Annotated in this window: 52 protein-coding genes and 2 pseudogenes (1 of these 54 cut by a window edge); 31 read left to right on the forward strand and 23 right to left on the reverse strand. The window is 62.3% G+C overall.

The annotated features are described in order from the left end of the window. The 7 genes and pseudogenes from EOB59_RS09515 to phoB all read left to right on the forward strand — a co-directional run. Positions 1-3,438: pseudogene (locus EOB59_RS09515) on the forward strand (PAS domain S-box protein); the annotation flags it as partial. A gap of 509 nt (positions 3,439-3,947) precedes the next feature. Then, the gene (locus EOB59_RS09520; RefSeq protein ID WP_127271977.1) at positions 3,948-4,976 is read left to right on the forward strand and encodes a substrate-binding domain-containing protein; all 1,029 of its coding nucleotides are present in this window, start codon (positions 3,948-3,950) and stop codon (positions 4,974-4,976) included. A 96-nt stretch (positions 4,977-5,072) separates the two neighbouring features. After that, complete coding sequence (gene pstC, locus EOB59_RS09525; protein WP_128288234.1) at positions 5,073-6,539, forward strand: phosphate ABC transporter permease subunit PstC; 1,467 nt, start codon at positions 5,073-5,075, stop codon at positions 6,537-6,539. After that, entirely contained in the window at positions 6,536-7,852 is a 1,317-nt protein-coding gene (gene pstA, locus EOB59_RS09530; protein ID WP_128288235.1) for a phosphate ABC transporter permease PstA, read from the forward strand. The genes pstC and pstA overlap by 4 nt, the downstream gene beginning before the upstream one ends. 17 nt (positions 7,853-7,869) lie before the next feature. Then, the gene (gene pstB / locus EOB59_RS09535) at positions 7,870-8,694 is read left to right on the forward strand and encodes a phosphate ABC transporter ATP-binding protein PstB (RefSeq protein ID WP_127267721.1); all 825 of its coding nucleotides are present in this window, start codon (positions 7,870-7,872) and stop codon (positions 8,692-8,694) included. A gap of 26 nt (positions 8,695-8,720) precedes the next feature. After that, positions 8,721-9,428 carry a phosphate signaling complex protein PhoU gene (phoU, locus tag EOB59_RS09540; RefSeq protein ID WP_127267720.1) on the forward strand — a complete coding sequence of 236 codons (708 nt, stop codon included), beginning with the start codon at positions 8,721-8,723 and terminating at the stop codon, positions 9,426-9,428. A gap of 16 nt (positions 9,429-9,444) precedes the next feature. Beyond that, complete coding sequence (gene phoB, locus EOB59_RS09545; RefSeq protein ID WP_010911896.1) at positions 9,445-10,134, forward strand: phosphate regulon transcriptional regulator PhoB; 690 nt, start codon at positions 9,445-9,447, stop codon at positions 10,132-10,134. A gap of 16 nt (positions 10,135-10,150) precedes the next feature. Here phoB and EOB59_RS09550 read toward each other — a convergent pair whose 3' ends face one another. Beyond that, the gene (locus EOB59_RS09550; protein ID WP_127809088.1) at positions 10,151-11,398 is read right to left on the reverse strand and encodes an ROK family protein; all 1,248 of its coding nucleotides are present in this window, start codon (positions 11,396-11,398) and stop codon (positions 10,151-10,153) included. A 270-nt stretch (positions 11,399-11,668) separates the two neighbouring features. Between EOB59_RS09550 and xylF the strand changes: the two genes are divergently transcribed. The 4 genes from xylF (at position 11,669) to EOB59_RS09570 (ending at position 16,772) form a co-directional block, all read left to right on the forward strand. Continuing rightward, positions 11,669-12,709, forward strand: coding sequence for a D-xylose ABC transporter substrate-binding protein (gene xylF / locus EOB59_RS09555; RefSeq protein WP_128288236.1), 1,041 nt, complete (start codon positions 11,669-11,671; stop codon positions 12,707-12,709). A gap of 142 nt (positions 12,710-12,851) precedes the next feature. Beyond that, complete coding sequence (locus tag EOB59_RS09560) at positions 12,852-14,204, forward strand: sugar ABC transporter permease (protein WP_128288237.1); 1,353 nt, start codon at positions 12,852-12,854, stop codon at positions 14,202-14,204. An 11-nt stretch (positions 14,205-14,215) separates the two neighbouring features. Continuing rightward, positions 14,216-15,016 (forward strand): ATP-binding cassette domain-containing protein, encoded by an 801-nt coding sequence (locus EOB59_RS09565; RefSeq protein ID WP_127267717.1) that lies wholly within the window; start codon positions 14,216-14,218, stop codon positions 15,014-15,016. 127 nt (positions 15,017-15,143) lie between these two features. Then, positions 15,144-16,772 (forward strand): CHASE domain-containing protein, encoded by a 1,629-nt coding sequence (locus EOB59_RS09570; RefSeq protein WP_128288238.1) that lies wholly within the window; start codon positions 15,144-15,146, stop codon positions 16,770-16,772. A gap of 96 nt (positions 16,773-16,868) precedes the next feature. On the opposite strand, the gene EOB59_RS09575 is transcribed toward EOB59_RS09570, so the two are convergent. From EOB59_RS09575 to EOB59_RS09600, 6 genes are all read right to left on the reverse strand, one after another. Next, entirely contained in the window at positions 16,869-17,114 is a 246-nt protein-coding gene (locus EOB59_RS09575) for a membrane lipoprotein lipid attachment site-containing protein (protein WP_023810994.1), read from the reverse strand. Between the two features lie 83 nt (positions 17,115-17,197). Further along, a complete protein-coding gene (locus tag EOB59_RS09580; protein ID WP_127267715.1) occupies positions 17,198-17,524 on the reverse strand; it encodes a hypothetical protein in 327 nt (108 codons plus the stop codon). Positions 17,525-17,644: 120 nt separating this feature from the next. Next, a complete protein-coding gene (locus tag EOB59_RS36105) occupies positions 17,645-17,959 on the reverse strand; it encodes a hypothetical protein (RefSeq protein WP_236383520.1) in 315 nt (104 codons plus the stop codon). Next, the gene (locus tag EOB59_RS09590; RefSeq protein ID WP_164748875.1) at positions 17,956-18,987 is read right to left on the reverse strand and encodes a sensor histidine kinase; all 1,032 of its coding nucleotides are present in this window, start codon (positions 18,985-18,987) and stop codon (positions 17,956-17,958) included. The genes EOB59_RS36105 and EOB59_RS09590 overlap by 4 nt, the downstream gene beginning before the upstream one ends. A gap of 178 nt (positions 18,988-19,165) precedes the next feature. Next, positions 19,166-19,333 carry a DUF1328 domain-containing protein gene (locus EOB59_RS09595; RefSeq protein WP_013529282.1) on the reverse strand — a complete coding sequence of 56 codons (168 nt, stop codon included), beginning with the start codon at positions 19,331-19,333 and terminating at the stop codon, positions 19,166-19,168. A 268-nt stretch (positions 19,334-19,601) separates the two neighbouring features. Then, positions 19,602-20,396, reverse strand: coding sequence for a response regulator (locus EOB59_RS09600; protein WP_023810997.1), 795 nt, complete (start codon positions 20,394-20,396; stop codon positions 19,602-19,604). A gap of 216 nt (positions 20,397-20,612) precedes the next feature. On the opposite strand from EOB59_RS09600, the gene EOB59_RS09605 reads away from it, so the two are divergent. Together EOB59_RS09605 and EOB59_RS09610 are read left to right on the forward strand one after the other, a co-directional pair. Continuing rightward, complete coding sequence (locus tag EOB59_RS09605) at positions 20,613-20,816, forward strand: NepR family anti-sigma factor (RefSeq protein ID WP_127269630.1); 204 nt, start codon at positions 20,613-20,615, stop codon at positions 20,814-20,816. 3 nt (positions 20,817-20,819) lie between these two features. Further along, on the forward strand, positions 20,820-21,371 hold the full coding sequence (locus tag EOB59_RS09610) for an RNA polymerase sigma factor (protein WP_013529285.1): 552 nt from the start codon (positions 20,820-20,822) through the stop codon (positions 21,369-21,371). Positions 21,372-21,384: 13 nt separating this feature from the next. Here EOB59_RS09610 and EOB59_RS09615 read toward each other — a convergent pair whose 3' ends face one another. Further along, a complete protein-coding gene (locus EOB59_RS09615; RefSeq protein ID WP_127269631.1) occupies positions 21,385-21,756 on the reverse strand; it encodes a response regulator in 372 nt (123 codons plus the stop codon). Positions 21,757-21,903: 147 nt separating this feature from the next. Here EOB59_RS09615 and EOB59_RS09620 point away from each other — a divergent pair, with 147 nt between their 5' ends. The 3 genes from EOB59_RS09620 (at position 21,904) to EOB59_RS09630 (ending at position 23,589) form a co-directional block, all read left to right on the forward strand. Then, positions 21,904-22,665: a Crp/Fnr family transcriptional regulator gene (locus tag EOB59_RS09620; protein ID WP_127269632.1), complete on the forward strand. Its 762-nt coding sequence runs from the start codon at positions 21,904-21,906 to the stop codon at positions 22,663-22,665. Between the two features lie 127 nt (positions 22,666-22,792). Further along, the gene (locus EOB59_RS09625) at positions 22,793-23,119 is read left to right on the forward strand and encodes a DUF883 family protein (RefSeq protein WP_023811001.1); all 327 of its coding nucleotides are present in this window, start codon (positions 22,793-22,795) and stop codon (positions 23,117-23,119) included. A gap of 11 nt (positions 23,120-23,130) precedes the next feature. Then, positions 23,131-23,589: a hypothetical protein gene (locus EOB59_RS09630; RefSeq protein WP_128288239.1), complete on the forward strand. Its 459-nt coding sequence runs from the start codon at positions 23,131-23,133 to the stop codon at positions 23,587-23,589. Between the two features lie 15 nt (positions 23,590-23,604). Here EOB59_RS09630 and EOB59_RS09635 read toward each other — a convergent pair whose 3' ends face one another. Further along, positions 23,605-25,137 (reverse strand): HWE histidine kinase domain-containing protein, encoded by a 1,533-nt coding sequence (locus EOB59_RS09635; protein ID WP_128288240.1) that lies wholly within the window; start codon positions 25,135-25,137, stop codon positions 23,605-23,607. 149 nt (positions 25,138-25,286) lie between these two features. Between EOB59_RS09635 and EOB59_RS09640 the strand changes: the two genes are divergently transcribed. Then, a complete protein-coding gene (locus EOB59_RS09640; RefSeq protein WP_127330379.1) occupies positions 25,287-25,487 on the forward strand; it encodes a hypothetical protein in 201 nt (66 codons plus the stop codon). A gap of 29 nt (positions 25,488-25,516) precedes the next feature. On the opposite strand, the gene EOB59_RS09645 is transcribed toward EOB59_RS09640, so the two are convergent. Continuing rightward, positions 25,517-26,437 carry a diacylglycerol kinase family protein gene (locus EOB59_RS09645; RefSeq protein WP_128288241.1) on the reverse strand — a complete coding sequence of 307 codons (921 nt, stop codon included), beginning with the start codon at positions 26,435-26,437 and terminating at the stop codon, positions 25,517-25,519. Positions 26,438-26,689: 252 nt separating this feature from the next. On the opposite strand from EOB59_RS09645, the gene EOB59_RS09650 reads away from it, so the two are divergent. Next, positions 26,690-28,000 carry a PRC-barrel domain-containing protein gene (locus EOB59_RS09650; protein WP_128288242.1) on the forward strand — a complete coding sequence of 437 codons (1,311 nt, stop codon included), beginning with the start codon at positions 26,690-26,692 and terminating at the stop codon, positions 27,998-28,000. Between the two features lie 48 nt (positions 28,001-28,048). Here EOB59_RS09650 and EOB59_RS09655 read toward each other — a convergent pair whose 3' ends face one another. Then, positions 28,049-29,617, reverse strand: coding sequence for an alkaline phosphatase family protein (locus tag EOB59_RS09655; protein WP_128288243.1), 1,569 nt, complete (start codon positions 29,615-29,617; stop codon positions 28,049-28,051). Positions 29,618-29,843: 226 nt separating this feature from the next. Between EOB59_RS09655 and EOB59_RS09660 the strand changes: the two genes are divergently transcribed. The 6 genes from EOB59_RS09660 to EOB59_RS09685 all read left to right on the forward strand — a co-directional run bounded on the left by EOB59_RS09660 (position 29,844) and on the right by EOB59_RS09685 (position 34,936). Next, positions 29,844-30,776: a VOC family protein gene (locus tag EOB59_RS09660; RefSeq protein WP_127397680.1), complete on the forward strand. Its 933-nt coding sequence runs from the start codon at positions 29,844-29,846 to the stop codon at positions 30,774-30,776. Between the two features lie 4 nt (positions 30,777-30,780). Next, a complete protein-coding gene (locus EOB59_RS09665) occupies positions 30,781-31,401 on the forward strand; it encodes an alpha/beta hydrolase (protein WP_128288244.1) in 621 nt (206 codons plus the stop codon). Between the two features lie 2 nt (positions 31,402-31,403). Next, positions 31,404-31,703, forward strand: coding sequence for a GNAT family N-acetyltransferase (locus tag EOB59_RS09670; RefSeq protein ID WP_127397679.1), 300 nt, complete (start codon positions 31,404-31,406; stop codon positions 31,701-31,703). 144 nt (positions 31,704-31,847) lie between these two features. Then, a complete protein-coding gene (locus tag EOB59_RS09675; protein WP_127268955.1) occupies positions 31,848-32,906 on the forward strand; it encodes a dipeptidase in 1,059 nt (352 codons plus the stop codon). Positions 32,907-33,004: 98 nt separating this feature from the next. After that, entirely contained in the window at positions 33,005-34,315 is a 1,311-nt protein-coding gene (locus tag EOB59_RS09680) for a flavin monoamine oxidase family protein (RefSeq protein ID WP_127809096.1), read from the forward strand. 210 nt (positions 34,316-34,525) lie between these two features. Then, positions 34,526-34,936 (forward strand): hypothetical protein, encoded by a 411-nt coding sequence (locus EOB59_RS09685; RefSeq protein ID WP_127271289.1) that lies wholly within the window; start codon positions 34,526-34,528, stop codon positions 34,934-34,936. 112 nt (positions 34,937-35,048) lie between these two features. Here EOB59_RS09685 and EOB59_RS09690 read toward each other — a convergent pair whose 3' ends face one another. Both EOB59_RS09690 and EOB59_RS09695 read right to left on the reverse strand, forming a co-directional pair. Continuing rightward, positions 35,049-37,136 (reverse strand): ATP-binding protein, encoded by a 2,088-nt coding sequence (locus EOB59_RS09690; protein WP_164873775.1) that lies wholly within the window; start codon positions 37,134-37,136, stop codon positions 35,049-35,051. 84 nt (positions 37,137-37,220) lie between these two features. Continuing rightward, positions 37,221-37,994, reverse strand: coding sequence for a response regulator transcription factor (locus EOB59_RS09695; protein WP_174800345.1), 774 nt, complete (start codon positions 37,992-37,994; stop codon positions 37,221-37,223). Between the two features lie 46 nt (positions 37,995-38,040). Here EOB59_RS09695 and EOB59_RS09700 point away from each other — a divergent pair, with 46 nt between their 5' ends. Beyond that, the gene (locus EOB59_RS09700; RefSeq protein WP_127295240.1) at positions 38,041-38,742 is read left to right on the forward strand and encodes a response regulator transcription factor; all 702 of its coding nucleotides are present in this window, start codon (positions 38,041-38,043) and stop codon (positions 38,740-38,742) included. Positions 38,743-38,814: 72 nt separating this feature from the next. Here EOB59_RS09700 and EOB59_RS09705 read toward each other — a convergent pair whose 3' ends face one another. Both EOB59_RS09705 and EOB59_RS09710 read right to left on the reverse strand, forming a co-directional pair. Further along, positions 38,815-38,982, reverse strand: a complete 168-nt coding sequence (locus EOB59_RS09705; RefSeq protein ID WP_128288245.1) for a hypothetical protein — start codon at positions 38,980-38,982, stop codon at positions 38,815-38,817. A 54-nt stretch (positions 38,983-39,036) separates the two neighbouring features. Further along, positions 39,037-39,369 (reverse strand): hypothetical protein, encoded by a 333-nt coding sequence (locus EOB59_RS09710; protein ID WP_128288246.1) that lies wholly within the window; start codon positions 39,367-39,369, stop codon positions 39,037-39,039. Positions 39,370-39,724: 355 nt separating this feature from the next. Here EOB59_RS09710 and EOB59_RS09715 point away from each other — a divergent pair, with 355 nt between their 5' ends. Further along, positions 39,725-40,186, forward strand: coding sequence for a L,D-transpeptidase (locus EOB59_RS09715; protein ID WP_023811018.1), 462 nt, complete (start codon positions 39,725-39,727; stop codon positions 40,184-40,186). A 247-nt stretch (positions 40,187-40,433) separates the two neighbouring features. Here EOB59_RS09715 and EOB59_RS09720 read toward each other — a convergent pair whose 3' ends face one another. Together EOB59_RS09720 and EOB59_RS09725 are read right to left on the reverse strand one after the other, a co-directional pair. Next, positions 40,434-43,517: an efflux RND transporter permease subunit gene (locus tag EOB59_RS09720; RefSeq protein WP_127395725.1), complete on the reverse strand. Its 3,084-nt coding sequence runs from the start codon at positions 43,515-43,517 to the stop codon at positions 40,434-40,436. Beyond that, positions 43,514-44,842: an efflux RND transporter periplasmic adaptor subunit gene (locus EOB59_RS09725; protein WP_128288247.1), complete on the reverse strand. Its 1,329-nt coding sequence runs from the start codon at positions 44,840-44,842 to the stop codon at positions 43,514-43,516. Before EOB59_RS09725 ends, EOB59_RS09720 begins: the two co-directional genes overlap by 4 nt. A 145-nt stretch (positions 44,843-44,987) precedes the next feature. Between EOB59_RS09725 and EOB59_RS09730 the strand changes: the two genes are divergently transcribed. Both EOB59_RS09730 and EOB59_RS09735 read left to right on the forward strand, forming a co-directional pair. Next, complete coding sequence (locus EOB59_RS09730; protein ID WP_127809097.1) at positions 44,988-45,521, forward strand: TetR/AcrR family transcriptional regulator; 534 nt, start codon at positions 44,988-44,990, stop codon at positions 45,519-45,521. Between the two features lie 13 nt (positions 45,522-45,534). Continuing rightward, positions 45,535-45,759, forward strand: a pseudogene (locus EOB59_RS09735) (SDR family oxidoreductase); the annotation flags it as partial. Between the two features lie 15 nt (positions 45,760-45,774). Here EOB59_RS09735 and EOB59_RS09740 read toward each other — a convergent pair. The 6 genes from EOB59_RS09740 to EOB59_RS09765 form a co-directional block, all read right to left on the reverse strand. Next, positions 45,775-47,454 (reverse strand): ABC transporter ATP-binding protein, encoded by a 1,680-nt coding sequence (locus EOB59_RS09740; protein ID WP_128288248.1) that lies wholly within the window; start codon positions 47,452-47,454, stop codon positions 45,775-45,777. Position 47,455: 1 nt separating this feature from the next. Next, on the reverse strand, positions 47,456-48,307 hold the full coding sequence (locus EOB59_RS09745; protein WP_236383514.1) for an ABC transporter permease: 852 nt from the start codon (positions 48,305-48,307) through the stop codon (positions 47,456-47,458). Next, complete coding sequence (locus EOB59_RS09750) at positions 48,304-49,242, reverse strand: ABC transporter permease (RefSeq protein WP_128288249.1); 939 nt, start codon at positions 49,240-49,242, stop codon at positions 48,304-48,306. The genes EOB59_RS09745 and EOB59_RS09750 overlap by 4 nt, the downstream gene beginning before the upstream one ends. Positions 49,243-49,315: 73 nt before the next feature. After that, positions 49,316-50,848, reverse strand: coding sequence for an ABC transporter substrate-binding protein (locus tag EOB59_RS09755; RefSeq protein ID WP_164895616.1), 1,533 nt, complete (start codon positions 50,846-50,848; stop codon positions 49,316-49,318). Between the two features lie 74 nt (positions 50,849-50,922). Beyond that, a complete protein-coding gene (locus tag EOB59_RS09760) occupies positions 50,923-52,365 on the reverse strand; it encodes an amidase (protein WP_128288251.1) in 1,443 nt (480 codons plus the stop codon). 46 nt (positions 52,366-52,411) lie between these two features. Next, the gene (locus tag EOB59_RS09765; RefSeq protein ID WP_127397055.1) at positions 52,412-53,362 is read right to left on the reverse strand and encodes a MurR/RpiR family transcriptional regulator; all 951 of its coding nucleotides are present in this window, start codon (positions 53,360-53,362) and stop codon (positions 52,412-52,414) included. Positions 53,363-53,741: 379 nt separating this feature from the next. On the opposite strand from EOB59_RS09765, the gene EOB59_RS09770 reads away from it, so the two are divergent. The 3 genes in view from EOB59_RS09770 to EOB59_RS09780 are tightly spaced (at most 2 nt apart) and all read left to right on the forward strand, a layout consistent with a single transcriptional unit that may run on beyond the window. After that, positions 53,742-55,070, forward strand: coding sequence for an NAD(P)H-dependent oxidoreductase (locus EOB59_RS09770; protein ID WP_128288252.1), 1,329 nt, complete (start codon positions 53,742-53,744; stop codon positions 55,068-55,070). A gap of 2 nt (positions 55,071-55,072) precedes the next feature. Continuing rightward, complete coding sequence (locus tag EOB59_RS09775) at positions 55,073-56,101, forward strand: thiamine pyrophosphate-dependent dehydrogenase E1 component subunit alpha (RefSeq protein WP_128288253.1); 1,029 nt, start codon at positions 55,073-55,075, stop codon at positions 56,099-56,101. After that, positions 56,101-56,942, forward strand: the 5' portion of a protein-coding gene (locus tag EOB59_RS09780) for an alpha-ketoacid dehydrogenase subunit beta (RefSeq protein ID WP_127267172.1). 157 nt of this gene lie beyond the right edge of the window; 842 of the gene's 999 nt are visible here — the first part of the coding sequence; the start codon lies at positions 56,101-56,103; its stop codon lies beyond the right edge, outside the window. The genes EOB59_RS09775 and EOB59_RS09780 overlap by 1 nt, the downstream gene beginning before the upstream one ends.

Below are 56,942 nucleotides of genomic sequence, written 5' to 3' on the forward strand. Positions count from 1 at the left end.
TCATGGCAGCGGCATATCGCCGAGCGCGAGGCGGAAATCAGGGCCGGGATCGCCGCGGCGCGGCAGTTCCCGCGCAATGACGGCCGCACCCTGATCTCGTCGATGGCGCCGCTGGCCGGCGGCAAGCGGCTGATCTCCTATGTCGACGTCACCGACATGAAGGACCGGGAGGCCGAACTTGCCGACGCGCTGGAGAAGGCGCGGCTGGCGGAGGCGGTGATCAACGCCGTCAAGGATCCGATCTTCGTCAAGGACGACCATCTGCGCTTTGTCTTCGTCAACGAGGCGTTCGCGGCTCTGTTTGGCCAGACGCCGCAAGCCATGCTCGGCAAGCCCGGCGGCGATTTCCTCCCAGCGAACGCTGTCGCGCTTTTCGAGCAGAGCGAAGGTGAGGTCCTTTCGACCGGGCGGCCGTACGAAGTGGAAGAGAATTTCGAGGTCGATGGCGCCAGCCGATCGCGTATCGTCAGGAAGAGCCGCGTCGGCATGGCCAGCGGCCGCAACTATGTTGCCGGCTTCCTGTTCGATATTTCCGAAATGAAGCGCCGCGAGACGGAAGCGCAGGATGCGCGCAAGCATCTCGCCAGCGTGCTGGAATCCTTGCCGGCCGCCGTGATCATCTACGATCGCGACGACAGGTTCGTTTTCGCCAACCGCAAGATCCAGGATACGCTGCCGGCCTTGAAGCCGGCATGGCAGCCCGGCTGCACATTCCGCGAGGCACTCGTTCTGGGCCATGCGAACGGCTATTTCCGCGACAGCGGCGATCCACAAGTCGACCAGCTCTACGACAGCGACCATGACCGCTGGCTGGATGCGATCCTCGCCCGCTACCGCTTGCCCAATTCCTGCTACGAGCGTCATAACCCCGACGGCCGCTGGTACCAGGTCTACGACATGCGGACCGATGATGGCACCTTCATCGGTGTTCGCGTTGACATCTCCGAGATCAAGAGCCGCGAGGCGGCATTGCGCGATTCGATGCGCCAGATCGACCTGTTCCGGCACGTGATGGACGAGTTGCCGGTGGCCGCCTTCATCAAGGCGCAGGACCTGAGCATAGAATTCGTCAACAAGGCCTGGTGCGCGATCACCGGCTTGGCCAAGGAGGATGTCATCGGCCGCACCGACCGGCAGTTGTTCGGTGCGCAGGACGCCGATGGCTACAGCCATGACGACACGCAAGTCGTCGTGACGGGCGCCGTCAAGGAGGTCGAGGAACCCGTCACCCATCGCGACGGTACGGTTCGGCAGTTGATGACGCGCAAGAGCCGCCTGGTGACGCTGGACGGGTCGGTGCATCTGGTCGGTTCGAGCACCGACATCACCGACGTCAAGGCGCGCGAGCGTGCGCTGGAAGAAAGCATGCGCGAGAACGAGGTGTTCCGCAGCCTGATCGACAACGTGCCGGTATCGATCTACGCCAAGCGCTCCGATCTCCGGCAGTTCTATGTCAACAAGGGCTGGTCCGATCTCACGGGCTTCAGCAAGGAAGAGGCTATCGGCAAGACCGACATCGAGATTTTCGGGCCGGATGGCGAGGCTTTCGTCAATGGCGACCTCGCCGTGCTGCGCACCGGCGAAACCCAGGAGGTCGAAGAGACGGTGACGTTGGCCGACGGCAGCGTCAGGCATCAATTCGCCCGCAAGGGCGCGATGATCGCCTCCGACGGCTCGCTCTATCTGATCGGCTCGACCACCGACATCACCGAGCTGAAGATGCGAGAGGCGGAACTACGCGAAGCGCGTCAGCGCGCCGTGCTCGCCGACCGCGCCAAGTCGGAATTCCTCGCCAATATGAGCCATGAGATCCGCACGCCGATGAACGGCGTGCTCGGCATGGCCGAGCTGCTGGCCAAATCGGACCTCGACCCGAAACAGAAGACGTTTACCGACATCATCGTGAAATCGGGCAATGCGCTGCTCACCATCATCAACGACATCCTGGACTTCTCCAAGATCGATGCCGGTCAGCTGGTGCTCGATCCGGCGCCCTTCAATCTGGCCGAGGCGATCGAAGATGTGGCGACGCTGGTGTCGACACGAGCCAAGGAAAAAGACCTCGAGCTGATCGTTCGTCTCGAACCTCGGCTCGAGAGCCTGTTCGTCGGTGATGTCGGCCGTATCAGACAGATCGTCACCAACCTGCTCGGCAACGCGGTGAAATTCACCGATGAAGGCCATGTGCTGGTCGACGTCACCGGCGAGAGGGTTCCAACCGGAACGAAGCTGACGATCTCGGTCACCGATACCGGTATCGGTATCCCCGAGGAAAAACTGAAACTGGTGTTCGAGAAATTCAGCCAGGTCGACACCTCTTCGACGAGGCGGCACGAGGGAACCGGCCTCGGTCTTGCCATCACCTCACGGCTCGTCGAGCTGATGGGCGGCGATATCGGTGTCGAAAGTGCGGAAGGCAAGGGCTCGACCTTCTGGTTCACGGTGACGCTGCCGAGGGCCGGACAGCAGAACGGACAGCGCATCATGCCGATCGACGTGACCGGTGCGCGTGTACTGATCGTCGACGACAATGCCGTCAATCGGGCCATCCTGACCGAACAGATGACATCGTGGACGTTCGATTCCTGCGCGGCCGAAAGCGGCGCCGAAGGCCTCAAGGTGCTGATCGCCGCCGCTGCCTATGGTGTCCCGGTCGACTGCGTCGTGCTCGACTACCAGATGCCTGGAATGAGCGGCGCCGAAATGGCGCGGATCGTGCGCAGCACCGCCGGCCTTGCCGGCACGCCGATCATCATGCTGACCTCGGTCGACCAGTCGCTCGCCAACACCAGCTATCGCGATCTTGGCATCGATGCCCAGCTGATCAAGCCGGCGCGCTCTTCGGTGCTGCTGGAAACGCTGGTCGCCACCATCCAGCGGCATCGCCACAACACGAGCGGCAGCGACGCGCAGCCGCTCGCAGCCGACGTCGCTGCGAGCAATGTGACGCGGCCGCAGCCCTCGGCGCCGTCCGAACAGCGGGCGCTGCTGCAGCCGCCCTCCATTCGCCCCAGGCCACCGGTGGCGGCTGGCGGCGACAGGCTGGATATCCTGGTGGCCGAGGACAATGAGGTGAACCAGATGGTGTTCACCCAGATCCTCGGCGAGACCGGTTATGGTTTCGAGATCGTCGGCAATGGCCGCAAGGCGCTCGACGCCTTCGGCCGGTTCAACCCGTGCATGATCCTGATGGATGTCTCCATGCCGGAGATGAACGGTCTCGAAGCGACCGCCGCCATTCGCCGGCTGGAGGAAGAAACCGGCACGCATGTGCCGATCGTCGGCGTCACCGCGCATGCGCTGAAGGGCGACCGCGAGCGCTGCCTGGAGGCAGGCATGGACGACTATCTGCCCAAGCCGATCAGTCCCCGGGCGTTGCTCGAGAAGGTCGAGCGCTGGGTCGGCGCCAGCCGGCAGGCGCAGCGCAACGCCGGGTAAGGCCGGCTCTGCCCGAGTACCGGGAATACGGCGAAGATTCGCGCCCCTGTCAGCGGCCAAGACTATGGTGCGATCGCACCATATGAAAGGCGGCATCCAGCCGAGACAATGGCGACATTCGAATTCCGCTCTTCCCAGTTACGGGCGGGAGCAGCGACCGCCGGCATGAGACAGCGTCAACCTACCCCAACGGACCTGTTTTCGGCGATGGCCCGGCCACGACACCGTCTGGCTGAGAGCAACGCGCTCCCGTCCGGCTTTTCTTCATAAAGGCCGGCTGATCCCCAAATCGCCGGCCAGCCTCGACCGAATCGAGCAAGTCCCTGATTCCGGTGACAAAGCGGGGCTGCGTCGGGAGTGCCGGCCAGGCGGCATTCTGCTCATCCCGATGAGGCGTTACCGGGGTGACATCAAACTGTCATGCGACTGTTATAATCGAAGGCTATTGGCCTCAGCGGGCGCCGACTGACGAGCGCCGAGAGACCATCTTCCGAACAGGAGCAGGCCACATGAAGAAATTCCTCTATACGGCGTCGGCCGCTGCGCTTGCGCTCGCCGCGACGTCCGGCTTCGCCGCCGCGCGCGACCAGATCCAGGTCGCCGGATCATCGACCGTGTTACCTTATGCCAAGATCGTCGCCGAGCAGTTCGGCGAAACATTCACCAACTTCAAGACCCCGGTCGTCGAATCCGGCGGCAGCGGCGCGGGCATCAAGGAATTCTGCAAGGGCGTCGGCGAAGACACCATCGACATCGCCAATTCGTCGCGTCCGATCAAGGCGGACGAACTCAAGTCCTGCGCCGACGCCGGCGTGAAGGAAGTCCAGGAAGTCCGGATCGGCTATGACGGCATCGTCTTCGCCACCGACATCAAGGGCCCGGATTGGGCGCTGGTTCCCGCCGACATCTACAAGGCGCTCGCGGCCAAGCTGGTCGTCGACGGCAAGCTCGTCGACAATCCGAACACCAAGTGGAGCCAGGTCAATCCGAAGCTGCCCGACTGGGACATCGCCGCCTACATTCCGGGCGAAAAGCATGGCACGCGCGAAGTGTTCGAGACCAAGCTTCTCGATGCCGGCTGTGACAAGGCTGCTCTCAAGGCCGCCGGCATTGCCGACGACAAGGAAATCGGCAAAACCTGCATCGCCATCCGCAAGGACGGCAAGGCCGTCGACATCGATGGCGACTATACCGAGACGCTCGCCCGCATCGACTCCAACAAGACCGGCGTCGGCGTGTTTGGCCTCGCCTTCTATGAGAACAATGCCGACAAGCTGAAGGTCGCCACCGTGGAAGACGTCGTGCCTTCGACCGAGACGATCGCCAGCGGCAAGTATCCCGTCTCGCGCCCGCTGTTCTTCTACGTCAAGAAGGCGCATCTGGGCGTCGTTCCCGGCCTCAAGGAATATGTCGAGTTCTTCCTTGACGACCAGATGGTTGGCCCGGAAAGCCCGCTCGCCGAATACGGCCTCGTTGCGGCTCCGGATGCCGAGCGTCAGGCCCAGCGTGACGCTTTCGCCGCCGGAAAGTCGATGTAATCAGCTGCCGAACCGGGGTGCGGGCCAAATCCCGCGCCCCGGTTTCATCGCAGGCCGCAATGGCGGCTGCGTAAGAATTTCTCTTGGGGTGGGTCCATGTCGTCCTTGCTCGTACTGGCCATCGTCGTTGCCGTCGGCCTGGTTGCCTTTTTCATCGGTCGGCAACGTGCCGCGGCCCAGGACAATGGCAAGGTCAAGCCGCATTCGCGCGCCCACTATCATGGCTGGTGGGCCTTCCTGCTCGCCGTTCTGCCTGCTCTTTTGCTGCTTGCCGTCTGGACCGTCGGGTCTTCCGTCTATCTGGACCGACACATTCACACTGCCTTGCCCGAGCGCACCGTCGACAGCAAGGTTGCCAGTGAGGCACTGGATGTCAGCCTGGTAAAGAGCCTCGCCAGGGGCCTGCGCAAACTCGATGCAGGCACACTGGCCGCAATGCCGGCCAGCTTTGCCGAGCTGCAGCCGCTGCTCGCCGCCAAGGGTGTGGCACTGGCGAGCGACACGCAGGATTACATGATCCCGATCGCCATCGAGGCGAACAAGGTCCAGGACCGGCTCGGCCTGTTCGGCGCCATTGTCATTCTCGTTTCCTCGATCGCCGGCGCCTTCTATGCGCTCAGGCAGATCGAGCCGCGCGCCAGGGCCCGCAACAATGTCGAGAGGCTGATGCTGTGGGGGCTGCTTGCCGCCTCCACCATCGCCATCCTGACCACCATCGGCATCGTGCTTTCGATGCTGTTCCAGACGATCACCTTCTTCGAAAGCGTCTCGCCGATGAGTTTCTTCTTCGGCACCGTCTGGGATCCGCGTTTTGCCGCTGCCGGTTCGGGCGGCAGCCAGGGCCAATTCGGCCTGATCCCGCTTCTTGCGGGCACGCTCTACATCGCCGCCGTCGCGCTGCTGGTTGCGGTGCCGGTCGGGCTGATGTCGGCTGTCTACATGGCCGAATATGCAACGCCCAAGGTGCGCTCGGTGGTCAAGCCGGCGCTTGAACTGCTGGCCGGCATACCGACCATCGTCTACGGCATCTTCGCCGTCGTCACGCTTGGGCCGTTCCTGCGCGACCTGTCCGCGGCGCTGACCGGCGGTTCGCCCTTCATCCAGGGCCAGAGCATCTTCACCGCCGGCCTGGTCATGGGCGTCATGCTGATCCCGGTCGTGTCCTCTCTTTCGGACGACATCATAACCGCGGTGCCGCGCGCCATGCGCGACGGGTCGCTTGGCCTCGGCGCGACCCGCTCCGAGACGATCAAGCGGGTGATCCTGCCGGCTGCACTGCCCGGCATCGTCGGCGCCATCCTGCTGACCGCCTCGCGCGCCATCGGCGAAACGATGATTGTCGTGCTGGCGGCGGGCGTCGCCGCCAACCTCACCGTCAACCCGTTCGAGGCGATGACGACCATCACCGTCAAGATCGTCAACCAGCTCACCGGCGACCTCGAGTTCAATTCGCCGCAGACGCTGGTCGCCTTCGCACTCGGCCTGACGCTGTTCGCGCTGACGTTGGTGATGAACATCGTCGCGCTCTACATCGTGCGCAAATATCGGGAGCAGTACGAATGACCGACATTTCCATGGATACGATGGTCAGGGCGGCGGCCCATCCGCGCCGCGACATCGGCCTGAAGGCCCGTTACGCCGCCGAACGCCGTTTCCGCATCTATGGCGTCGTGGCGATTTCCGTAGGCCTGGCGTTCCTGGCAATCATGCTGATCACCATCGTCTCGAAAGGCTACACCGCCTTCTGGCAGACGACGGTATCACTGCCGATCTCGTTCGACGAGAAGGTGATCGATCCTTCCGGCAAGCGTGCAACCGATCCGAGCGTTCTGATCAAGGCAAATTATCCCAGGCTCGCCGAAAACGCGCTTGTGGCCAAGCTCGGCATCTCTCCTGATGACAAGCCGATGATCCAGAAGCTCAAGGGCTTCCTGTCGGAAGGCGCCCGCGTCCAGTTGCGCGACATCGTTGCCGCCGATCCGTCCGTGATCGGCACGACACGCAACGTCAACATCCTCGCCGCCGCCAATCTCGACTCGGCTTTCAAGGGCCAGATCGACCTCAGTGTCGAGGAAGCGCGACGCAAGGTCTCGGACCAGCAGATCACCTGGATGAACAAGCTCAAGGCCGAGGGCGCGATGGCCGAGCACTTCAACAGCGGCCTGTTCACCTACGGCGCCTCCAGCCGCCCGGAAACCTCGGGCATGGGCGTGGCGATCATCGGCTCGTTTTATATGATGGTAATCGTGTTGCTCCTGGCGCTGCCGATCGGCGTCGCCGCCTCCATCTATATGGAGGAGTTTGCCAAGAAGAACCGTTTCACCGACCTTATCGAGGTCAACATCAACAATCTGGCAGCGGTGCCGTCAATCGTCTTCGGCTTGCTCGGCCTCGCGGTGTTCATCAATTTCCTGGGCATGCCGCGCTCCGCCGCTTTCGTCGGCGGCCTGGTGCTGACACTGATGACGCTGCCGACGATCATCATCGCGACGCGCGCTGCACTTGCCGCGGTGCCGCCGTCGATCCGCTCGGCGGCTCTCGGTCTTGGCGCCTCCAAGATGCAGATGGTGTTCCAGCACATCCTGCCGCTTGCCGCACCCGGCATCCTCACCGGCACCATCATCGGTCTAGCGCGTGCGCTCGGTGAAACCGCGCCCCTGCTGCTAATCGGCATGGTCGCCTTCGTCGCCGATCCACCGACGACGCCTTTCGATCCGGCCACCGCGCTGCCGGTGCAGATCTATATGTGGGCGAACGAGGCCGAGCGCGCCTTCGTCGAGCGCATGTCGGGCGCGATCATCATCCTGCTCGTCTTCCTCATGGCCATGAACATCACCGCGATCGTGCTTCGGCGTCGGTTCGAGCGGCGCTGGTAGAAAAAAGGCATTTTGGTATGAACATCATGACCGAACAGTCCCTTGAAAATGCAGTGGGCGATAAGATGAACGCCAAGTCGAACGAAGTGATCAAAATGCGCGGCGACAAGGTCGGCGTGTTCTATGGCGAGAAGCAGGCGCTGTTCGATGTCAATCTCGACGTCCGCCTGAATCAGGTGACGGCGCTGATCGGCCCCTCCGGCTGCGGCAAGTCGACCTTCCTGCGTTGCCTCAACCGCATGAACGACACCATCGATTCCGCGCGGGTAACCGGCAAGATAACGCTCGACGAAGAAGACATCTACGACAAGAACATCGATGTCGTTGAACTCAGGGCGCGCGTCGGCATGGTGTTTCAGAAACCCAATCCGTTCCCCAAGTCGATCTACGAGAACGTCGCCTATGGCCCGCGCATCCACGGATTGGCCAAGCGCAAGGCCGACATGGATCAGATCGTCGAGTCGAGCTTGAAGAAGGCGGCGATCTGGAACGAGGTGAAGGACCGTTTGCAGGAACCTGGCACGGGTCTTTCCGGTGGCCAGCAGCAGCGTCTGTGCATTGCACGCGCCATCGCCGTGTCACCCGAGGTGATCCTGATGGACGAACCGTGTTCGGCGCTCGACCCGATCGCCACTGCTCGCGTCGAGGAACTGATCGACGAACTGCGCCAGAACTATACGATCGTCATCGTCACCCATTCGATGCAGCAGGCAGCGCGCGTGTCGCAGCGCACCGCGATGTTCCATCTAGGCTATCTGGTCGAGGAGGGCGCCACCGACAAGATGTTCACCACCCCCGACGACAAACGCACCCAGGACTACATCACCGGCCGGTTCGGCTGAGCTCAGGCATATGAGGGACGAAGATCATGGGTGAACATACCGTTGCATCTTTCGATGAGGATCTGGAGCAGATCAGCCAGCTGATCCGCGACATGGGCGATCTCGCCCGCTCGATGGTCAGTGGCTCGACCAAGGCTTTGCTCAATTCGGACAATGCGCTGGCGCAGCGCGTGGTTTCCGACGATGCCATCATGGATGCCCGCCAGCGCGAGCTGGACGATCGCGCCATCACGCTGATCGCCAAGCGCCAGCCAATGGCCAACGATCTGCGTGCGGTGGTCGGTTCGATCCGCATGGCCGGCGACCTCGAGCGCATCGGCGACCTTGCCAAGAACATCGCCAAGCGCGTCGGCACTGTCGGGCTGAGCGTCACGCCGCACGATCTTTCGCATTCGATCGACGCGATGGCGCAGCTGGTGCTGATCCAGGTGCAGGGGGTCGTCGACGAGTATGCCGCCGCTGACGCGGCAGCGCTTGCCACGCTCAGAAACAATGATGAACGCATCGACGTCAAATACACCTCGGTGTTCCGCGAGCTGCTGACCTACATGATGGAAGATCCCCGCAACATCACGGCGTGCACGCACCTGTTGTTTTGCGCCAAGAACCTCGAGCGGATCGGCGACCACGTGACCAACATCGCCGAAAATGCCTACTATGTTTTGACCGGCACGCAGCTGCCAGCCAATCGTCCGAAGCAGGACGAGACGGCAATGTCCGCGCCAGCGGCATAACAGGGGTGACCAGCCGATGATCGCACCACGCATCATGGTGGTGGAGGATGAGGAGCCGCTAGGCGTGCTGCTCCGCTACAATCTTGAATCCGAAGGTTACCAGGTCGAGGTGGTGACGCGCGGCGATGAGGCCGAAATCCGGCTGCAGGAGAACGTTCCCGATCTTCTGGTGCTCGACTGGATGGTGCCTGCGGTTTCGGGCATCGAACTCTGCCGGCGCCTGCGAATGCGTCCCGAGACCGAGCGGCTGCCGATCATCATGCTGACCGCGCGAGGCGAGGAAAGCGACCGCGTGCGCGGCCTGTCGACCGGCGCCGACGACTATCTGGTCAAGCCCTTCTCGACGCCAGAGTTCATGGCCAGGGTCAAGGCGCTGCTGCGCCGGGCCAAGCCGGAAGTGCTGTCCAGCGTGCTAAAGGTCGGCGATATCGTGCTCGATCGCGAGTCGCACCGTGTCTATCGCAAGAAGAGCGAGATCCGGCTTGGGCCGACGGAATTCCGCCTGCTCGAATTCATGATGCGCCATCCAGGCCGCGTGTTCTCGCGCAGCCAGCTGCTCGACAATGTCTGGGGCGAGACGATCTACATCGACGAGCGCACGGTCGACGTGCATGTCGGCCGGCTGCGCAAGGCGGTCAACAATGGCCGTATGCCTGATGTCATCCGCACGATCCGTGGGGCCGGATACGCCATCCGAGAGGACTGAACTCCCTCGTTTGAACTCACGCCACGTTCTTGCCGCCGAAACCGGATCTCGCCTGCACGCCCGGCGCAAAAATCTCCTGATCGACGAAGATCAGCGCCCGCATGGCGCAGCCCTCGCGGATCAGCGGCAGTTCGTTCGGCTCGGTGTCGAAGGAAATCGATTTGGAATGCTGGCCGCCGGCGGTCTGGGCAATCGCTTGCCGCAATGCCGGCTCGATCAGGTCGAAGGCGGCGGCGCTGACACCGACCATGGCGACCGGCGCCGGATCGATCAGCGCGAACAGGCTGCCGAGGCCGTAGCCGAGCGCTTCGCCGGCCTTGCGATAGGCTTCCCGTTCGGGTCCGTCACCTTCGCGGGCCGCGGCAGCCAGGGCGCGCATGTCGGCGTCGCTGACATCGGCAACGGGTTCTGCATCCTCGCCCATCTGCCTGGCGTTGCGCCAGATGGCGTAATTGCCCGCATAGGCTTCGACGCAGCCGCGCCGTCCGCAGCGACATAGCGCGCCGTTCGGCCGATGGATCATGTGGCCGAATTCGCCGCCCGAAGAATGGGTGCCGGTGAACAATTCGCCCTTCAGCACCAGTCCCATGCCGATGCCGTGCGACAAAAGGATAGCGATGAAATCGTCGCGGTAACGATCGGGGTCGCGCCAGCGCAGCGCCACCGCCATCATGTTGCAGTCGTTCTCCATTATGGCAGGGATGCCGAACTGGTCTTCGAATATGTCAGCGAAGGCGATGTCGGTGTGCGGCGTGATCGGCGACCACAGCATGGCGCGGGCACGGGTGTCGGTGATGCCCTGGATGGCCAGCGCGATGCGGGCGATGCTGCGCACGTCCAGGTCGGGATCTGCCAGGCGGCGCCGCACGATGGCCGTGCATTCCCCGATCAGCGACTCGCGCGACATCGTCAGCGTGTCCAGCCGGCGCTGTTCCTCGGATATTACCTGGCCGGCATAGTCGATGACGGCGACGGAGAGGAAGTTCAGCGACAGCACCACGGTCATTACCGCGGCCGCTTCCGGATTGAGACTGAGGCCGACCTGCGGCCGGCCGCGTTTGAGTGAGCCGGCCTCGCTCGGCTTGCTTTCGGTCAGGATGCCTTCGACGATCAGGTCCGCTGAAATCGCCGAGATGGTCGAATGGCTGAGGCTTGTGGTCGCGGCGATCTCGGTTCGCGACGGCTGTCCGGCGCGGCGCACTGCCGCGATCACCATGGCGCGGTTGCGGCGGCGCAGATCGTCGTGGCGGATTCCGACCGACATGTTCTTTCATATCCTCCCGGTCGCTGCGGTTCCTCCTGCCCCTGGAACGCTGTCGGTGACGCCGGTAAATACTGGCAGAAGCTGCAGGCCGTGTCATTTATTTATTCCGAGACTCGAAAAAAACTCGAAATGACATCAAAATCCATCAGAATCGATGTTGACAGCGTTCGGGCGTTGGCCCAGTATTTTTTCGAGGCTCGAAAAAATAGAGCCTCTGTGCCGGCCCTCGGGTCAGTTTGGTCGCGCCATACGCGGCGCAGGGAGGATAATATGAAAAGATTCACGGCCGCCATCCTGGCGGGTGCCGCCATGTCGCTGACGCTCGCGTCTGTCGCGCAGGCGAAGGACAAGGTCGTCGGCGTTTCGTGGTCCAACTTCCAGGAAGAACGCTGGAAGACCGACGAAGCCGCCATGAAGACGGCGATCGAGGCCGCTGGCGACAAGTACATCTCCGCCGATGCGCAGTCCAATCCCGGCAAGCAGCTTACCGATGTCGAAAGCCTGATCTCGCAGGGCGCCAATTCCCTGATCATCCTGGCGCAGGACGCTTCGGCCATCGGCCCGGCCGTGCAGAAGGCGCTGGACGAAGGCATTCCGGTCGTCGGCTATGACCGGCTGATCGAGAACAAGGACGTCTTCTATCTGACCTTCGACAACAAGGAAGTCGGCCGCATGCAGGCCCGCGAAGTGTTCAAGGTCAAGCCGGAAGGCAACTACGTCTTCATCAAGGGCTCCGGTGCCGATCCCAATGCCGACTTCCTGTTCTCGGGCTCGATGGAAGTGCTCAAGGAAGCCATCGACAGCGGCAAGATCAAGAATGTCGGCGAAGCCTACACGGATGGCTGGCTGCCCGCCAACGCCCAGAAGAACATGGAGCAGTTCCTGACCGCCAACGACAACAAGGTCGACGCGGTGGTCGCGGCCAATGACGGCACTGCCGGTGGCGTCGTCGCGGCGCTGACGGCTCAAGGCTTGGCCGGCACCGTGCCGGTCTCGGGTCAGGACGGCGACCACGCCGCGCTGAACCGCATCGCCCTCGGCACGCAAACCGTGTCGGTGTGGAAGGACGCGCGGGAGCTCGGCAAGAATGCCGCCGAGATCGCCTCGCAACTGGCCGACGGCAAGAAGACGAGCGACATCGCCGGCGCCAAGGACTTCACGACGCCGGGCGGCAACACCGTCAAGTCGCTGTTCCTGACCCCGGTTGCCATCACCAAGGACAATCTCAACGTCGTCATCGACGCCGGCTGGATCAAGAAGGACGAAGTCTGCGCGGGTGTCGCCGCCGGCAGCGTCGCGGCCTGCAACTGATCCGTACCACTTTGCAATATCTGAACGCCGCGGCCCAAAAGCCGCGGCGTTTTCTCAAAGAATTCTGTTTCCGCATCATGCGGATAGCTTCTAGGCTGGGCTCCGGCATGCGCGTCAGACGGCCAGCCGGTGGGAGGAAACCATGACCGATACGACGTCAAACCCGCAGACCGATACGGCGCGCGCGTCGGAACTCGGCGCCGTCGCCCGGTTCCTGAAGGCGACCGAGATCGACACCCGCATGCTCGGCATGATCGGCGCGCTGCTGGTCATCTGGATTGGGCTGCATGTCATTTCCAGCCTGCGCCTTGGCGTCAATCCGCTCGATTTCGACAGCCGCACCTTTCTCACGCCGCGCAATCTGTGGAACCTGTCGGTGCAGACATCCGCGGTTGCCATCATGGCCTGCGGCATGGTGCTGGTCATCGTCATGCGCAACATCGACCTGTCGGTCGGTTCCGCCGAGGGCCTGATCGGCATGGTGATGGGATTTGCCCAGGTGCATTTCCTGGTGCGCTTTGTCGGGCTCGAACTCGGCAACCCGTGGATCTGGGTCCTGGCACTGGTCATCGGCCTGGCGCTCGGCCTGTTGATCGGCGCTTTTCAAGGCTTCGTCATCGCCTATCTCGAAGTGCCCGCCTTTATCGTGACGCTGGGCGGCCTGCTGGTCTGGCGCGGTGCCGCCTGGTGGGTCACGTCAGGCCAGACCGTGGCGCCGCTTAACGCCACTTTTCAGCTGATGGGCGGTGGGCCGGCGGGATCGATCGGCGCGACCTGGAGCTGGGTCGTTGGGATCGTCGCCTGCCTCGCCGTGGTGTTTGGGCTGTTCAACGGGCGGGTGCAGCGCAAGCGTTTCCGGTTTCCGCTACGTCCGATCTGGGCCGAGGCGCTGCTTGGAGTCGTCACCTGCAGCGCCATCATGGGTGCGGTCTGGCTCGCCAACTCCTACCCTTGGCCGATCGGCATCGTGAACAGATATGCGGCCGCCAACAACATCACCGTTCCCGAAGGCGGCCTGTTCATCGCCCACGGTATCGCCATACCGGTGCTGATGGCTGTCGCCGTCGGGCTGGTGATGACCTTCATCACCAACCGCACCCGTTTCGGCCGCTATGTGTTCGCCATCGGCGGCAATCCCGAGGCGGCTAATCTCGCCGGCATCAACACGCGATGGATCACCATGAAGGTGTTCATGATCATGGGCGTGCTGGCCACGATTGCCGCGGCGATCTCCTCGGCCCGGCAGAATTCGGCCACCAACGTGCTTGGAACGCTCGACGAACTGCTCGTCATTGCAGCCGCCGTGATCGGCGGCACGTCGCTTGCCGGCGGATCGGGAACGATCATCGGCGCCATGCTGGGCGCGCTGCTGATGCAGTCGCTGCAGTCCGGCATGGTGCTGCTCGGCGTCGACTCGCCGCTGCAGAGCATCGTCGTCGGGGCCGTACTGGTCATCGCCGTGTGGCTCGACACCGTCTATCGCAAGCGCGTCTAGGAGGGCATGCCATGAATGACAAGACTGCTCCTGCAGCCACCGCGCTGATCGACATGAGGAACATCTCGATCGCGTTTGGCGGCATCCGCGCCGTTGACGACGCCTCGATCGATCTTTTCCCCGGCGAGGTCGTGGCGCTGCTCGGCCACAATGGCGCCGGCAAGTCGACATTGATCAAGATCCTGTCCGGCGCCTACAAGCGCGATTCGGGCCAGATCTTCGTCAACGGCGAGGAGGCATCGATCTCCAATCCACGCGACGCCAAGAAATACGGCATCGAGACGATCTACCAGACGCTGGCGTTGGCCGACAATGTCGACGCCGCCGCCAATCTGTTCCTCGGCCGCGAGCTGATGACCGCCTGGGGCACGCTCGACGACGTTGCCATGGAGGCCGAGGCGCGCAAGGTGATGGGTCGGCTCAATCCCCGCTTCCAGCGCTTCAAGGAGCCGGTGATCAAGCTGTCGGGTGGCCAGCGGCAATCGGTGGCGATCGCGCGTGCGATCCTGTTCAACGCCCGCATCCTGATCATGGACGAGCCGACGGCGGCGCTTGGTCCGCAGGAAACGGCGCAGGTCGGCGAACTGGTCAAGCAGCTCAAGTCCGATGGCATCGGCATCTTCCTGATCAGCCACGACATCCACGATGTGTTCGAGCTTGCCGACCGGGTCTGCGTCATGAAGAACGGCCAGGTCGTTGGCACCGCCCGCACCACCGATGTCACCCAGGACGAGGTGCTGGGGATGATCATTCTTGGCAAATGCCCGCCGGGCGCCATTCCAGGACCGGGCGCGCTGAAGATCGCAGCCTGAGATCAAGCCAGCTCGCCGTTGCCGGACACGTGATATGCCAGCCGTAAGGATGGCTTGGCCTTGGCATTGTGTTGGCACGGCGACTTGCCCATAAAGGTCCGATATCGCTCAGGGACCGCACGATCCGTTGAAGAAGCTTTTCCCGATCATCGCCTTTATCGCCGTCGCACTAATCAGCATGGTGATGGCAGGTTTCGCCTATTTCGCCACACAGGAAGCCGCGCGCATCAAGTTCGAGGCGACTGCCGACGACGCGCTCAACCGGATCGAGAGCCGCATCGACCTGCATCTGTCGCTGCTGCGCTCGACGCAGGCCCTGTTCGACGCCCGCAATGGCGATATTTCTCGCAATGAGTTCAAGGCGTTCTTCAACGCGCTCGATGTCGACAAGAATTTCGCCGGCTTGCGCGGCATCGGTTTCCTCAGGCTGGCAAAGACGGGCGACGAGGCGACGGTCGAACGCGATATGCTGCACGATTATGGCGTCAGTCATCCAATCTACCCGGATACCACGCAACCCTGGCGTACCCCTATCGTGCTGTTCGAACCGCTGGATCCATCCAACCAAGCCGCCATCGGCTACGACATGTTCAGCGAATCGATGCGGCGTGTGGCGATCGAAAAGGCGATGTCCGACGACCAGCAGCACGCCAGCGGGTTGGTGCAACTGGGCCAGGACACGGGCGCCTCGCAGACGTTCACCGGCTTCTTCGTTTTCGTGCGGCTCAATGTCGAAACCGCTCCCGACGTCATCAATGCTTCGAGATCCTCGACATCAGGTTTTCTCTATGCGGCCTTCCGGGCTCGCGATCTGTTCCAGACCGCGCTCAGCCGGTCGCCGCTACTGCCGGTCAACACCGAAATCTATGACGGCGATGGTGCCGTGAGCGGCGACAATCTGCTGTTCCGGTCGGAGACGCCGCCGGCTTCGACTTTCGGGGACAGGCTGCTGGTCACCCGAAAGATCATCGTCGCCGGACGGCCATGGACTGTCCTGTTCCGGCCGACAAGCGCCTTCTCGCAGCCGTCGTCGCGCGCCATTCCGGTGATGCTGGGGCTATTCGGCCTGCTGTTGGCGGGCGCCATCGCGCTGGTGGCGCGATATCAGGAGCGGGCCTATGAGGCAGCGTCGCGGTTGCACGAAACCACGGAAAAGAGCCTGATCGAAAAAGACCTGATGCTGCAGGAGATGAAGCATCGCATCAAGAATTCGATCACCAGGGTGCTGGCGATCGCGCGCCAGACGGCATCGCGGGCTACCGACGTCAACGAGTTTTCCGCATCTTTCTCGGCCAGGCTGCAGGCGATGGCAGCGTCCCAGGACATGCTGACGCGCTCTCGCTGGCAGAAGGCCGATCTTGGCGATCTCTTGCGCATCGAACTCGGCCAGGTGTTCGGCAAGGAGTTGCCCGAGGGGCTGCTGTCAGGGCCGCAGGTGCTGCTTGACGAAACCACGACGCAAGCGCTCGGCCTGACCTTCCACGAACTGGCGACGAATGCGCTGAAATACGGCGAAGCCGGCAATTCCGTGGGGGCACTGAAAGTGGATTGGTCTCTGGAAGGGCGTGGGCGCGACAGGACGCTGGCCCTGAACTGGCGCGAAAACGGGCAGAAGAAACTCGAAGCTCCCGCCGAAACCGGCTTCGGCACCAAGCTGATCGATCTCAACGTGACGCGCGAATTACGCGGTACGATCAAGCGCGACTACCAGGCCAATGGGCTGAACGTGGAAATCAAAATTCCACTCGCCAATTGAGCGCGACCTTCTCCCGAAAAGGATCAAGCGTCCGGACATGAAAAATCCGAAGGCCAGCGGACCAGCCTCCGGATCGACGTTTCGATTATCGCCGAATCAGTTGCAGCGAGCCGTGTAGATCCGGCCGCGATGATCGCGATATTGGCAATAGCCGTTGCGCAGATTGCGCACCAGCAGGCCGGAACCGGCGCCAACGGCCGCGCCGATCAGCGCGCCCTTGCCGCCGCCGACCAAGCCGCCGACACCGGCGCCGATCAAGCCGCCGCCAACCACGTCCTGTTCGGTCGAGGTGCAGCCGCTGACGGCAACCACCGCAACCAGGGCAATAATCATCTTCCGCATAGAGTCACTCCTCACTTTTTGTCCTCACTTGGTAAAGCTCCAGCTGCCATTTAGCATGAAATGACGGCCTTTGCTGCTGCAATCTATTGTTGGTGAAGATAGTCTTTTTCTGGGCCTGCCGCGTTCGACGCCATTACCAGGCTGGAAATTGCCAAAGAAGCGTCAAGCGTACCATCGGCGCGCACGTTCCAGACGATCTGATCATAGTCGTCTTCAAGCACCGGATCGACGGCAAGACATTTGGCGACGATGTGATCAGCCTGCCCTTGCACGTCGCCCAAGACGAATGGGCGCTCGGCCACACATTGCTCGGCGGTCGCAAAAATGCTGACGGGCACCTGGAGTTCACGGCAGTCGGCCATCGTGTTCGAGCAACCGATGACCAGCAGCAATGCAGCGATATGTTCCATGGCGGGAAAGTCCTCTCGCCATAGTAACGGTCCACATCAGCCAAAGTTCCTGGCGCGCTGGCCGGGCAGGGAAATAAGACGGCGACAATTGATTCTGTCGCCGGCCGAAACGAGCTGGCCTCAATAGACCAGTTGGTACAGGGCGACCACCACGATCACCGCCACCAAGGCCAACGCAACAAGGCGCAAGGCTCCGTTGGGGACAGGGGCCAGCGGTGGCGCGGATGACTCGGAGTCCTCAAACTCGCCCATGGAAATCCGGGCGGCCTGCTCCAGTCTGTTCATATCGGCGACCGTCAAGGCATTCCCTCCCGCACCATGCTGCAAATCCTGCTGCGGAAATGTTCGGTGATGCAACAGGTTCCAGCGGTATCTGGGAAAAACAGCATCTGCTTTTATGGTGAACAGCTGGTTAAGAAAGCTCGGGTCGCTCAATCCGTCTCGAAATTGCCGTGTGGAACGACAAGGCGGTACTCGAGACGGCCAGCCGCGATTTCGAGCGTCGCCGTTCCGTTCAGTGACGCCGGCACGACCCGTTCGAGTGCGACGCTGCCGAAGCGCTTCTCGCTACGCCTGACATCACTGGCTCCGATTGCCTCGGCCCATGTCAACGACAGGGAGGTTCCCGTGTCGGCGGCGGTCAGGTTGGCTGTAACATTGACGAATCCATCGGGCCGCGACAGGGCGCCATAGCTCACCGAATTGACGGCGAGTTCATGCATCGCAAGGCCGATATGCAGGGCAGCGTTGGGATTGAGATAGGGGTTGGCCCCCTGAAACCTCAGGCTGCGAACCGGATCGCCGCCGTAGCGGCCCACCTGGCCCGATACGAGTTCGCGAAGTGCGGCGCCCCGCCAGTTGGAAGAGGTCACGAGATCCTGGGACGAAGCCAGCGATTGCAGCCGGCCGCGAAAACGTGTCAGGAAATCGCCGATGCTGTCGGAGTAGCGACCGGTCTGGGTGGCTATGCTCTGGATGATCGCCAGCAGGTTTTTCGAGCGATGGCTCACCTCCCGCAACAGCGTCGTCAGGGTCTGCTCACGGCGCTTCTGCTCGGTCGTCTCGACCATCGTGGTGACGACGCCTTGCACCGTGCCGCCGTCGCCGTGGTCGGCATCGATCCAGACCTCAAACCAGCGGCTGCCATCCTCGACGGGAACGCTGATCTCGAGACGTTGGGGGTTGCCGGATGCAATGACGTCGCGCTTGGCCGCGCCGATGCGGTCGGCCTGCGCCTCCGGCAGAATACCGATGCTGTCGGCGGTGTCCGAAACCCAGGGCGCACGCATGTTGCGCGCCCATACGGTTTTCATCTCGCGATCCTGGTAGAGAACGGAAATGCCGGCATTGTGCAACGCGTGAAGAAGGGCGCGGCCGAGTTGCATGCCGCTTTCGGCAGGATGGAGGGCGATGACTTCATCGCTTTGCACGTCGTCCTTCCTGTTTCCGGTCCTGGAACCCATCGGCCAAACTGTCCACCCAATTCAGGCCGAACGGCTCACCGGTGAATGGGTTCCAAAGAGGTTTCCCGAACCCGCCGCCAAAAAACGGTCCGCCGGACGGCGTCCTTTGAAGGACACCGCCCGGCGGTGGCTGGAAACCGTTTGAGGGGTGCGGCTTCCAGTGTTCGGCCGTCCGTCTTTACGAAGCCCTTTTGAACAGGCCCGCAAGAAGCGAAATGACCAGGAAAGCGAGGAAGATGAAAAACAATATCTGCGCTATGCCGGCAGATGTACCGGCGATGCCGCCGAAACCAAGCGCGCCGGCGATGATCGCAACGACGAGAAATACGAGCGCCCAGTAAAGCATGATGCATCTCCTTCGAATGATGCGATAAAAACGTGGGTGGTTGCGGTTTGTTCCCACCCTTTGCCGAAAAAGACCGAGCTTGCAAATCGTTCGGCAGCCGGACGCGCAGGAAATTCGCCCTCACTGCCCGATGCGTGGATCAGGCGGCCCGAAGTGAAGAATTGAAGAATTGAGGAATTGATGAATTGACGATTTTGATGATCTGGAGAAATCGGCGAGCGAGGCTATCGCCTTCAATTCCTCAATTCCTCCACTCCTCAATTCGCGACTATGCGGCTGCTTTCGCCTGCCGGTCAAAAAACAGTGCCTGGCTGATCAGCGCCTTGACCATGTCGGGATTGAACGGCTTGGTGACCAGGAAGGCCGGTTCCGGTCGCTCGCCAGTCAACAGGCGCTCGGGGAAGGCGGTGATGAAGATGACCGGCACCGACGTCGATGACAGGATCTCGTTCACGGCCTCGATGCCGGAACTGCCGTCGGCAAGCTGGATGTCGGCCAGCACCATCTTCGGCCGTGTCTTGCCGAACATCATCACTGCCTCGGCATGGGTGCGCGCCGTTCCAACGACCCGGTGCCCGAGGCTCTCGACCATTTCTTCGATATCCATGGCGATCAGCGGTTCATCCTCGATGATCAGAACGTCGGTTGCCACCTGGCGGGATATCTCGTTGCTCGCCTGGGCAAGCAGCTCTGAAAACTCCTGGTCGCCGACGTCGAGGATCTCAGCCGCTTCGTCCTCACTAAAGCCTTCGACAGCCACGAGCAGGAACGCCTGACGGGGCCGTGGTGCAATTGCATTCAGATTGGCGGCGGTGCGCTGTTCCCACGCCGATTGCGCCTGCTCCTGTGGAACGCGGATGGCGACCGATGTGAACAGCTTGGCGAAAACCTTGTACAGCGCGATGCGGTCGCTCGATGCTTCGGGAAATATCTCGATATCGGCGATGATGGCCTCGAGCATCGCGGCTACCAGCGCATCACCACTCTCTTGCGACCCGGAAACAGCCCGCGAGAAGCGGCGCAGGAAGGGCAGATGTGGTGCGATGGTGGCGGATAAGCTCATGGTAAGACGTCTCCCTCAGAATGACGTGAATGCGTAGCAGGTCAAGCTGACTGCAAGCCCTGACGATAACGCGGATTTTTAGAAAAAGTTCCGCCTCGACGGAACAAATACCGGGGAGGGGCGTTTGGGGTCGGGATGGGCAACCAGACGAGGGCGCCGCTTGCGTTGTGTTGAGTATGATAAGAGCGGTTTGAGCGCTGGGAATACAAGGGCAAAATGAAGGATATGACGAAAGATATTCTGGCTGGCGCCGAGAGCAGGCGCCGGAACGGTTCTGGTGACGCTCTTGGGCCGAACTCCGAAATCGGACGCAAACTCAAACAATATTACGACGCGCTGGTCTCCGACGATGTGCCGGATCGCTTTTCCCAGTTGCTTAGCCAGCTGGAACGGGCTGAACCCGCACAGAAGAAGGACTGAGGCATGGCCGCGGTCTCACAAGGCTTCAAGACCGATCTGCTTGGGGCAATCCCAAGTCTGCGCGCGTTCGCCGTGTCGCTGACGCAAAATGCCGACAAAGCCGACGACCTCGTCCAGGAAACGCTCGTCAAGGCCTGGGACAAGCATGAGAGCTTCCAGCCCGGCACCAATCTCAAGGCTTGGCTTTTCACCATCCTGCGCAACGAGTTCTATTCGCAGATGCGCAAGCGCGGGCGCGAAGTGCAGGACAGCGACGGTATCATGACGGCCAGGCTTGCCGTTCATCCGGCCCAGCACGGCCAACTCGACCTGAAGGATTTTCGCGGCGCCCTGGAGCAATTGCCGGAGGACCAACGCGAAGCCATCATCCTCATCGGCGCATCTGGTTTCTCCTACGAGGAGGCCGCCGAGATCTGCGGTTGCGCGGTGGGAACGATCAAGAGCCGCGTCAGCCGAGCCCGTACGCGCTTGCAGGAGATCCTGAAAATATCAGGCGAGGACGAGTATGGTCCGGACGCAATTTCGGCCCAGGTAACGAGCTCGCCGGCGAGCTGACCGCGATCGTGTTTCAAGCGCGTCCGCAGGCCGCGGCGACCGCTTGCACGAGGTCTTCACCCGAATAGGGTTTGCCAACCAGCCTGACGCCCGGAAACGATGCCTTGATTTCATCGACATCCGAATAGCCCGACGCAAACACGAAAGGTATGCCTGCCGCGCGCAGCCCGGAGGCGAAATCGATGGTTGAGGCGCCGCCCAGCATCAAGTCGACAATGGCTGCATCGAATCGCGTGGCGACCTCGCGGCCATCGACCTCGGTCAGGTCACGGGCGATCACCACCTCATCGGCGCCATGGTCGCGGCAAAGCTGCTCGACGTCCATGGCGATCAGAAATTCGTCCTCCAGGACCAGAATCCGCAATCCGTCGAGCAATGTGGGCACAGGCAAAGACTCCTTGAAACGCCGGAGTCATGATCGCTAATTCGCTTGCTGTCATTTAAAAAAGACATGTGGCAAGCGGGCGGAACCTCAATCCTTGCAACGCGTTGAAACGCGCTCTCCAAGAGCGGCTTTCGAAGGGGGGTCGAAATGTCGGTTCAGAACAATAGCGCTTTCTCCAGCCGCCAATATCCTTGCGAGAACTGCCCATTGCGGCCGTTGCCGATTTTTCGCGATTTCGAAAAACAGGAACTGGCCTTCATCAGCAAATTCAAGAAGGGCGAACTCGCAGTCGAAAAGGGTGGCACGGTGCTGGTGGAGGGAAGCCATAGCGCCCATCTCTACACGGTGCTCTCCGGCTGGGCGTTTCGCTACAAGCTGTTGCTGGACGGCCGCCGCCAGATTCTCAACTATCTCATGCCCGGTGATCTGATTGGCCTGCAAGGCAGTGTGATGGGCGAGATGCAGCATTCCGTGGAGGCACTGTCGCCGATGCTGCTGTGTGTTTTCGAGCGCGAATATCTGCATGAGCTGTACCGTAATCATCCCGGGCTGGCCTATGACATCACCTGGATCGCATCGCGTGAAGAGCGGATGCTGGACGAGAATCTGCTCAGCCTCGGGCGCCGCAGTGCGATCGAGCGCGCTGCCTATCTCATTGCCTTCATCGGCAGCCGCGCCAAGGTTGTCGGACTGAATGGCAACCAATCCGTCCAGATACCGATCACGCAACAGCACATCGCCGATACGCTTGGCCTGTCGCTGGTTCACACCAACAAGACGATCCGCAAGCTGATGGATCGCAAGCTGATCGTCTGGCGCGACGGCGGCTGCGTGGTTTCCGACAATGAAGGGCTCAAGCGGCTCGCCGGCTGGGAAGGGCTGGGTGAAGCGCGCCGGCCATTAATCTGAGGAGCGTGTTTTGCCGGAGCCGGCGGACCGGGTGCGCGCCGATGCGTTTTCGGCTACTTTGTCCCCGATGCCGGAACCTTGAGACGCGCAGTGCGTTTGAAACCAAGCAATCACAAGGAGTTAAGCCATGGCCACTGCCGCAGGAAAGACCGCAAACGACGCCCGTGCAAATGCGGACCTGGAAGCCGACATCAGGCAGTTGAAGGCCGACATCGACAAGCTCACCAAACAACTGGCCAAGACCGGCGAGCATGGCTATGGCACCGCGCGCCGCGCAGCCACGGAAGGGGTCGAGCAGTTGCGTGCGCAGGGCGAAGCAGCCTTTGACAGCCTGCGCAGCAATGCCAAGGACATCGAAGCGCAGATGATGGCAAGCGTGCGTGAAAAGCCGGTGACGTCACTGGCGATCGCCGCCGGCGTAGGCTTCCTATTCGCGCTCATCGCGCGTCGCTAGTCGCGCTCCAGATGGGAATGTTGGCAACCCTGATCTCGGGCCTCGCCTCGGGGGAAACCGTGGCCGCCATACACCGGGCGCGCACGGCGGCAATCGCCTATGTGATCGCCATGGCCGCCGCACTTTGCGGTCTCGGCTTTCTTGTCGGGGCCGCCTATATCTGGACGGCGATGCGCTATGGGCAGCTTGCCGCGGCACTGGGGTTCGGCGTCGGTTTCCTGGTGCTTGCCGGACTTATCCTGCTGATCTACCGGATCTCCGCAGGCTCACGCGCCCGGCGCCGGGCGCAGCGCCGCAATGCCGACATGAAGGCGATCGGCATCACCGCCGCACTCGCCGTGCTGCCGAGCCTGCTCAAGGGAAAAGGCGGTCTCGGCGTCATTCTGGGGCCGGCCGTGGCGCTCGCGGCCTACGCCATCTACCGCGAGAATGTGAAATCCGACGATCCGGATGAGAGCGAACGGAGATAGAGCTGTTGGGAGAGGTCACTTTGACAACTCTTCCAGCGGCATCGATATTTCGGCAAACACGCCTTCCGGCCGGAATTCATGGGTCACTTCGCTGGAAATGACCTTGGCTAGGCTGCGGCGAATGAGGATCGAGCCGAAGCCGTGCCGATCCGGCGGAGCGACTTGCGGGCCGCCGCTTTCGCGCCAGGTCAGCACAAGACGCCGGGCATCCCTCCTGCCTTGCGTCCTCCAGCCGAGATCGACCCTGCCTGACGGCACCGACAGCGAGCCATACTTCAGCGCGTTGCTGGCCAGTTCATGCAGGATCAGGCCAAGCCCGACGGCCTGGTCGGGCGACAGCAGCAGGTCGTCGCCGGAGATCGTCATGCGCGGCTGCTCGGCCGTTTCGAAAGGTTTGACCTCGATCTGGACGAGTTCACTGATGCCGATGCCGCGCCACTCGCGGTCCGACAACAGATTGTGGGCGATGCCCAAGGCCTGAAGCCTGGCGCCGAACGCCTCGAGGAACTCGCTTGGCTGGCGGGCATGGCGCACGGTCTGCGTTGCCAGCGCCTGGACGGTCGCCAAAGTGTTCTTGACGCGATGGTTGAGCTCACGCAGCAGCAGCCGTTGGCGTTCGTCGCCGAGCTTACGCTCGGAGATGTCGTAGTTGACGCCGAAGATCAAGGTCGGCTTGCCGTCGCCGTCACGCTCGATGACACGGCCGCGCGTGGCGAGCCAGCGCGGCGGATGAAAGCCCTTCACCCGGTATTCGCCGAAATAGTCGTCGCTGCCGGTCAGGGCGTCGCGAAAGCGGGTTTCGGTCTGGTAGACGTCACGCGGATCGATGGCGGTGAGGATGTCGCGTGCGCGCAGCCGGTTGGAGCGCGGCAGGCTGAACAGCTCCGACATCAATGTGTCGCATTCGATGATATCGGTGCGGATATCCCATGCCCAACTGGCGAGCGACGCCGCATCGAGTGCGATGGCACGTCGTTTTTCCTCGCGAACCAGTGCGGCCTCGGCGATCGCGCCGCTGCGGGTCGCGTCCTTGAGGGTGAACAGGCTGGCGGCGAGGCCGGCGAGCGACTTCAGCTGGTCGAGCTCGGCGCGGGATGGAAAACCATGCGGCTCGTGGTCGAGCACGCACAGCGTGCCGATGCGGGCACCTGCCACGATCATCGGCGCGCCGGCATAGAAGCGGACATGGTGCTTTCCGGTGACCAGCGGGTTGGTCTTGAAACGGGGATCCGTCGTTGCATCCACCACCACCATCGGTTCGTCGCCGGCGGCAATCGCATGGGCGCAGAAGGAAACGTCGGTCGCGGTTTCAGCCTCGTCCAGGCCGAAGCAGGATTTGAACCACTGCCGTTCGAGGTCGACGAGTGTGACCAGGGCCATCGGCACCTGCATCACCGCCGCGGCAAGGCTGCTGACGCGGTCGAAATCGGGGTCGGCCGCCGTATCCAGCATCTCCAACCCGTGCAGCACGGCGAGCCGGTCAACATCCTTGACTGCGCGCGCAACTTCGGCCGGCAGCTCGGGCACTGTTTGCGTCTTGCCAGTCACCCCACTTGCCTCGTCCCGGTCTTCGCCGCCGCCTGCTTGCCCTGGTGCAAGGCCAGCGCGCTTTTCCGGAACCATCCTAGCGAGGAACCGTTACCCGACCATGATTTGCCGAGCGCGCCAGTTGGTGCAGAATGAGACAAGGATCGAGCATGGCCAAGATCATTCCCGAAAACAAGGCGCGGCAGGGGCGATGGGGCTGGCATGGATTTCGAATCCTGATCGCCGGATTGCTTCTGGTGTTTGCGGCGTGGGGCATTGCCGAGATTTATGGTGTGTTGATCAAGACGCCAACCAGCGATGAACAGCATGTCCCGACACCCAGCACCACCGAGCAGGCTCCTGCTGGTTAAAGCCGGTTTGTTCGTTGCAACGCATAGCATCAGGCGGCTCTTGATTGGGCCGCGCTCGCCGGCACCAGTACATTCAGCGCGCCAGGCTGGATTTCGATTACCGTTTCACGGTCAAGCCTGACCAATTCGCCGTCCATGACCGCGCGAAATTTGCGGCTGCTCGAGTGGATTTTCAGCACCGTTCTGTTCGTCTGGTGGATTTCGACATGTTCGTTGTCGCGCCATTTGCCGCGCGCCACGTTGAAGAAGAACTTGACCAGTTCGGCGCGCTGCTTCGCCACCGTGACATAGACACCAAGCACGCCGCCCGCCGGATTGTCGGCGTAGGGCAAATGGCCTTCGCCGAACAAATTGTTGGTGATGCCGATGCCGGTGATGCGTGCCGCCATTTCGGCATCACCGATGCTGAGCGTCACATTCATCGCAGGTGGATTGTTGATCGTCGCCCAAGCCGCCTTGGCCGAGGCGCGGATCTTTCCCAACCGCGAACCGAACTCCATCTTCTGGCGCAGTTGCACCATCTTCGCATGCATGCCGATCGAGAACTGATGTATGAAAGGTTGGCCATTGGCTGTCGCCACGTCGACCGCGATGATTTCGCCGTCGGCGAAGGATTTCAGCGCTCCATCGAGTGACTGCGGAATGCCCAACCCCCGCGCGAACAGGTTCATGGTGCCGGCCGGCAATATGGCAAGCGCCTTCTTCGTGCCCATCAGCCGGGCGGCCGCGGCGGAAATGGTCCCGTCGCCGCCACCCGCCAGCACGATGTCGACAGAGCGACGCGAAGCCGCGCTGTCGAGCGTTTCCACCACGTCCTTGCCGGCGACAATTTCGATGCTGAGCGAGTGCCCTGCCGTCTCCAGCGTCTGATGCATCCTGTCGGAGAAGGCGGCGAGGTCGGTGGTGCGCAAAGTGCCGCCATCCCGGTTCAGCACCGCTGCGAATTTCATACCCGCTCCACCATGTCAGCCAAAAAGCGACCGGGACACTCCCAGCCGATGGCTGAAACGCGGCGGCTACGGAAAGGTTCCCTTGACACAGAGGGCTGCCCCGGCGGCTCGATCATTTCTGTGATTTCGGTTTCCGGACGGCGCGGTTTTGTCGGAACAACAGACTGGTCACAACGTTGTGAACCTGTAGATGCCGCGTCCACTTTCCCGCGAAGACGCGGCGCATGAGATCAGGCACGAGGAGAGACTATCATGATCCGCAATCTTTTAGCCACGACCGCATTCGCAACACTGATCGCCACCGGCGCTTATGCGCAGAGTGCGACGACCCCGGCGCCGGCACAGAGCCCAGCCGTTCAGGAGTCAGGCGCCGCGACGGTCCGCGCAGAGGGCAGCATCGTCACCAACATCATCGGTGAATCCGTCTATAACGGCACCGGCGATGATGCCGAGAACATCGGCAAGGTCAGCGACGTCGTCTTCGACAAGGATGGGCAGGCGAAATCCGTTGTCATCGACGTTGGCGGTTTTCTGGGTGTCGGTGCCAAGAGCGTCGCCTTCGAGTACGGCAAGCTGCAGTGGGCCGAAAAGAATGGTGACCGCTGGCTGGTAGCCCAGACGACCAAGGATGAGTTGACCGCTCAGGCGGAATTCGACAGCCAGCCCTACAGTCCGGCCCCCGCACCTGCGGCATCGACCGACGCCACCGCACCTACGGCACCTGCTACGACGGATACGGCACAAAAGCCGGCCGACATGAACGCCGCTCCGGCGGAACCGGTAAAGCGCGCGGACGGTAACCTTGCCACCAACATCATCGGTGAAGACGTATATAACGGAACCGGTGATGACGCGCAGAATATCGGCGACGTCAACGACATCGTGCTGACCAAGGAAGGCAAGGCCGAGTCCCTGGTTATCGGCGTGGGCGGTTTCCTTGGCCTCGGCGCCAAGAATGTCACCTATGATTTCTCTAAGGCGCAGTGGGCCGAGAAGAATGGCGACCGCTGGCTGGTGGCCCAGACCACCAAGGAAGAGCTGCAGGCGCAGCCCGCGCCGGCCACGACGGCTTCCAACGAGCCTGCGGCCACCGCTCCGGCTGCTGTGCCGTCCGACACGACGGCTCCTGCTGTCGCTCCGGCAGACAAGACCGCCGAAGCTCCGGCAGCGACCACCCCTGACGCCTCGGCTCCCGACCAGACACAGACTGCCGCCATCGACAAGTCGACGTTGACCGAGATGCCGGTCGGCGAGATTCGTGCCGATGACCTGAAGGGCACGACCGTCTACGGCGCAAACGACGCCAGGGTTGGCGAAATCGGCGATGTCGTGCTTGCGCCTGACAAGAAGGCCGACGCGGTGATCGTCGATGTCGGCGGCTTCCTCGGCATCGGCGAGAAGGAGGTCGCGGTCGGCATGGATAACCTCAAATTCATGACCGACAAGGACGGCAACAAATATCTTTACACGACCTTCACCAAGGAACAGCTCGAGGCTCAAACCGCCTATGACAAAGGCAGTTACGCCGAACAGCGCGATCAGCAGCGCATGATCGTAAGGTAATTCTGTTCAGCCAAATGAAGCCCGCGCTGGCAACGGTGCGGGCTTTATTTATGTGTGGCCAGGTGGCAGGCCAGCGGCATGGCCGACGAGGCCGTTCTCGGTCAATTCGGCCAGTGCCAATGACTGGTCGAGATGTTCGGCCCGCCAGGCGAGCAGCCGTTCGGCGAATTCTAGGCGCACGGTGAGATGGCCGGGGTCGGCCGCGAGATTGTCCAGCTCGCCCGGATCGTTTTCCAGATCGAACAGCAGCGGCGGCAGGTTGCCGCCGAAATGCACATACTTGAAATGCTCCGTGCGGATAACGGCGAGGTTGCATTGGCGTGCGGCGATGCCGAAATGGCTTTCGGCCTCGCCCGCGGCAATCGAGCGGAAGTCAAACTCCCAATGCGCGGCATCGCGCCAGGCCGCAGGGGTTTCTCCGCTCAGGAACGGCTTCAGCGAGGCGCCGTCGAGATGCGGCGCGGGCTTTTCGCCGAGCAAGTCGAGAAGCGTCGGCAAAATGTCGACCGCTTCGGTGAAGCTGTCGACACTGCCGCCGGCCGCCTTGCCGTGGCGCGGATCGCGAATGATCAGCGGAATGTGGTAGCTGCCGTCGAAATAGCCGCCCTTGCCCAGCATGAAATGGTCGCCCATCATCTCGGCATGGTCCGAGGTCAGAACGATGATGGTGTCGTCCCACGCCCCGGCTGCCTTGATCGCTTGCCAGACGCGGCCGAGCTGCGCATCGACCTCGGAAATCATGCCGTAATAGATCGCGCGGATGCGGCGAAAATCGTCTTCGCTCCAGTCGTGCACCTTGCCTCTGGCGTCCGGGCGGAATTTTATCTGTCTCTGCCGGCCGAGGTCATAGGCAAGGTAGGGATGGTTTTCCGCCTCTTCGTGCCAGCTTGCCGCGCGCCGGAAGGCCGGGCCGTCAGCCGGATCGTACATCGTGTTGTAGGGCTCCGGCACAATGAAAGGCGGGTGCGGGCTGATGAAGGAAAGATGCGCGAACCACGGCGTGGCGTCCTCCTGTTCGCCAAGCCAACGCGTGAATTCGCCGGTCAGGAAAGCCGCCGGCGTTTGTTGCCCGGAGTAGACGGGCGGCGCGTTGCTGATGGTCCCGGCCACGCCGTCGGCCAGCGGACGGTGGATGTCGGGGGACCCGGCGCTGGCATCGACACCTTGCAGCTCCAGCCAGGATAGCCATTGCTTCTGGTGCTCGGGCAGCAACTGGCGCACCGTAAAGCCCGGCAGCACGCCTTCATAGCTTTGCAGCCGCGGATCGCCCGGCGCCAGCAGGCGCGGATCGAGCGACACGTCGGTGTAGCCGAACAGCGTCGGATCATAGCCCAGGGCGCGAGCCGAGAGCGCGATGTTGCCGTGGCGCGCGTCGAGCGGCGTGCCGTTGCGGCAGACGCGGTTGTTCATCTGGTAGAGGCCGGTGTAGAGGCAGGCGCGAGCGGGCGAACAGGGCGCCGCGCCGCCATAGTGCCGCTTGAACAGCACACCCTCCGCGGCCAAAGCGTCGGCATTCGGCGTCTGCACGACCGGATGGCCGGCTGCGGACAGACAATCGCCACGCCACTGATCGCATGTGATCAGGAGAATGTTGGGCCGCCTGGCTTTTCCAGTCACTCACAATACCTTTGTCGCGGGATGTCGAACGCCTTTCATGGAACCGAATTCCGGCCACGGCGCAAGCCCGACTCTGCGGGCCAATTGGTGAACGAACCTTGTTCCATCGTTCACTTTTACGACACAGTCCATTCTGTGTTTGCCGCCTTTGCCTAAACTGCTCTGGTAGTCATATTGGCGTGGACAGCGGCGAGGGCCGCACATGCACCAAGGAAGGAGCAAGACAATGCTCGACCAGATCAAGGGCCTGCATCACGTCACGTCGATGGCCAGGGATGCCCGCCAGAACAACGAATTCTTCACCAGGAAACTCGGCCAGCGCCGGGTCAAGAAGACCGTCAATTTCGACGCGCCCGACGTCTACCACCTCTATTACGGTGACGAGACCGGCACGCCGGGTTCGGTGATGACCTATTTCCCTTTCCCCGATATAGGCAAGGGCCGGCATGGGGTCGGGGAAGTCGGAACCACCGTCTACTCGGTGCCGGAAGGCACGCTTGGCTATTGGGAAAGCCGTTTTGCCGATGAGGGCGTCACTGGCCTCTCGCGCGAAGAGACCTTCGGCGAGAAGCGCCTGGCTTTTGCCGGACCGGATGGTGACGGCTTCGCGCTGGTCGAGGGCAAGGGTGACGGCAGAGCGCCCTGGGCGAAAGGCGGTGTTCCGGTCGACCAGGCGATCCGCGGTTTCCATTCGGTATCGCTCAGGCTGAAGGATGGCGGCGCCACTGAGGAGCTGCTGAAGTTCATGGGCTATGAGGAAGTCGACAAGTCCGGCAATCTCAAGCGGCTGGCGGTGAAGAACGGCAATGGCGCCGATGTCATCGACATCGAATCGCTGCCGAGCACGGCCTTCGCCGATCTCGGCGCCGGCTCTGTCCATCACGTCGCCTTCGCGGTCGAGAACCGCGCCAGGCAGCTTGAGGTGCGCAAGGCGTTGATGGACACCGGCTATGGGGTGACGCCAGTAATCGATCGCGACTACTTCTGGGCGATCTATTTCCGCACACCGGGTGGCGTGCTGTTCGAAGTCGCCACCAACGAGCCGGGTTTCGATCGCGACGAGGATACCGCTCATCTGGGCGAGGCGCTGAAGCTGCCGTCGCAGCACCAGCACCTGCGGCCGTATCTGGAACAGCATCTGCAGAGACTGGAAGGCTGAGGTCATGAGCAAGGACGCTTACATCCACAAGCTGCTGCCCGGTTCGCCGGGCGGTCCGCTGCTGTTCGTCTTCCATGGCACTGGAGGCGATGAGAACCAGCTTCTGTCGCTGGGGCGCGATCTCGCGCCCCAGGCAACCATCATCTCGCCGCGCGGCGATGTGTCCGAACAAGGTGCCGCGCGCTTCTTTCGCCGCACCGGCGAGGGCGTCTACGACATGGAGGATCTGGCACGGGCGACGATCAGGATGGCGGGCTTCGTCAAAGCCCATGTCGAAGCAGCGAAGCCATCGGCCGTGCTGGGTCTCGGCTATTCCAACGGCGCGAATGTCCTGGCCTCGGTGGTGTTCGCGGTTCCAGCGCTGTTCGGCGCGTCGGTGTTGATGCATCCGCTGATCCCGTTCGAGCCGCAGGTGAAGGGCAGTCTCGCCGGCCGCCATATTCTGATGACCGCCGGCAAGCGCGACCCGATCTGCCCGCCGAACCTGACCACGCGGCTCGAGGCATATTTGCGTGCCGACGGCGCCGATGTCACAGTGGAATGGCACGATGGCGGGCACGAGGTGCGGCCAAACGAGATCGAGGCGGCACGGCGGTTCTTTGTCGATGCTGCCCAAGGAGCATAGCGATGCCTGACCAACTGCCTGAGATCGAACTTGAGGATCGCGGTTCCAAGGGCCGCTATGTCCTGCGTGGACCCGATGGCGCCGAGGCCGAGATGACCTTCACCAAGATCGGTGAGCACCAGATCATCATCGACCACACCGAGGTGCCGGACGTCTTTCGCGGCCAGGGTGCCGGGCTTCGCCTCGTCACCCGCGCCGTCGAGGATGCGCGTGCGGCGGGTAAGAAGATCATCCCGCTCTGCCCGTTCGCCAACGCCCAGTTTCGCCGCCATCTGGAATGGGCCGACGTGCTGAAGCAATAGGGGTTTCGTCGCTTGGAAACGGTGCGGAAAGCGGCTGCGATCCCCACGGGGATGACTTTGGCATTTGTGCGGGTAGCGCATCCTGCCTAAGTCGATATGATATATCTCAGCCCCTTGCCGACAAACGAACCGAATGATCCCCCTATGACCGAAACCGATCTCGTTCCCGTCTTCGACGGCCACAACGATACGTTGCTCAGACTCTACCAGTCGAAAGACACGGATGTCGAAAAGCTGTTCATAGAGGGGAAATCGGGCGGCCATATCGACCTGCCGCGTGCCAAAGCCGGCGGCTTCGCCGGCGGCATGTTCGCCATCTTTCCGCCGCCTGTCGAGAAATCCAGGCGCGGCGCCGTGCCCCTGGCGCCGAGTGCCGCCGAGCCGCTGCCGCCCGAGGTTCCGCGCAATGAGGCGCTGACCTCGACCATCGCGATGGCCTCGATCCTGTTCAGGCTGGAACGGGCCGGAGCGCTCACCGTCTGCCGCAGCGCCGGCGATGTGCGCGGTGCCATGGCGCAAGGCTCGATCGCCGCGGTGTTCCACATCGAAGGGGTCGAGGCGATCGATCCCGAGCTCACCATGCTCGACGTGCTGCATGAAGCCGGCCTGCGCTCGCTCGGCATCGTCTGGAGCCGGCCGAACGCCTTCGGCCACGGCGTGCCGTTCCGCTTCCCGTCCTCGCCCGACACCGGCCCCGGCCTCACCGATGCCGGCAAGGCGCTGGTCAAGGCCTGCAACCAGCTGAAGATCATGATCGACCTCTCGCATCTCAACGAGAAGGGCTTTCGCGATGTCGCGGCGCTCAGCGATGCGCCGCTGGTCGCGACCCATTCCAACGTGCACGCGATATGCGGCCATTCGCGCAACTTGACCGACTGGCAGCTCGGCGCGATTCGCGAAACCGGCGGCATGGTCGGGCTGAACTTCGCAACCGGCTTCCTGCGCGAGGATGGTCGCATGAATGCCGACACAAGCCTCGACATCATGGTGCGGCATATCGATTCGCTGCTGCAGGCGCTGGGTGAGGACGGCGTTGGTCTTGGCTCCGATTTCGACGGCGCCATGATCCCGGCCGTCATCGGGGATGTCGCCGGCCTGCCGAAGCTGATCGATGCATTGGCGGCACGCGGTTTCGGCCGCGCACTGATCGAAAAAATCGCCTATCGCAACTGGCTCAATATGCTCGAGAAAACGATAGGTTAGAGACAGCCTGCGGCATGGCGTGTGCGGCCCGCCGGCATATGTCGACAAGGACATACTTCGTCGGTGGAAGCCGGATGCGATTGGGTGGATAGCCGGCAATGCTGAAGACCTTCACGGATGAGGGCGGCGAATTCGAGCGAACCGATGTCGTCATCGTCGGTGCGGGTTTCACAGGCCTGTCGGCGGCGCTCGAGATGAAGAAGGCCGACATCGATTTCATTCTGCTCGAAGCACGCGACCGGGTCGGCGGACGCGTCGAGTCCCGACTGAACGGACTTGGCGAACGGATCGATAGTGGCGGCCAGTTCCTGTGCGAGGACATGCCGGAATTGATGGCGCTGATCGAGGCGCGCGGCAAGACGCTGGTTGAAACCTATGTCGATGGCGATTTCATCACCCAGCCGACGATGTCCGTACAACGAGCAGAGCGGATCTATGACGCGGCAATGGCAATCCGCGAGCGCATGAACGGGATCGATCCGGACGACGTCTCGATTGCCGGACTGACCGTTGCCGACTGGCTTGCCCGCCAGCGCGATTCGGCCGACGCCAGGGCCGTCTTCCGTTCGATGATCGAAGGTCTCTGGTGCATGGCGCTGGACCAGATTCCTCTCTGGTATCTGATCGACAATGACCGACGCGTCACCAACGAGGTGCCGGAGCTGCAATATTTCGTGCGCGAAACAATGCATTCACTGGCCGACGATCTGGCCCGCGACCTTGGCGATCGGTTGCGGCTGAGCGAGCCGGTCACGCGCATCGAGCACAGTTCACAAGGTGTTCTTGTCGTTTCGGCCGGGGGTGCCATCGAGGCGCGCGCGGTCCTGGTTGCCGTCCCGCCGGCGACGGTTACGGAGCTCGCCTTTGCTCCCGCCTTGCCAGCCCGACTGGGGCGGGCGCTCGGCGCCTGGAAAAGCGGCGCGGCTATCAAGATCCTGGTGCGCTATGCCAAACCGTTTTGGCGCGGGCGGGATTTGAACGGCATGGTGATGTGGCTCGATCCGCCGGGGCTGTTTGCCTGCGACGCCGGCAAGGATGCGGAGCATGCCGCGCTCGTCGTGTTCGTCGGCGGGTCGCTCGCGCTGCGCTGGCGCGACCTCGGCGAGCCGGAACTGCGTGCGGAGGTGACCGGCCGGTTGGAGGCAGCCCTTGGCCGGAGTGCCGGTGATGTCATCGATTTCAGTTTGCGTGACTGGGTAGGAGATCGCTGGAGCGGCGGCGCGTACAGCGATCTTGTTGTCGACGTGACAGCAAGAGATGCCGAGCGGACGATCCTTGCCGGCGCACCGCCGGTGTATCTCGCCTGTTCAGAACTCTCGCCGTCGTTTCCGGGGTATGTCGAGGGCGCCATCATTGCCGGGCGTATCGCCGCGCACAAGATCATTGCCGAGCTTCAAGCTTCGGTCTGAGCCTGGTCTTTTCGAAAAACTGTTTGGCAAGATCGGGTCATGTTGCGCCTCAAGCCGGAGCGCCGTCGAAGCTATGCCCGATTTTGCCCGACTTCGCCCGAATGCTGTTTCGAATTGGTTACAGTGCCAGTCCTTCGCCACCCCATCGTCGTTACAAAGTGCGGATAAGTTCATTTCACCGCCAAAAGAAACTCAGCGAAGGGGAAGGCAATGCATGCGAAAATCCAGACGATCCGCGGCGAGAGCCGCCTTCAGGCTCCAGAGCGCAATGACCGCCGTCCGAAACTGGCGCTGCGCCAGCGGGCCAGCGACCACCCCATGGCGATGTTCATGGTGCTGGCTGCTTGCGCCTTCGTCGGCATGGCGTTCACGCCGACAATCGGGCCGGCCTTCGCTTCGTTGAATCCGCCGTCCAATCTCATCGACGGCGCGCAGACGACGACCAGGACCGCGCGTCTGCCGGTACCGGTGACCGACTTCGCCTGCAAGGGCCAGACCTGGGGTGCCGAGAGTATCGACTGCCTGCGCGCAATCGCCGAACAGTCCGGAACACACAAGAGCCGCGCCATCCGCATGATCGCCACTGCCGCACCGTTGGCCGACACGCCGAATATTTTCTGATTTTGTCGAAGCCTGATCCGAAACCGTTCCCGTTTTGGGATCATGCTCTGGACTCCCCGAGCGCTCCCTCCAGCGCGCTCTTCTTCGGCCCCCGCCCCCGGGGGCCTCTTTTTTATCCTTTAAAGGCCGCCTGTTCGGCAATGGCGGACAGCACACTGCGCACATCCAGCGTGCTGAACGGCTTTTCCAGGATCTGCGGCCGCTGCTGTGCCGGCAGGGCCTCGATTTCGGCTTTCGCACCGATCAGGTCGCCTGTAACCAGCACGAAACGCCGCGCCAGGTCAGGCTTTTCGGCGAGCAGCTCGCGATAGATCGATATGCCGCTGACGCCGGGCATGCGCAGGTCCGAAAAGACGATGTCCGGCGGCATGTGGCCGCTCAACGTGGCGGCGGCCGATTCCCAGACAGGAACGATCCGCGACTTGATGCCCATCAGTTCGAGAATGTCGGAAAGCGAGCCGGCGACATCCGGCTCGTCATCGATGATCAAGGCATGGCGCAGGCCGCTTGATCGCGGCTGGTTATCGCCGGCGGTGGCGAGGCCGGCCACGATGGCCGGCAGCTGGACGACGAAACGCGCGCCTCTCGGGAGCACTTCCTCGAACCAGACATTGCCATTGTGCCGCTCGATGATCGATTTCGAGATCGACAGGCCGATGCCGGTGCCGACGCCGACCGGCTTGGTGGTGAAATAGGATTCGAAGATGCGGCCGCGGATCGCTTCCGGCACGCCGGGCCCATTGTCCTCGACCGAGAAGCAGGGGTGACCGCGGTCGCTGCGGAACGTCCGCACCTTGATCAGCCGGTCACCGGCAATGCCAGCCAAGGCGTGCTGGCTGTTGATGAGGAAGTTGGCCGCTACCTGCGTCACATGGTCGGCGTCTGCCATGGCCAGCAGCGGGCCGGCGGCGAAATCGGTGTCGATGACGATGCCGCTTGAGCGCGCGCCATAGGCGGTCACTTCGAGTGCCGACCGGATCACCTGGTTGAGGTCGGTCTCGGCCTGTGCCGCGGGATGGAGGCGGACCATCGACAGGAAGCTCTTGACGATGCGGCCGCAGCGCTCGGCCGCGGCGCGCACCTTCTCGGCGCGCACCTTGGTCTGCGGATCGGAAGCGAATTCGTGCAGCAGCGTCGATTGCGCCACAACCACTGCCAGGGGATTGTTGAGCTCGTGCGATACGCCGGCCAGCAACGAACCCATCGCCGCCATCTTCTCGTTCTGGTGCAGCTTCTCGCGCTGCCGGCCGATTTCCTCCTCCGCACGCAATTTGTCGCGCAGGTCGCGGATGGAGCCGAAGATCAGGCGGCGGTCGGCGACCCGCATCTCGGTCGCCGTCAGCTCGATCGGGAACACTTCGCCGGCGGCATTCTGGGTCACCGTCTCGAGCCTTTGGCCGACCATCGGCGCGCCGCGGCCGGACATGTATTCGGCCCCCGAAGCATAGCCCTTGCGGTAATAGATCGGCACGATCGTATCGAGCAGATCCTTGCCGAGAATGTCGCTGCGCTGGAAGCCGAACATCTTCTCGGCGGCCGGATTGAATTCGATGATCGAGCCGGTCTCGTCGATGACGACGATGGCATCGAGCGAGGCCTGCAGCATAGTCCGGCGAATGACCTCGCTGGCGTGGGCGTCGGAGGGCGAGCGCTCGATAGCGTCGCCGATAGCGAGCGCGATGATGTGCAGCGTCGCCTCTTCCTCGTCGGTCCATGCACGCTCGCTGACGCAGTCATTGACCGCCAGCGTGCCCCAGAGATGGCCATGCGCGAAGACCGAGACCGAGAGGAACGACTTGATGTTCTGCTTCTCGAAATCGGTCCTCAGGAAACCTTCGAGGTCGCGCGTATGGCCGGCGAAGATCTTGCCTTGCCTCTCGTCCTCGGCAAGCCGCTCCAGCAGGGGGTCCGAATTGACGATCGATTGCATGATGACGGTCGGCGACGCCAGTTCACCGCCGAAAAGAGGGTCGATCCAATAGGCGGCCACGGATTGAGCGAAGCCCTGGCCGGGCAGTTCGCGCAAGCGAAACAGGATGCCGCGCTGGCAATCCATGGCCCGGCAGAGCGTTTCCAGTATGCCGTCCATCTCGCGCTGCCAGTCGCCTGCCTCGCGCAGCCGGCGAACGACACGCACGGCCGCCATGGCCGCGCCCTGCCTGAACCCTTGCATATCGGTGCTTGCTGCTTCAGCGATCATCTTGTGCTGTCATTCCGGAGTCGCGCCAATTCGGAGTCGTGCCAATTCCGGCTGGCGAGCAACCGAATCCTTCTGGCCCGGTGCTCAGTTGCCGTCGCCGGTCGGCAGCGAGAAGATATAGCCCTCGCCGCGCACCGTGCGCAGGAATTTCGGATTGGCGGGATCGGCCTCGATCTTTTTGCGCAGCCGCATGATGCGGATGTCGACCGCGCGCGACGATTCCGGATCTTCGGTGAAACCGATCGCCTCGGAGATAGCGGCGCGTGTCAGCAGCCGGTTGGCGCGGGTGAGGAAAATCTCCAGCACGTCGAACTCACTCTTGGCCATGTCGATCACCGCGCCATTGGCACCGGTGACCAGCCTGCCGTCGAGATCGGCCTGAAAGGGCCCGAAGGCAACGGAACGGCGATCCGTCCCGGCCTTCTTGTCCTGGAGCTCCTTCGGCTGGGGAACGCGGCGCAACACGCTGCGGACCCTGGCCAGCACTTCGCGCAATTCGTAGGGCTTGACGATGTAGTCGTCGGCACCGAGTTCCAGCCCGACGATGCGGTCGAGCGCGGTGCCGGCCGCAGTGGCATAGATGATGCCGATCGGCAGTTTCGAACGCAGCCAGCGGCCGAGCGAGAGGCCGTCCTCGCCGGGCATGGCGATGTCGAGAATGGCGAGATGAAACGATTGCGTTTCAACGAGGCTGCGCGCCGCGGCGGCACTTTCAGCGGTGGCCACGTCATAGCCGGATGCGCCAAGATATTCGGCGACCGCGTCCCTGAGGTCGGGCTCATCCTCGACGATGACAATTCTTGCCCGCACGATGCTTTCGCTCCCACTTTCAGTGGAAAGTAGATTGGGTATAAACATCATGTCCAGCACTCATATCCGGGTTGCCAGGGAACGGTTGGAAAAGATGGCCGCACGATCCGTTATTGCGCTCGTTTCGGTAGCCGAAGTGGTGGCGACCGAACTCGCCGACCATCTCGAGCGGCGCGGCCACGACGTGCATCAGGCGCGCCAGCCCTGGGAGGCCGAATCGCTGCTGTCGGGAAAGGGCATCGACGTCGTCGTCGTCGGCGACAGCCTCAGCCAGGCGGAGGGGCGGGATCTGCTCAGACGTTATGGCGGCCAAGCAGGAGGCGGCGAGGGCGGGCCGGATTTCATCCTGATCTGCCGGCCGGCCGATCTTGTCGACAAGGTGCTGGCGCTGGAGCTTGGTGCGGCCGACGTCGTCGAGAGCCCGCTCAATGTCCGTGAACTGGCCGCTCGTGTCGGCGGCCTGCTTTCGCGCCGCGGCAGGGGCACCCAGGAACTCATCGTGCTGGAGAACGCGACCGTCGATCTGAGATCGGCCATGGTCATGCATCGTTCCGGCTCCGAGGAACAGCTTTCGCCCGGCCAGGTGGCGCTGCTCAGGTTGTTCCTGGCCAGTCCGCGCAAGGTGCTGACGCGTGACGACATCATCGCCGCGGCACCGGCCGAAAACGCCGACGCCTTCGATCGCTCGATCGATTCGCGCATCGTGCGGCTGCGCCGCAAGCTCGACACCGACACCATCACCACAATACGTGGCGCCGGCTATCGGTTCGATCCGCCGCGACAGTTCGCCGACTGACTGCCGGCTACTGGCGCAATCCCTTTTTTCGGGCATCGGATTTTCCATCTCTGGGCCCGATGCTCTTGACGCTCAGCGTACCAGCAGAAGCGATGGCCCCACCGGCATGTCACTGCCCATGGTGAGTTCGCTTGCATGGGCGCGGTCCCTGAGCAGCACGGTGGCAAGGCCGGCAAAGCCGAGCAGGCCCTGGGCGTAAAGCAGTGCGGACAGCACCGAAGCGGCAAGTTTCGTTTTCATCGTCGCAGTTCCCCAAATGCCAATTCTTCAAAAATGAACCTGTTGCGGGTCTCTTCAGGATACCCCCGAAGTGCCCGCGCCGCCCACGGAGCCCCCCGTCGCGGCGCGGGCCTTCGGTCCTCTCGGCAGCAAGTTGCCGGAGGCGCCGCGCAAACCCGTCAGCCTAAGGCCGACCCGCCAGAGGGCCTTTAGCCGGGCGATGCGCAGGCTGGAAACAATCCAGACCGTGGCGAAAAACAGTGCGGCATGCAGCGTCGAAATCTCGCCTGATGTCATCGCGCCGAGGCTTGTCAGCGGGATGCCGGCAACCGTGCCAACGCCGCCGATGACCGTTGCCGCGATGCTGATCCTGAGAAGCCAGGACAGCGCGTTCGATTTCGTTCCCATGTTCGTTTCCGGCTGTTTTCGTTGCGTCAACTTTGCTCGCACCCCGTATCCGGATCATGCCGCTTGGAGCCGCGCTTTGTTGCAGGTTGGTTTCGATGTCGACGACTGTTCTTTCACATGATGCCAATTCGCACTTTCGTTTGGAGGCGGATACTCATGTTCCCGCCGCTGGTCTTTGCTGGCGGGGCCTGCCGAGCGTGTCCAACCCCCATCTATAAGAGGGCCGTTTGTTAACCAGTGGAAACAGATTCGAAACAGAAGCGAGCATTTTGCGAAATCTTCTCGAAACATGACGTTGGGATAAGCGGCCATCGAATTGGAGCCGGACCAACCGGCAGAGAGAGGGGACTTCATCATGCATACCGCCATTTCCGCCAAGCTTATCAACATCACCGCCGCTGCCTTGACTGGTGCAGCACTGCTGCTCGGCGCCGGCTCGGGTGCGGCGCACGCCGCCAACAAGATCGTGGCGCGCGTTTCGCTTTCGCAGCAGATCATGGAAGTCTCCGTCGACGGCCGGCCGACCTTCGCCTGGAAAGTCTCCACCGGCGACCGGGCCCATGTGACGCCGACCGGCTCGTTCAAGCCGACCCGCATGCATGAAATGTGGTATTCGAAGAAATACGACAACGCCCCGATGCCGCACTCGGTCTTCTTCAGCGGCGGCTATGCGGTGCACGCGACCTATGCGATCAAGCGCCTCGGCCAGCCGGCTTCGCATGGCTGCGTGCGGCTGCACCCCGACAACGCCGCCGATTTCTACCAGCTCGTCGAAACCTTCGGGGCGACCAACACCAGCATCGTCATCGTCAAGTAGCAGGCTGTGACCGGCGCGTCAGCATGCTGCCGCGCCGTGTTCAAGGCTCCCGCCGGAAAACGCTGCGGTATCGAGCACAGCTCGAACCAGGGTATTGAGTACAGCGCAAACCGGCGGTATCGAGCAAAGCTCGAACCGGGGTATCGAGCCCAGCCAAAAAGAAAAGAGGCCGGAAATTCCCGGCCTCTTTTCTTTTGCTTCCATCTATTTGTCCTGCCCATTTCCGAGCGGGAATTCCTCGACCGCCTTAGCTCGGCAGTGCCGGCATCAGCTTGGGATCCGGCTTCTCCGCCAAATGAGGCAGGTCCTTGCTGGCGATGAAGGTGTAGAACATGGGCACAACGAAGAGCGTGAACAGGGTTCCGACCAGGATGCCGGTGAAGATGACCAGGCCCATCGAATAGCGGGCCGCGGCACCAGCGCCGCTGGACGTAATCAGCGGCACCACCCCGAGGGCCATCGCCGCTGTCGTCATCAGGATCGGCCGCAGGCGCACCTTGGCCGAGGCGATGATCGCGTCGCGCCGCCGCATGCCATGCTTTTCACGCTGCTGGTTGGCGAACTCGACCAGCAGGATGCCGTGCTTGGTGATCAGACCGATCAGTGTGATCAGGCCGACCTGCGTGTAGATGTTGAGCGTGCCGAGGCCGAGATTGAGCGGCACGATCGCGCCGAAGATCGACAGCGGCACCGCCATCATGATGATCAGCGGGTCGCGGAAGCTTTCAAACTGCGCCGCCAGCACCAGATAGATGACGACAACGGCGGCCGCGAAAGCGATCAGGATGGTGTTGCCCTGTTCCTTTTCCTGTCGCGATTGACCGGAATAGTCGATGAAGAAGGTGTCGGGCAGGCTCTCCTGGGCGATGTCCTCCAGCGCCTTCAGCCCGTCGCCAGTCGTGACGCCGGGCAACGGAAGCGCCGAAATCGTCGACGAATTCAGTTGGTTGAACTGCTCGATTGCCGCCGGCGCCGCATTGTTCGAAATCTTGACCACCGCCGAGAGCGGCACCATCTCGCCCGTCACGCTGCGCACGAAGTATTCGCCGAGCTTATCGGGGTTGTCGCGAAACTCCTGCGGCACCTGCGGGATGATGTCGTAGCTGTTGGAGTCACGGTCGAACTGCGCCACTTCGGCGCCGCCGACCAGCAAGGTCAGCGTGCGGCCGATATCTGCGATCGGCAGGTTCAACGCCGCGGCGCGATCACGGTCGATGGTCACCGTCACCTCTGGTGCGTCATAGGCCATCGAATTCTGCACGACGATGAAGCGGCCGGAGGCTTGCGCCTTGTTCTTGATCTGCTCGGCCACCTCGTACACTTCCGAGGAAGCGCCGGTCGATCGCACCACCATGGAAATGGGCAGGCCGCCACCAGAGCCGGGCAGCGTCGGCGGCGCGAAGACGAAGGCCTCGACGCCAGCCACTTTGGCGATACGGGCCGTGATGTCGGCCTGCAGTTCCTTCGAATTGCGCTTGCGTTCCGCCCAATCCTTGAAGGCATAGCCGACGAAGGCGCTGTTTGTCGTGCCGCCGAAGGCGACGGCCGAGAACTGCGCCCGTGTTTCGGGAATATCCTTCACCAGGCCGAGGATCTGGTTGACATATGTCTCGGTGTAATCGGAGGTCGCATAACGCGGCCCTGTCACAATCGAGAGCAGAAAGCCCTGGTCCTCTTCCGGCGCCAGTTCGCTCGAGGTCTTGGTGAACATGAAGCCGGTGACGCCGACAAGCGCAAGCACGATGATCAGCGTCAATGGGCGATAATTGAGCGACCCGGTGACGGCGCGTTCATAGACATGCTCGACGCGCGCGAAGGCGCCGTCGACAATGCGCTGGAAACGGCCCGGCGTGCCGGACTTCAGGAGGCGTGCCGACATCATCGGGGTGATGGTGATGGCGATGACGCCCGACAGCACCACTGAGCCGGCGAGCGTGACTGCGAATTCACGGAACAATGCGCCGGTCAGGCCCCCGGTGAAGGCCAGCGGCGCGAACACGGCGGCCAGTGTCATGGTCATGGCAATGATGGCCGACGATATTTCGCGCATACCGCTGAACGCGGCCTGCATCGGCGACATGTGGTCTTCTTCCATATGGCGATGGATGTTCTCCACCACCACGATGGCGTCGTCGACGACCAGGCCGATCGCCAGCACCATGGCCAGCAGCGACAGCAGGTTGATCGAATAGCCCACCGCAAACAAAAGGAAACAGACGCCGATCAGCGACAACGGGATGGTGATGATCGGCATCATCACCGACCGGAAGGAGCCAAGGAACAGAAGGATGACGACGATGACGATGGCAACCGCCTCGGCGATGGTCTTGAACACCTCTTCGATCGAAGCGCTGATCTGCCCGGTCGCGTCGTAGACGACCTCGATCGTCATGCCTTTCGGCAGCGTCTCCTGAATCTGCGGCACCAGCTTGGTGAGCGCAGCCGCCGTGGTCAGCGGATTGGCCGCCGGCGTCGGGAAGATGGCGAGGAAGGTGCCGGGCTTGCCGTTGAACGAGACCCGGGTGTCGGTGTTCTCGGCGGCGAGTTCGACGCGAGCCACGTCGCGCAACCGCACCACATTGCCGTCAGTCGAGCGCAGCGGCAGCTCGGCGAATGCCTCCGGCGTCTGCAATGTCGAGCGCACGGTGATCGAGGAAACGACATACTCGTTCTGGGTGTTGCCGGGCGCCGACAGGAAGTTGGAATTGTTGATCGCCGTTAGCAGTTCGGAGGCCGTCACGCCGCGCGCGGCAAGCTTGACCGGATCGATCCAGACGCGCATCGAGTATTCCTGGGCGCCGAAGATCTGCACGTCGGCGACGCCTTCGACCGTCGACATGCGCGGCCTGATGACGCGCTCGATATACTCGGTCAGCTGCTCCTTCGTCATGTTCGGGTTCTGCATCGAGATGTACATCATCGCGAACTGCTGGCCGGTGCCCTTGACGATGACAGGGTCCTTCGATGCGTCCGGCAAGGTGCCGCGCACGCCCTGGACCTTGGACAGGACTTCGGTCAGCGCGACGTCGGGGTTCGAGCCGAGCTTCATCTGCACGGTCACGGTGCTGGAGGACGGGCGGCTGGACGAGGTGACGTAGTCGATGTTTTCGGTCGAGGCGACGGCGCGGGCAATCGGGGCGGAAATGAAGCCCTGGATCAGATCGGCGCTGGCGCCTGGATAGGCCGTCGTGATGGTGATCGCGGTTTCATCGACCTTCGGATACTGCCGGATCGACAGGTTGAAGATGCCCTGGAAACCCAGGAGCAGGATCATGCAGGCAAGGACCGTCGAAAGAACAGGCCGGCGAATGAAGAGATCTGAAAAGCTCATTGCTGTTCGGCCTGCTTGTTCGCCGATTTGGTCGGGTCGATGGTGTTGTCCACAACGACGGACATGCCGTTGTAGAGGCGGTTCTGGCCGGCGGTGACGACCTCGTCGCCGGCCTTCAGCCCCTCGACGATCTCGACCATGCCTTGATTGCGGCGGCCGGGCTTGACGAACACCTGCGACAGCACGAGCGCGGGCTTGTCACCTTCCGCCGCCGGCTTGGCCGGATCGGCAGCCTTGTCGGTTGGTTTTGCCGCATCGGCGGCAGGCTTGGCTGCATCAGCCGCCGGCTTCATGGCATCGGCCGGCTTGGTGTCCGCAGGCTTGGCTTCCGCCGATTTGTCGGCTGACGGCGCGGCGGGTTTTTCCTCTGGCTTGGCTGGGGCCGCCTCGGCAGGCTTGGCCGGCTGCACCACGAAGATGTAGTCGCCATAGAGGCTTGTCGTCAGCGCCGTCTGCGGCAGGGTCAGCACGTTCTGCTCTTCGGGCAGCTCGACACGCACCTGCACGAACTGGCCGGGGGTCAGCTTGCCATCGGGATTGGCGACTTCCGCCCGGATGTTCACCAGCCGGCTGGACGAGTCGATCTTCGGGTCGATGCCGCGAATGGCGCCTGCGAATGGCCTGTCCTCACCGCCAAGGCCCAATCGAATCGTCTGGCCGATCTTGAGCAAGGCGAGTTGCTGTTCGGGAACCGAGAAATCGACCCGCATCGTGTCGAGGTCCTGCAATGTCACCACGGCGGTGCCGGGCGCCAGATACTGGCCGATATCGATTTTCGGAATGCCCACCGTGCCGCCGAAAGGCGCCGTCAGCTGCTTCTGTTCGAGTACGGCCTGCAGCTTGGTGACCTGAGATGCCGAGGCCGAGGCCGCCGCACGCGCCGTGTCCAGCGTCGAGTCGGAGCCGACGCCACGCCTGGTCAGTTCAATGGCGCGGGCCAGCGAGGTCTGGTCGAGCGCGGCCTGCGCTTTCTGTGCGTCGAGATCGGCGCGCTCGACGGCGTCATCGAGCTGCAGCAGAACCGCATTGTCGGCCACCTTCTGGTTGGCATGGAAAAGGATGTCCTTGACGATCCCGGTGGTCTCGACCGTCAGGTCGACACCACGCACAGCCCTGACCGTACCGATCGCCTCGACGCCTGGCGTCCAGGCCGAAGGCTTGGCGATGGTCGTCGAAACGGTTGCCGCCGGCGGCTTCATCGATGCGAAGTACTGCTTGATGCCGTTGTCGCGCAGGAAGTTGAAGCCGACGATGCCGCCGACCACAACGACGAGCAGAGCCAGAACCAGAACAATGATAAAGATACGGAGTATGCGCTTGAACAAGGAAGTCCCCTCAGTCGAAATCCGGCGCGAAGCGCGGATATCGGGACACATATCGACTGCGGGTCCCGATTTCAAATAATGGCGGTCTTCCTGTACCGTCTGGACGGTCTTGTCAATTGGGCCTAAGCTTGCGACGGGAGGCCCCATGAGAGCCCAAAGACCGAATTCGCGCGAGAAGATTCTCGCCGCGGCGGCTGATGTTGCCCGGGAATCCGGACCAGGCAGCCTGTCGCTGGATGCCGTAGCCAGCCGTGCCGGCGTGTCGAAGGGAGGGCTCCTCTACAATTTCCCGACCAAGGCCAAATTGATGCAAGGTTTGGTCGAAGGCTATCTGCGTGAGTTCGAGCACGCACTGGAAGCCGCCCGCACAAATGCCAAGGACGAAAATCCCCTGGCTGTCTACATCAGGCTGTCAGCCAATGATTGCGAGGAAAAGCAGCCGTCGGCGTCCTGGATTTTCTCGGCCATCGCCGAGGATCCCGATTTCATGATGCCGATAAAGACCTTCAAGAGGCAGCTTTTCGAGCGGCTGAAAGGTGAGACGCCGGATCTCAAATCGCTGTTGATCTGCTATCTCGCCATCGAGGGATTGCGCAGCATGAACCTCTTCGATTCGGATGTTCTGTCGAAAGACGAGCGAGAGCTTCTGGTATCGTCCCTGCTCGAGATCGCCAAATAGGCGTCGCCCACCCTATGTCTGGACCCCGCTGGTCGAAAGGCAGATTCCCGACACCATGAAGGCGCGCGGCATGACCGAGGAACAGGTCAAGCACGATGTGCTGCTCGCAGCCCAGCCGACCAAGGAATTCGTCACCGTCGACGAGCTTGCTGCGTTGACGCTGTTCCTGTGTTCGGACGCGGCCAGGCAGATCACCGGCACGACCTTGCCGATGGACGGCGGCTGGACGGCACAGTAGCCCGGCCCCGAAGGCTCAGCATTTGCTTCCGGCGGCCAATAGCGGGGTGTCTCCTGGTTGGATTCCGCTGCTCGTTCGACGCGAGAGTTTCGGGATAGCGGCGATCAACTCTCGCGTATAGGCCTGCTGCGGACGATCCAGGACATCTTCCGTATTGCCATACTCAACCAGCTTGCCGTGCTGCATGACCGCAACGTGCTCGCAGAGATAACGCACCACGCCCAGATCATGGGAAATCAGGATCAGCGTCAGCGACAATTCGCGGCGCAGCCGCGCAAAGAGGCCGAGCACCTGGGCCTGGATGGTGACGTCCAGAGCGGAGGTGACTTCATCGGCGATCAATATCTCAGGTTCCAGCGCCAGGGCTCTGGCGATGCCGACGCGCTGCCGCTGGCCGCCGGAAAGCTGCGTGGTGCGTCGGTCCAGCAACTGGCGTGGCAATTCCACTTTTTCCATCAGCTCGCGGATCCGCTCCGGGATGTCTCTTTCCGGGCAGATGTTCTGTTGCCGCAGCGGTTCGGCCAGAGTTCGCGCAACCGTAAACGCCGGGTTGAGGGACATGAACGGGTCCTGGAACACCATCTGCAGTTTGCGAACCTGCTCCGGTCGGCGCTGCCTTAGCGCGCGATCGAGCGATTGGCCGTCCACCTCGATCTCTCCTTGTTCCGGCTGCACCAGGCCTGCAATGGCCCGGGCTATGGTGCTCTTGCCGGAACCGGACTCGCCGACGATCCCCAGTGCCCCACCGCGCCGCAATGCCAGCGAAACATTGTCGACCGCGCGCACGATCTGCGGCGGCTTGCGTGTCGCCCAGGCTGCAAGGCTCTGCCCTGGGTAGAAGCTCACGCACAGGTTCTTCACCAGGAGATGCGGTTCCGTCGCCACGGGGCAGGCATGCGTGGTCGGCTTCATCAGCGAGGGTTGGGAAGCGATCAGGCGCTTCGTGTATTCATGGGCGGGGTCACGCAGGATTTGATCGACCGAGCCGATTTCCAGCACCGCGCCGTCCTTCATGACGACGACGCGGTCGCACATTTCCGCGATCACGCCAAGGTCGTGAGAGACCAGAATGACCGACAGCTTGCGTTCACGCCGGATGCCGCGGAGCAGGTCGAGTATCTGAGCTTGCACCGTAACATCAAGTGCCGTCGTGGGCTCGTCGGCAATCAGCAGTTTCGGTTCGCAGGCAAGGGCCGCCGCAATCATCACCCGCTGACGCATGCCACCGGATAGCTCGTGAGGATAGGCGCCCGCGCGCCTTGGCGCGTCCTTGATGTGCATGTCTTCGAGCAGTCCGACCGCCCGCGCATTGGCCTGCCGCCAGGATACGCCTTGATGGACCACCATCGCTTCTCCCACCTGACGCCCGACCGTCATGATCGGATCAAGATGCGTCGACGGGTTCTGGAAGATCATCGCCGCTTGCCCGCCACGCAGCTGGCCCAGATCGGCATCCTTCATGGCGAGGACATCGCTGCCCTCGAACATGATCCGGCCCGACTTCACCAGTGCGTTGCCGGCAATCAGCTTGAGGATGGCTCTGCAGGCCACCGTCTTGCCCGATCCGGATTCACCGACGATCCCAAGGACCTCTCCTGCTTTTAGTGAAAAGCTGACGCCGCGCAGGGCGTGGACGTCGCCAAAATTGGTGGCGAAGTCGATGGTGAGGTTCTCGACGCTGACGAGGTCGCTCATCTCAGGATTCCGTGTTCAGGAGGCGGGCGAGACCATCTGCGGTCAACGAGAGGCCCAGTGCCAGAAGGCAGATGGCGATGCCTGGGAAGATCGCAATCCACCATGCGGTCGTCAGGTAGGTCTGCCCGTCCGCGATCATGGCGCCCCATTCGGGCGTTGGCGGTTGTACGCCGAGGCCGAGAAAACCCAATGATGATCCGAGTACGATGGCCAGCACGGCATCGGTCATGACGAAGACGATCGATGGGACGATGGCATTCGGCAGGATGTGGAACAGCATGATGCGCAAATGCCCAAAACCCATGCCACGTGCCGCCAGCACGAAATCGACGCCGCGCAGCACCAGCGCCTGGCTCCGCACAAGTCGCGCATAGCTGACCCAGTTCACCAAGGTGAGCGAGATGAAGTAGCTCTTGAGGCCAGGCCCCAGCACGGCCACGATGGCGATCACGAGGACGAAATAGGGAAATGATACGGTGACCTCGAGGATGCGCATCAGCGCCGCATCGATCCGGCCACCCAGATAGCCGGCGATAAGGCCGATGATGGTCCCCAGGATGATCGGACCAACGACGCCAAAGAAGGCCATGGCGAGATCGTAGCGTGCGGCAAACAGTGTTCGCGCCAGGACATCGCGGCCGATGGCGTCGGTGCCAAACCAATGCTCGGCGCCAGGTGGTTTCAACGCCTGCATCACATCGACCTTGATCGGGTCGAAACTGGTCAGCACTGGCGCCAAAATGGCCACGACGATCCAGGCCAAGGTGATGGCGCCGCCAATGATCAAGGTTGCCGGCATCGTCCGGATACGCGCCATGGCCAAGGAGCCGCTGCCCTGCATCACATCGCTCATAATTCCACCCTTGGGTCGAGAATGGCGGTCAAGACATCGACGGCAAAATTCGAAATGACGACACCTACGGCAAGCAGCAGGGCCACTGCCTGGACGACGAACTGGTCGTGCGTGAGAACGCCGCGGATGAGCAGGTTGCCGAGCCCTGGAATGTTGAAGACATTTTCGACAACGACCGTTCCGCCGATCAGGAAGGCGACCACGACGCCCAGCAGGTTGACTGTCGGCAACAGGGAATTCCAGAACACATGCCGGGAAAAGATGTAGCTTTCCGGCAGGCCCCTGGAGCGGCAGGCGATCGCGTAATCCTTGTCCATCTGCTGAATGAAGGTCGCGCGCAGATTGCGCGCGAGGATTGGCGTCACCCCGATGCCGATCGTCAGGGCCGGCAGGAACAGATGCCACAGATTGTTGAAAAAGGTCGGCCCGTAACCGGATACGGGAAAGATCTTCAGCCGCAGGCAGAAGCCCATGATCAGCAGCAGGCCGACAAAGTAGGACGGCACGCCGACGCCCGCGACGCAGACGAGACGGATGAGGTGATCGATCCACCGTCCGCGCTGCCGGGCAGCGGTGACCGCGAGCGCGAATGTCAACAGCAGCGAGATCACGAGGCCATAGAGGATCAAGAAAACCGTTGGCACGATCCGTGCCGCGATGACGCCGCTGACGGGACCCCGGAAGGCGATCGACTGACCGAAATCGCCGCGCAGGCAATTCAGCACGTAATAGAAATACTGCACGGGGATGGGCTGATCGAGACCGTATCGCGCCCGCACGAATTCGATCGCCTCCTGACTGGCCTTGGGGCCAAGCATGAGGCGAACCGGATCGCCGGGTGTCATTTGCAGCAGCAGGAAGGTGATCACACTGATACCCAGCAGCACGGGGATCAACTGTATCGGCCGCCTGAGCACGAAGGAGAATCGATTCATGGTCGGGATCCTGGTGTCAAATCGATGCGAGACGGGGACGAAGGTCTCGTCCCCGTCTCGCATCCTGTGCCGATCAATCCAGGCTGGTCCCGCCGATGGACGAGAATTGCAGGCCGACGTTCAGGACCAACCCTTTCACGCTCGGAGCGTAGGCGTTGAGCCACGTCGGGTGATAGAGCGCCACCTGCGCCACCTCGTCCACCACGGTCTTCTGGATCTGGGCATAGAGCTCGGCCCGTTTGGCATTGTCCGCCTCACCCGAGGCTTCATCGATCAGCTTGTTGATCGTTTCGTTGTTGTAGCGGGTGTAGTAGGACTTGTTGTCGCCCGCGCCCCAGACGCACCAGCGCAATGCGTTGTCGGGATCTCGCGTCTCGTTGTACCACCAGTTCATTTCCGCCTGGTACTCGCCATCGGCGAGGCGGGTCCATGCCTGGGTTGAATCGATCTTGGCAATGTTGACGGTGATGCCGACTTCCGCCAGCTGCGCCTGGATCAGCACCGCCGCCTTTTCCTCGTCGGCACTTCCGGCATTCTGGATGAGTTCGAAACTGGCTCCGGTCTTGCCGGACTCGGCCAGCAGGGCCTTGGCCTTTTCGACGTCTCGGGCAATGACCGGCAGCGATTTGTCGAAGAAATCGAGCGTCGGGCTCATGATGGAACTCGCCGGCGTGCCGAGACCCAGCGTCACCGCGGCATTGATGGCCGTGCGGTCGATGCCGTAGCTGACGGCCTGGCGGAATTTGAGGTCGTTGAAGGGTTCTGCCGAATGGTTGATCAGCATGTCATAAGTGGTGCTCGAAGGTTCAGGGTCGGCGCGGAAGCCGGCGGCCTTCAACTCGGCCATGCGCGGCGCTGGAACGGCGAGGCAGACGTCGAGTTCGCCCGCCTGCAACATCGAGACCCTGGTGTTGTCATCCGGGACATAGCGGAATTCGACGCCGTCGATCTTGGGCTCGCCTTGGCGGTAATAGTGCTCGTTGCGGCCAAGGACCACGCGGTCTCCCGGCTTCAATTCGACGAATTTGAACGGCCCTGATGTGACCGGCGCCTTGGCGAAAGCGTCGTCGCCCATTTTCTCGACCGCTGCCTTCGGCACAATGCCGGTATTCCAGATTTCGGTCAGCGTCAGGAAGGGCGTGAATTTGCGATCGAGCGTCATCACCACTGTCCTGGCGTCCTTTGCCTCGATCTTGGTCAGGGGCTGGAACGGCGCCGCATAGGCGGAATCCTTCTGGAAGCGCATGCGGTTCCAGCTGAACGCCACGTCCTCCGCCGTGATCGGCGACCCATCGGAAAATTTGGCCTCGCGCAGGTGAAAGGTATAGGTCTTGCCGTCATCCGCGATGTCCCAGCTCTCGGCAAGGCCCGGGCCGACTTCGGTGCGATCGGCATTGGCATGCAGCAGGCGTGCATACATCATGCCCTGGATGAGGATATCGGCTCCGTAAGTGGTTTTGATCGGGTCCAGGGTGAGAACCTCGGCTCCATAGGCCATACGCAGTATCTTGCTGCCGTCAGCATTGGCTCGAAGCAATGTGGCCGGCAACGTCGCGATGCTGAAGCCGGCAAACGTCGCACTTTTGAGGAATACTCTGCGGTCCATGACAAACTCCCATTTTCGTTGATGATGTTCCCGGGGCGGTTCCATGCTTGTTGGTTCAAGCAGTCGTTGTTGGTTCAAGCAGTCTTGGTGATGTGGGTAGGTGGTTTGCGCTGGTGCCAGGCGTAGTCGGCTTCAAGCACCGCACCCAACCGCAGCAGCAGATCGTCGCGTCCGAACGCGGCGACAAACTGCACTCCGATCGGCAGGCCGTTTTGCGTCCAGCCGAGCGGCAGGGATATCGCCGGCGATCCGGTGCCGTTGAAGAGCGCGCTGAACGTCTCCTTCGGCGCCAGATCGGCGAACACCGTGTCGATGTCGCGGCCAGGACGATCCGGGTTGTGCGTGCCGAGCAACTCCGGCGAGATCGCGCAAGTCGGCGTCACCAGCACGTCATGGACGGCCAGGAATTCGCCAACCGTCCGCGTGATCCGGTCATACACCGCGAGAGCCGCGATCAGGCTTGCCGCATCGAGCGTTCGGCCATGGCGGTAGACGGCAAGTGTCGTCTGCTGCAGGCTGGCTTCATCGATCGGCCGCCGCAGCAGGGCCGCCAACTCGTCGAGCGACTGCGCCGTAGAAGCTGCCCAGATCACTTTCTGTGCCGCCAGATAGCGCTCATAATCGAACACAGGCCCGGCTTCGACGACCTTGTGGCCCAGTTGCTCCAGCCTCTTGCCCACTTCGAGAACCGCCGCCTTCACCTCGGCGTCGAGCGGATAGCCGGACCAGGACGTTGTGCACAGGGCAATGCGCAAAGCATTGGATGGCGTCTTGATCGCTTGGGCATAGCTGGTGGTCGGAGGGGCGATCTCATAGCTGTCGCCGGGAAGCGCACCGGACCCCAGATCAAGCAAAGCCGCCGTGTCGCGGATCGAGCGTGTCAGCATGAATGAAATGGCGAGACCCAGCATTGGCGCATTCGATTCCGGCGCGCCGCTGATCCGGCCACGAGACGGCTTCAGGCCGACGACACCGCAAAAGGCGGCTGGGGTGCGAATGGAGCCGCCACCGTCGGCGCCTTGCGCGAAGGGAACGATGCCGGCGGCAACGGCCGCGGCTGCGCCGCCGCTCGATCCCGAAACACCCCTGCTGGTATCCCAGGGATTGCGTGTCGCACCATAGAGAGAGGATTCGGTTGCCGCAGCTATGCCGAATTCCGACGTGGTGGTACGCCCGATATTGGCAAGGCCGCCGGATCGCATTTTCACCCAGAAGGCGTGATCGTCGCCGCAAATGAAACCCTTGGCGAGAACGCTGCCGAACTCTCCCGGCCGGCCGGCTTCGATAGGGAAATCCTTGGTCAATGTCGGCATGCCGTGGAAAGGTGCCGGTCCGGGAACATCGCCCAGCCCCTCGATCGCATCGGCATAGGTTTCGATCACGGCATTGAGCTGCGGATTGACCGCGGCGATCCCTGAAAGGATGCAGTTACCCAGTTCGCGTGGCGTAACTTCCCGATTGCGCAGGAGCTCGGCCAGACCGACGCCGTCATAGGCGGCGTATTCCGTCAACTTCATGCGCCTGCCCTGACTGTCCACGGTTTCAGCAACGGGTGATGCATCGTCATTCTTCGCCCTCTTCCTCTTTGATGTGCCGTGCGACGCGCCGTGGCGGTTTGTGGAAGGTTCGCAGGATCCCGGCGATATCCTCCAACTCATTCATCCGCGTCTCAGCCGATTTGCCGAGTTTCTCGGCAACGGAATGCGTGAGGAGGTTCAGAACCGAACTTATCGCGGCCGTCGAATCCCAGTACAGGTCGACGCGCGTCGATACTTCGAGCGCCAGTTTTGTGTATTCAGATGCCCAATGGCTGTATTTGTCGGTAACGATGATCAGAGGAATCTTTCGGCGCTTGATCTGGGCGCACAGCCGAAAGCTCATCGCTGCGTATTCCGCCGTGTCGATCAGCAGCACGCAAGAATTTTCGCCGCTATCGGTGAGGATTTCCGAGAACGTGCCGCCCAAACCTTCGGCAAAGCGGACATCGCTACGCACCCAGCGCAGACGCGTCGCGAAATCGAGCCCTAATCCCTTCACGGCCTGGAAGCTGACGCAGTTCACGCGGTCGCAGGTGCTCAGCAGATGAACGATTTCGGACCACATCTCGCCCTGGGCAAGGCCATAGGCCGCGGCCAAGGCCTGCTGCTCCATCTCCAGGCTGCGAGCCAACCGCCCCTGCTTCTCGCCGCCGATGCGGAAACGCAACTCGGCACTGTCCAGGCCTGGGCTTGTGACTTTCGGCGCGGAGCGCAGGCCACGCTTCATTTCCTTGAGGTCGGTGTAGCCGAGACGCCGCACGAAACGGGTAACGCTTGCCTCGCTTACGCCGGCGCCGGCGGCAATGGTGGCGCCAGTTTCAAAGGGAATGTCATGGATGTTGGCGAGCAGGTATCGCGCGATTGCCTGCTCGGTCCGCGCGAACTCCAGCCAGCCCTCACGCAACCTGGCTTCAAGCGCGCTGGCCACCTCGGTCTCACCGGAAACAGTCTTCTCGCCAGGCGTTTTCATCTTCATCGGCCGCAACGTCCCTTGGCAGACCTATTTGGAACAGACCGGAAAAGGCCACCCCAGGAAGCGCACTTCATTTCCAGTTCATGACGCGACGCTAGCACGCGAGAGCACGCTGTGAAAGATAAATTTTACGAACTAATATTTCGGTACTTTTATTTCACGACCGGCCGTAATCCAAAAAAACGTTCCGCGCTGGCTCCGCCTCCGAGCGAACCTGTCTTTGCGCGCCGTGCGGTTCGCGGCTTCGTTTTCGTCCATGGTTCGGGCTGCCGGGAAAGTGGTTTTAAGCACGACAATCTGGACATTAGTCTTGACAGAAATACAGATGTTCAATACCCGTCAGGCAATCGAACAAGCCTGCATTATGGGAGGAACGAGCGGTATGGCTTCCAATGTTTCGTTGACGGGCCTTGCCCGCGATCTCGAGGAACGTGCCAAGTCGGGCAAGCCTATCCGCATCGGCCTGATCGGCTCGGGCGAGATGGGAACCGACATCGTCACTCGTGTCGCTCATATGTCAGGCATCGAGATCGGCGCCATTTCCGAACTGAACCTGCCTGCCGCCAGCAAGGCCGTCGATATCGCCTTCCAGGAAACCGGGCATGCGCGCGAGGTGTCGAACGCGTCGGCGATGACGGCGGCGATGGAAGCCGGCAAGGTGGCGGTCACCAACGATGCCAGCCTTGTCATCAACGATGATCTGATCGACGTCGTCATCGACGCCACCGGGGTTCCCGCCGTCGGCGCCGAGATCGGGCTGCGCGCCATGGAACATGGCAAGCATCTGGTGATGATGAATGTCGAGGCCGACGTCACCATCGGCGCCTATCTGAAGAGCGAGGCCGACCGGCTCGGCGTCACCTATTCGCTGGGCGCCGGCGATGAGCCGTCCTCCTGCATGGAGCTAATCGAGTTCGTTTCGGCCATGGGGCATCCGATCGTTGCCGCCGGCAAGGGCAAGAACAACCCGCTCAACATCGACGCTATTCCCCCAGACTATGAGGAGGAAGCCAAGCGCCGGCACATGAATGTGCGGATGCTGGTCGAATTCGTCGACGGCTCCAAGACCATGGTCGAGATGGCGGCGATCGCCAATGCCACCGGCCTGGTTCCAGACAAGGCCGGCATGCATGGCCCGGCGGCGACGCTTGGCGAACTGTCCAAGGTGCTGGTGCCGCAGAAGGATGGCGGCGTGCTGTCGAGGGTCGGCGTCGTCGACTATTCGATCGGCAAGGGTGTCGCGCCCGGCGTCTTCGTCGTTGCCGATATGTCGCATCCGCGCATCTCCGAGCGTATGGAAGATTTGAAGATGGGCAAAGGCCCGTATTTCACTTTCCATCGTCCCTATCACCTGACCTCGCTCGAAGTGCCGCTGACCTGCGCGCGCGTCGTGCTCTACGGCAAGGCCGACATGGTGCCGCTGGCCAAACCGGTGGCCGAAGTCGCCGCCGTGGCCAAGAAGGACATGAAGCCCGGCGAGAAGCTCGATGCGATCGGCGAATATTGCTATCGTGCCTGGATCATGACGACGCCTGAGGCGCGCGCCGCCAAGGCCATTCCCTGCGGCCTGCTGCAGGGCGGCTCGGTCACCGCGCCGATCAAGAAGGGCGAGCTCATAACCTACGCGAATGCAGCGCCCGCGGCGGGCTCCAAGATCGCCGAACTGCGCGCCCGCCAGGACAAGCTCGTCTATGGGTCCGTGGGAGCGTGATCATGGCCACAGCCAGCAAAGCCGTCACTGACAGTCGCGCCAATCTGCCCTTCGTCTACCGCCACTACAGCGCCGAGCAGCTCAGGGAGGTGCTCCACAAGATGTACCTGATCCGCCGCTTCGAAGAGGGCGCGGAGGAGTGCTACACGCGCGGTCTCATCCACGGCACCATGCATTTGTCGATCGGCCAGGAAGCCAGCGCCATGGGCATCTGCATGCCGCTTGCCGAGGATGACCAGATCACCTCGACGCATCGCGGTCATGGCCACTGCATTGCCAAGGGTGCCGAGGTCAAGCGCATGTTCGCCGAGTTCTTCGGCAAGACCACAGGCTATTGCAAGGGCCGTGGCGGCTCGATGCACATCGCCGATGTCGGCAAGGGCAATCTCGGCGCCAATGGCATCGTCGGCGGCGGCATCCCGATCGCCGTCGGGGCGGCATTGTCCTCCAAGATGATGAAGACCGGCAAGGTCGTGGTCTCGTTCTTCGGCGATGGCGCCAACAATGAAGGCGCTTTCCACGAGGCGCTCAACATGGCGGCGGTCTGGAAGCTGCCCGTCATTTTCGTCTGCGAGAACAATGGCTACGGCATGTCCACATCGACAGGCCGCTCGACCGCGGTCAAGAACATCGCCGAGCGCGCCGCCGCCTATTCGATGCCGGGCGTCATCGTCAACGGCAACATCTTCTCCGAGGTCGCCGAGGCGTCTCATCAGGCTATCGCCCGAGCCCGCGCCGGCGAGGGGCCGACGCTGATCGAGTCCAAGACCTACCGCCATCGCGGCCATTCCAAGAGCGACCGCAACCGCTATCGCACCAAGGAAGAGATCGAGGACTGGATGTCGAACCGCGATCCGATCACCCTGTTCGAAAGCGAGCTCAGGGAATTCGGCTTCATCGACGACAAGGGCATCGAGGCCATTCGCGATGCCGTGGCGCAAGAGATCGCCGAGGGCATCGAGTTCGCCAAGGCGAGCCCATCGCCCGATATCAGCGAGACCGGAAATTACGTGTATACGGAGCAGGCGTGATGGACGCGATGGTGCGTGAACTGAGCTACGCCCAGGCGATCCAGGAAGCCATGGCGATCGCCATGGACATGGACGAACGCGTTTTCCTGATGGGCGAGGATATCGGTGTCTATGGCGGCGCCTTCCAGGTCACCGGCGACCTGGTCGAACGTTACGGCGCTGACCGCGTCATCGACACGCCGATTTCGGAATTGGGCGGCGCGGGCGTCGCGGTGGGCGCTGCCCTCACGGGCATGCGGCCGATCTTCGAGTTCCAGTTTTCCGACTTCGCCACGCTTGCCATGGAGCAGATCGTCAACCAGGCGGCCAAGATGCGCTTCATGTTGGGCGGCGAGGTTTCGGTTCCCGTGGTGATGCGCTTTCCCGCCGGTTCCGGCACCGGTGCGGCGGCTCAGCACAGCCAGAGCCTGGAAGCCTGGCTCGGCCATGTGCCGGGTCTGAAAGTCATCCAGCCGGCGACCCCCTATGATGCCAAGGGTATGCTGTTGGCGGCGGTCGCCGATCCCGATCCGGTCATGATCTTCGAGCATAAGCTGCTCTACAAGATGAAGGGACCGGTGCCCGAAGGCTATTACACCGTGCCGATCGGCAAGGCCGATATCCGCCGCGAGGGCCGGGATCTCACCATCGTCGCCACCTCGATCATGGTGCAGAAGGCGCTCGACGCGGCTGCCGCACTGGAGAGCGAAGGCATCGACGTCGAAGTCGTCGATCTCCGCACCATCCGGCCGATGGACAAGCAGACCGTCATCGACAGCGTCAAGAAGACGTCGCGGCTGCTATGCGTCTACGAAGCGGTCAAGACGCTGGGCATCGGCGCCGAGGTCAGCGCCATGATCGC

Source organism: Mesorhizobium sp. M7A.F.Ca.MR.176.00.0.0 (assembly GCF_004023165.1).
GTDB lineage: Bacteria > Pseudomonadota > Alphaproteobacteria > Rhizobiales > Rhizobiaceae > Mesorhizobium.

Coding starts and splice junctions, on each gene's coding strand:
- EOB59_RS09610 (WP_013529285.1), top strand. CDS start 20,820: ATGGCCGCGGTCTCACAAGGCTTCAAGACCGATCTGCTTGGGGCAATC.
- EOB59_RS09685 (WP_127271289.1), top strand. CDS start 34,526: ATGCATGCGAAAATCCAGACGATCCGCGGCGAGAGCCGCCTTCAGGCT.
- EOB59_RS09565 (WP_127267717.1), top strand. CDS start 14,216: ATGAATGACAAGACTGCTCCTGCAGCCACCGCGCTGATCGACATGAGG.
- EOB59_RS09755 (WP_164895616.1), bottom strand. CDS start 50,848: ATGGACCGCAGAGTATTCCTCAAAAGTGCGACGTTTGCCGGCTTCAGC.
- pstC (WP_128288234.1), top strand. CDS start 5,073: ATGTCGTCCTTGCTCGTACTGGCCATCGTCGTTGCCGTCGGCCTGGTT.
- EOB59_RS09730 (WP_127809097.1), top strand. CDS start 44,988: ATGAGAGCCCAAAGACCGAATTCGCGCGAGAAGATTCTCGCCGCGGCG.
- EOB59_RS09675 (WP_127268955.1), top strand. CDS start 31,848: ATGACCGAAACCGATCTCGTTCCCGTCTTCGACGGCCACAACGATACG.
- EOB59_RS09695 (WP_174800345.1), bottom strand. CDS start 37,994: ATGTTTATACCCAATCTACTTTCCACTGAAAGTGGGAGCGAAAGCATC.
- EOB59_RS09740 (WP_128288248.1), bottom strand. CDS start 47,454: ATGAGCGACCTCGTCAGCGTCGAGAACCTCACCATCGACTTCGCCACC.
- EOB59_RS09745 (WP_236383514.1), bottom strand. CDS start 48,307: ATGAGCGATGTGATGCAGGGCAGCGGCTCCTTGGCCATGGCGCGTATC.
- EOB59_RS09660 (WP_127397680.1), top strand. CDS start 29,844: ATGCTCGACCAGATCAAGGGCCTGCATCACGTCACGTCGATGGCCAGG.
- pstA (WP_128288235.1), top strand. CDS start 6,536: ATGACCGACATTTCCATGGATACGATGGTCAGGGCGGCGGCCCATCCG.
- EOB59_RS09605 (WP_127269630.1), top strand. CDS start 20,613: ATGAAGGATATGACGAAAGATATTCTGGCTGGCGCCGAGAGCAGGCGC.
- EOB59_RS09590 (WP_164748875.1), bottom strand. CDS start 18,987: ATGGGTTCCAGGACCGGAAACAGGAAGGACGACGTGCAAAGCGATGAA.
- EOB59_RS09765 (WP_127397055.1), bottom strand. CDS start 53,362: ATGAAGATGAAAACGCCTGGCGAGAAGACTGTTTCCGGTGAGACCGAG.
- EOB59_RS09750 (WP_128288249.1), bottom strand. CDS start 49,242: ATGAATCGATTCTCCTTCGTGCTCAGGCGGCCGATACAGTTGATCCCC.
- EOB59_RS09760 (WP_128288251.1), bottom strand. CDS start 52,365: ATGAAGTTGACGGAATACGCCGCCTATGACGGCGTCGGTCTGGCCGAG.
- EOB59_RS09665 (WP_128288244.1), top strand. CDS start 30,781: ATGAGCAAGGACGCTTACATCCACAAGCTGCTGCCCGGTTCGCCGGGC.
- EOB59_RS09775 (WP_128288253.1), top strand. CDS start 55,073: ATGGCCACAGCCAGCAAAGCCGTCACTGACAGTCGCGCCAATCTGCCC.
- phoU (WP_127267720.1), top strand. CDS start 8,721: ATGGGTGAACATACCGTTGCATCTTTCGATGAGGATCTGGAGCAGATC.
- EOB59_RS09575 (WP_023810994.1), bottom strand. CDS start 17,114: ATGCGGAAGATGATTATTGCCCTGGTTGCGGTGGTTGCCGTCAGCGGC.
- EOB59_RS09710 (WP_128288246.1), bottom strand. CDS start 39,369: ATGGGAACGAAATCGAACGCGCTGTCCTGGCTTCTCAGGATCAGCATC.
- EOB59_RS09645 (WP_128288241.1), bottom strand. CDS start 26,437: ATGAAATTCGCAGCGGTGCTGAACCGGGATGGCGGCACTTTGCGCACC.
- xylF (WP_128288236.1), top strand. CDS start 11,669: ATGAAAAGATTCACGGCCGCCATCCTGGCGGGTGCCGCCATGTCGCTG.
- EOB59_RS09550 (WP_127809088.1), bottom strand. CDS start 11,398: ATGTCGGTCGGAATCCGCCACGACGATCTGCGCCGCCGCAACCGCGCC.
- EOB59_RS09630 (WP_128288239.1), top strand. CDS start 23,131: ATGGGAATGTTGGCAACCCTGATCTCGGGCCTCGCCTCGGGGGAAACC.
- EOB59_RS09600 (WP_023810997.1), bottom strand. CDS start 20,396: ATGAGCTTATCCGCCACCATCGCACCACATCTGCCCTTCCTGCGCCGC.
- phoB (WP_010911896.1), top strand. CDS start 9,445: ATGATCGCACCACGCATCATGGTGGTGGAGGATGAGGAGCCGCTAGGC.
- EOB59_RS09705 (WP_128288245.1), bottom strand. CDS start 38,982: ATGAAAACGAAACTTGCCGCTTCGGTGCTGTCCGCACTGCTTTACGCC.
- EOB59_RS09620 (WP_127269632.1), top strand. CDS start 21,904: ATGTCGGTTCAGAACAATAGCGCTTTCTCCAGCCGCCAATATCCTTGC.
- EOB59_RS09670 (WP_127397679.1), top strand. CDS start 31,404: ATGCCTGACCAACTGCCTGAGATCGAACTTGAGGATCGCGGTTCCAAG.
- EOB59_RS09595 (WP_013529282.1), bottom strand. CDS start 19,333: ATGCTTTACTGGGCGCTCGTATTTCTCGTCGTTGCGATCATCGCCGGC.
- EOB59_RS09770 (WP_128288252.1), top strand. CDS start 53,742: ATGGCTTCCAATGTTTCGTTGACGGGCCTTGCCCGCGATCTCGAGGAA.
- EOB59_RS09680 (WP_127809096.1), top strand. CDS start 33,005: ATGCTGAAGACCTTCACGGATGAGGGCGGCGAATTCGAGCGAACCGAT.
- pstB (WP_127267721.1), top strand. CDS start 7,870: ATGAACATCATGACCGAACAGTCCCTTGAAAATGCAGTGGGCGATAAG.
- EOB59_RS09690 (WP_164873775.1), bottom strand. CDS start 37,136: ATGATCGCTGAAGCAGCAAGCACCGATATGCAAGGGTTCAGGCAGGGC.
- EOB59_RS09560 (WP_128288237.1), top strand. CDS start 12,852: ATGACCGATACGACGTCAAACCCGCAGACCGATACGGCGCGCGCGTCG.
- EOB59_RS09700 (WP_127295240.1), top strand. CDS start 38,041: ATGGCCGCACGATCCGTTATTGCGCTCGTTTCGGTAGCCGAAGTGGTG.
- EOB59_RS09715 (WP_023811018.1), top strand. CDS start 39,725: ATGCATACCGCCATTTCCGCCAAGCTTATCAACATCACCGCCGCTGCC.
- EOB59_RS09625 (WP_023811001.1), top strand. CDS start 22,793: ATGGCCACTGCCGCAGGAAAGACCGCAAACGACGCCCGTGCAAATGCG.
- EOB59_RS09520 (WP_127271977.1), top strand. CDS start 3,948: ATGAAGAAATTCCTCTATACGGCGTCGGCCGCTGCGCTTGCGCTCGCC.
- EOB59_RS09580 (WP_127267715.1), bottom strand. CDS start 17,524: ATGGAACATATCGCTGCATTGCTGCTGGTCATCGGTTGCTCGAACACG.
- EOB59_RS09720 (WP_127395725.1), bottom strand. CDS start 43,517: ATGAGCTTTTCAGATCTCTTCATTCGCCGGCCTGTTCTTTCGACGGTC.
- EOB59_RS09640 (WP_127330379.1), top strand. CDS start 25,287: ATGGCCAAGATCATTCCCGAAAACAAGGCGCGGCAGGGGCGATGGGGC.
- EOB59_RS09650 (WP_128288242.1), top strand. CDS start 26,690: ATGATCCGCAATCTTTTAGCCACGACCGCATTCGCAACACTGATCGCC.